Here is a 57,671-nt window from a genome sequence, read left to right as displayed (position 1 = left end):
TTCCGCCTGTGACACTTGTCCGGCAGCCATCAAGCTGGCGAAACGCCCGGAAAAAAGGCGTTCCCAAAAACGGCGGCGATCGCTCACGGAATGCAAGTGTTGCTTGATACGGCCACGCCAGCCACCTGCCAGTTGGGCCATCGCTCCCAGGCTTGCTGGCAGCAGGGCTTCCAGCTTTTCACGCAATATCCGCGCCAGCACCGGCGCTTGCCCCCCCGAAGAGATCGCCACCACCAGCGGAGAACGATCAACAATGGAAGGGAAAATAAAAGAGCACTTAGGTTGGTCATCCACCACGTTCACCAGCAGATGACGCTGGTTAGCGGCGTCGAATACGGCGGCATTTAGCTTGCCGTCATCGGTCGCCGCAATCACCAGAAACACGCCCGACAATAACTCCGGCGTAAAATGTTGGGCCAGCCATTCGATCTGCCCTGATTGATGCCGCTCGGCCAAATGTTCCGACAACGACTGTGCGACCACCTTTACCTCGGCACCGGCACGTTGCAGCAGATCGATTTTGCGGGTGGCGACGTCACCGCCGCCCACCACCAACACCGGACGATGGCGAAGATCGGCGAATAAAGGTAGATAGTTCACAAATGCCTTAACTAAGCTAAAAAAGTGATTAAGCGACTATACGGTGCAGATAGAACACTTATGAAATGCCGAATTGGCATGACAAGTTCCGTAATGGAATAACACCACAAAAAAACGGGCGCAGACTGCCGACAAAGTCCGATATTAGGGACAGCGTGCTGATGGGGCCGTAGCGCCTTTCACTCTTCGTGTAGCCCGCATTCACGCTTCAGACCGAAAAAGCGGGTTTCTTCTTCACTCATGCCGGGTTCCCATTTACGGGTGGTATGAGTGTCGCCCACTGATAAATATCCCTGATCCCACAGCGGATGGTAACTCAGCCCGTTTTGTTTCAGGTACTGATAAACCTGACGGTTGTCCCAGTCAATAATCGGCAGAAATTTGAACACCCCACGCTGCACCGCCAACACCGGCAGATGACCGCGGCTGCTGGATTGCTCGCGCCGCAGACCGGCAAACCAGGTGCTCGCCTTAAGTTCGCTTAAGGCCCGGTTCATGGGTTCCACCTTGTTTATCTGGTTGTAGCGTTCAATGCCCTCAACCCCCTGATCCCACAATTGACCGTAGCGCGCTTCCTGCCATGCAGGCGACAGCGTGGCGCGGTATACCTTAAGGTTTAGTTTCAGTTGTTCCGTTAAGCCATCAATAAACTGATAGGTTTCCGGGAAAAGATACCCCGTATCCGTCAGGATAACCGGAATATCCGTCCACTGTTGAGTGACAAGATGCAAAGACACGGCAGCCTGAATACCAAAACTGGAGGACAACACATACTCCCCCGGCAGATTTTCCAGCGCCCAGTTGACCCTTTCCTGTGCGGACAGGGCTTCCAGCCGATGGTTAACCGTCGCCAGCGCAGCCTCCTGTTCTGACTTCGGCAAAACATTTAGCGCCTCAAGATTAAGCTCAGACATCAGGATCTCCTGTCAGTCATAAAAATCACGTGCGGGGTCCAGCACCGGTTTAATGATGTTGGCGCGAATAGTGAAATCACCAAAACCTTCATTCTCGTTACGCTCTTTCGCCCAGCGCCCGATAAGCTGGTCGATTTCACTGAGGATTTCCGCCTCATTGATGTTCTCACGATACATGCGCGGGATGCGCGTACCCGCCCGGTTTCCTCCCAGATGCAGGTTATAGCGCCCGATGGCTTTCCCCACCAGACCGATCTCCGCCAGCAGCGCCCGGCCACAGCCATTAGGGCACCCGGTCACGCGCAGAATAATGTGCTCATCCCCCACGCCATGCCGCTGCATGATATCTTCAACCTTAGTCACAAACGTCGGCAGGAAACGCTCCGCTTCCGCCATCGCCAGCGGGCAGGTCGGGTAGGAAACACAGGCCATAGAGTTTTTACGCTGTTCGCTCACGCCATCGTCTATCAGTCCATGTTGCCGCGCCAGCGCCTCAATCTTCGCCTTACTGCGCGCTGTTACACCGGCAACAATCAGGTTCTGGTTTGCCGTCAGCCGGAAATCTCCCTTATGTATTTTAGCAATTTCCGCCAGGCCCGTTTTCAACGGGCGGCCAGGATAGTCCAGAATACGACCATTTTCGATAAACAGCGTCAAATGCCATTTATTGTCGATGCCTTTTACCCAGCCGATACGATCGCCGCGTCCGGTAAATTCATACGGACGTACCGCCTCAAACTTCACGCCAGCGCGCTTTTCCACTTCCTGTTTGAACGTCTCAACGCCCACCCGCTCCAGCGTGTACTTGGTTTTCGCGTTTTTACGGTTGGTACGGTTCCCCCAGTCACGCTGGGTGGTGACCACCGCTTCGGCGATCGCCAGCGTATGTTCAACCGGAATATAGCCCAGTTCACTGGCAGTGCGCGCATAGGTCGCTTTATCGCCGTGAGCAATCGACAGCCCGCCGCCCACCAGCACATTGAACCCGACCAGCCGACCGTTATCGGCAATAGCGACAAAGTTAAGATCGTTGGCGTGCAGATCCACATCGTTCTGCGGTGGAATCACCACGGTAGTTTTGAACTTGCGCGGCAGATAGGTCGATCCCAAAATGGGTTCTTCGTCTGTGGTGGCAACCTTCTCCTGATCCAACCAGATTTCGGCATAAGCGCGAGTTCGCGGCAGCAGATGCTCAGAAATCTTCTTCGCCCAGTCATACGCCTGCTGGTGCAGTTCGGACTCAATCGGATTTGAGGTACACATCACGTTGCGGTTAACGTCGTTGGCCGTGGCCAGTGAGTCTAATCCCACGCTATTGAGCAACTGGTGCGCGGGTTTCACATTCGGTTTAAGAATACCGTGAAACTGGAACGTCTGACGGTTAGTCAGGCGAATACTGCCGTAGAGTGTGCTTTCAGCGGCAAATTTATCAATACCCAACCACTGTGCGGGCGTGATAACGCCCCCCGGCAAGCGGCAACGCAGCATCATGGCATGGCGCGGTTCCAGTTTCTGCTCGGCACGCTCGGCACGGATGTCACGGTCGTCCTGCTGATACATACCGTGAAAACGGATCAGTAAAAAGTTATCGCCATTAAAACCGCCAGTCAGGCCGTCTTGTAAATCATCGGCAATGGTGCCGCGCAGGAAATTGCTCTCCCGCTTCAGGCGCTCGGCATCAGCAAGTTTCCCTTCCACCACTAATGGGCCGGGATGTTTTTCATTTAAGAACAGCTTTTCGCTCATTAGTACACATCTCGCTGATAACGGCGCTCAAGGCGCAAATCACTTAAAAATTCATCGGCCTGCTCGGTGTCCATGCCACCGTGTTCGGCCACCACGTCCAATAACGCCAGTTCGACATCCTTCGCCATGCGGTTGGCATCGCCGCAAACATAAAGGTGTGCGCCATCCTGAAGCCAGCGCCAGACTTCCGCGCCTTTTTCCCGCAATTTGTCCTGTACGTAAATCTTGTGCGCCTGATCGCGTGACCAGGCCAGATCGATATTCGTCAGCAGGCCATCTTTCACATAGCGCTGCCATTCAACCTGATAGAGAAAATCTTCCGTAAAGTGCGGGTTGCCAAAGAACAGCCAGTTCCTCCCTCCCGCGCCTTCCGCTTCCCGCTGTTGCATAAATGCGCGAAAAGGCGCAATACCGGTGCCTGGCCCAATCATTATGACCGGCGTATCCGGGTTGGCAGGCAGCCGGAAATTATCGTTATGTTCGATAAATACCCGGATGTCATCATCTTCATTCAGACGATCGGCCAGATAGCTGGATGCGCCGCCAGCACGGGGACGGCCATTGATGTCATAGCGCACCACCCCGACGGTGATATGCACTTCGCTTTCCACTTCAGCTTGTGAAGAGGCGATGGAATACAAACGCGGCGTCAGCGGACGCAGCAGGCCGGTTAACTGCTCCGCCGTCAGTTCAACGGGGGCCTGTCGCACCATATCCACCAGCGGTGTCTGTTGGGCAAACTGCTGTAAGGCCAGCTTATCCGCCACCAAAGCCAGCAGCGTTTCATCACGCGATAGGGCGGCGTATTTTTCAACAATGGGCGCCGTGTTCTGGGTCAGTTCAAAATGGCTTTGCAGTGCCTGTGACAACGGCAGCGATTTTCCTTCCACCGTGACCTGCTCGTCGCCTTTCAGCCACAACAGCTCAAGCAGTTCCCGCACCAACGCGGGATCGTTGTCAAACCAGACGCCAAGCGCATCTCCCGGTTGGTAACGCAGACCGGAATCACCCAGATCGATTTCAATGTGACGAACATCTTTCTCTGAGTTACGGCCAGTGATTTTCTGATTAACGGAAAACGCCGCATGTAATGGTGATTCCTTGCTATAAGGACTGCTGGTGATTTCATCCAGCGCGCCGCTGGCGCTGACTTGCGCGACCGCATCCCCCTGCGCTGATACGCGAGATTTGAGAATATCCACCAGTTGCCGTCGCCATTGTTCCGCCTGCGCCTGATAATCCACATCGGCATCAACACGATCCAGCAGCCGTTCGGCGCCCAGTTCAGCAAAACGGCTATCAAAGTCCTTACCTGCTTTGCTGAAAAACTCATATGAGGTATCGCCTAGCCCGAACACCGCAAACGCGGTCTCTTTCAGGGAAGGGGCTTTTTTGGAGTGCAGGAATTTATGCAACGCAACGGCTTCTTCCGGCGGCTCTCCTTCGCCCTGTGTCGAGGTCACCACCAGCAACAGTTTTTCCTGCGCAATTTGCTTGAATTTGTAGTCGCCTGCATTCACCAGATTAACCGCCAGTTTGGCGCTCAACAGGTCATCCCGCAGTTGCTCCGCCACCCGCCTGGCATTACCGGTTTGGGAGGCGGAAATCAGAGTGATGCTTTGCACGGGAACCGAAATAACCGGGGATGAACTCACATTTGCCGTCGTTGTCACCGCGCCAGACTGCTGTTGTCCTGTCGGTTGCTGTAAAACGCCCCAAAAATAACCGGACAGCCAGGCTAGCTGCGTGGGTGAAAAATCACCGGTTGCCGCCTGTAAACGTGTTAATTGCTCCGCACTCAACGGGAGCAACGAAGTCGGAGAAACCGGAGTTGTCATTATGATCTCAATATCCTTGTGCCTGTAGCCGGAACTAATGCAGATTCATGCAATAAAAAGATGAATGGAAGATAAGGGTAACCACCCGTATCTTAACAATTAAAGAAATGATGGAAATATCAAATAACCAAAATGACTAAATGGTTTTTCAGATAACACTTACTGATTAAAGTGTTATAGCCAAAGAAATGTCGATAACATTATGAATTTTAAATTAAATAATGAAGTATGAATTCACAAGTGGTGGTAAAACGCTTGCGGTGGAAGCTGATTGGCGATGAATAGCTAACCACCGCGCTTTCCGGTAGTATGCGACAGTTTTTTGAATACTATTTTTTAAAGAAATCGAGAGCATCGCCATGCCTATTACACTATTTAAAGATTTTCAGTTTGAAGCAGCTCACCGTCTGCCCCATGTTCCCTCAGGGCATAAATGCGGACGCCTGCATGGGCATTCATTTATGGTTCGACTGGAAATTACCGGCGATGTTGATCCCCATACCGGCTGGATAATGGATTTTGCCGAATTAAAGGCCGCGTTTAAACCAACGTGGGAAAGGCTGGATCACCACTACCTGAATGATATTCCCGGTCTGGAAAATCCAACCAGCGAAGTACTGGCTCACTGGATCTGGCAACAGATAAAACCGTCATTGCCCGAACTGAGCGCCGTCACCGTGAAAGAAACCTGTACTGCGGGTTGTATCTATAAAGGCGAGTAAAAGCAATGGCCTGGAACGTTACGCCGTATCGTATCCGCTAGGCAATATTCAGGTATTTATGCGTTTGCATGGAAAGCCGCCAGTTGCGGGCAATACAGGTGGCAATACACAGTTTGGTTGCCTCCTCTTTCTGACTGATAGGCTGTAGCGCCACAATGCGCGGCTTATCATCCTCCAGCCGGGCCAATAAGGCATCCAGCGCGTCGATATCACGCTCACGGGCAACCGGATGTTTTATTTCATCCGCCCGTTGCAATGCCTGATCGATAACCGCCATGCCACCACGCATATTCACTTTCGGGGAAACCGTCACCCAGGTTTTTGGCGAACAGCGTATTTCATGCGTGCCACTGGTTTCTATCTGACAGCTAAACCCCTGTTTTTCCAACAATAGCGTCAGCGCGGACAGATCGTGAATACAGGGTTCGCCCCCGGTAATCACGATATGGCGTGCGGTATAACCTTCACCCGCCATCAACGCCAGTATATCCTCAGCGCGGGCAGCCCCCCAACCATCGCTTTCCTGTGTTTTTATCAGTACCTGATCCAGCGGAATCTCCCGCTCGGCCAGTTTGTCCCAGGTATGTTTGGTATCGCACCAGCTACAACCGACCGGACACCCTTGCAGGCGCACAAACACCGCCGGAACACCGGTAAAATAGCCTTCGCCCTGTAACGTCTGGAACACTTCATTAATCGGGTACTGCATGTTTTTCACTATACCGGTTACTTAAAGAAGGTATTATCGCAGATCAACACGCCAAACCAATAGCTGGCGTTTTATTTGAGTAATATCGTTGTCGCGTTAATACTCAATATTACTACTTTATTCCCCATCGACGCTCAATCATTAACAAGGATCGGAATGCATGAATGTTTTGAAATCTTTCACGTTGCTCTTGCTGGCACTGCTTTTTGTCCCTGTGATGTCCACCGCGCAGACGGTTACGCAGATAAAAACCCAGCCGGGTTACTACCGGATGATGCTGGGTCAATTTGAGATAACCGCTCTGTCTGACGGCACCAATACTATGCCGATGGACAAACTACTGGCACGCACCTCCCCTGAAGAAATAAAACGGTTACTGGCGGAAAACTTTCTAGAACCATCGGTTGAGACCTCGATCAATGCCTTTTTGATTAACACGGGGGAAAACCTGATCCTGATCGATACCGGCAACGGTAAGCAAGCCAACCCTTCCGTTGGCCGGGTGCTGAATAACCTGAAAGCGGCGGGCTACTCGCCTGAACAGGTGGATACGCTCGTCCTGACGCATCTGCACGGCGACCATTTCGGCGGACTACTGAGCGAGGGCAAACTGGCCTACCCAAATGCCACGATTTACGTCAGCAAACTTGACAGTGATTACTGGCTCAACGAAGCGAATCTGAAACAGGCGACAGGCGACAATAAAGCCACCTTCCAGCGGGTACAGGATACGTTCAGCCCGATTAAAGCAGCCAATAAGCTGAAACTCTTTTCCGGCGAACAGCAGATTGTCCAGGGGATCACCTCGTTGCCAACTCCCGGCCACACTCCCGGACACACCGCGTTCTGGGCCGAAAGCGAAGGACAAAAACTGCTGATCTGGGGTGATATCATTCACGTAGCTGCCGTGCAGTTTCCGCTGCCTGCCACCACCATCAGTTTCGACTATGACATGGACGCCGCCGCAAAAACTCGCGCCTCCCTTATGGCTGACGCAGACAGCAAGGGTTACTGGGTTGCCAGTTCACACATTTCTTTCCCCGGTATCGGTCACGTCAAAGCGGCACAAGGTCATGATGGAAAACCAAACGGCTACCGTTGGATCCCGGTGAACTATAGCCTGTCAGGATTGAATCAATAAAAGATGAGAAGGGGAATGGTTCTGTAGATCAAAAAAATCCAGAAATGTGCGAACACTTCTGGATTTTAATCTTACATGGAGCCGACGCTTCTACTTCCCGCCAGGGGCCGCAGAGATCATGCTCTCAGCGTGAAGGTGGCGATTAAGCCTGGCCCTTCACTTCTTTCAGGCCGTTGAACGGCGCACGGTTACCCAGCGCTTCTTCAATACGGATCAGTTGGTTGTATTTAGCAACGCGGTCAGAACGGCTCATAGAACCGGTTTTGATCTGGCCTGCCGCCGTACCTACCGCCAAGTCAGCGATAGTGGCATCTTCGGTTTCACCAGAACGGTGAGAGATGACCGCCGTGTAGCCTGCATCTTTCGCCATCTTGATTGCAGCCAGTGTTTCGGTCAGAGAACCGATCTGGTTGAATTTGATCAGGATGGAGTTAGCGATGCCTTTATCGATACCTTCTTTCAGGATCTTGGTATTGGTCACGAACAGATCGTCGCCAACCAGTTGGATTTTGTCGCCCAGAACTTTGGTCTGGTAAGCAAAACCGTCCCAGTCAGACTCATTCAGACCATCTTCGATAGAGACGATCGGATATTCTTTGGTCAGACCTTCCAGGTAATGAGTGAATTCCTGAGAGGTGAACGTTTTGCCTTCGCCTTTCAGTTCATAGTTACCGGTTTCTTTGTTGTAGAACTCAGAAGCGGCACAGTCCATGGCCAGGGTAACGTCTTTACCCAAAACATAACCGGCCTTTTCCACTGCTTCTTTGATCGCAGCCAGTGCCGCGGCGTTGGATTCCAGATTCGGCGCATAGCCGCCTTCATCACCTACCGCAGTACTCATACCTTTGGCTTTCAGCACTTTTGCCAGTGTGTGGAAAACTTCAGAACCGATACGAATCGCTTCTTTAACCGTTTTCGCGCCAACCGGTTGAATCATGAACTCCTGAATATCAACGTTGTTATCAGCGTGTTCGCCGCCATTGATGATGTTCATCATCGGCAGAGGCATAGAGAATTTGCCTGGGGTGCCATTCAGTTCGGCAATATGCTCGTACAGCGGTTGGCCTTTGGATGCCGCGGCGGCTTTGGCGCTGGCCAGGGAAACAGCCAGGATGGCGTTAGCGCCGAATTTGGATTTGTTTTCAGTACCGTCCAGGTCGATCATGATTTTATCGATGCTCGCCTGATCTTTCGCGTCTTTACCCAGAATAGCCTGAGCAAGCGGACCGTTTACCGCAGCAACGGCTTTGGTTACGCCTTTGCCCAGGAAACGGGATTTGTCACCGTCACGCAGTTCCAGCGCTTCACGCGAACCGGTAGAAGCCCCTGATGGTGCAGCGGCCAAACCAACAAAACCGCCTTCCAGATGCACTTCCGCTTCCACAGTTGGATTTCCGCGCGAGTCGATGATTTCACGACCGATGACTTTAACAATTTTGGACATTAGATTTTCCTCAATACAAGTTAAACTAAAACCTCAGACGAACAACGCACGATGATCAATCGTGCGTTGCCGACAAATCCGTTACTTCATCTGACGCTTTTGATATGCGCCAGCGGCTTTGACAAAGCCGGCGAACAGTGGATGCCCATCACGCGGCGTCGATGTAAATTCCGGGTGGAACTGACAAGCCACGAACCACGGATGATCAGGCAATTCAACGATCTCCACCAGTTTGCGGTCGGCGGAAAGACCAGCAACACGCAATCCCGCCGCTTCAATCTGCTTCAACAACATGTTGTTTACTTCATAACGATGGCGGTGACGTTCAATAATCGTTTGTTCACCATACAACTGGCGCACCAGACTGCCCTCGGTCAGATGACATTGCTGTCCGCCAACCCGCATGGTGCCACCCAGATCGCTTGCCTCATCACGGACTTCAATATTGCCTTCTTCATCACGCCATTCCGTGATGAGCGCAATTACCGGGTACTTACAGTCCGGCACAAACTCAGTCGAGTTTGCCCCCTCCATACCGGCAACGTTACGGGCAAATTCCATCAATGCCACCTGCATCCCCAGGCAAATACCCAGATAAGGAACATTATTTTCACGGGCATAACGCGCCGCCATGACCTTACCTTCGACACCACGATAGCCAAACCCGCCGGGGATCAGGATAGCGTCCAAATCTTTCAGTATCTCGACGCCACGGGTTTCAACATCCTGCGAATCGATAAGCCGGATGTTCACCGTCAGACGGTTTTTCAATCCACCGTGCTTGAGCGCTTCAATGACCGATTTATAGGCATCAGGCAACGCTACATACTTGCCAATCATCCCGATGGTGACTTCACCGCCCGGATTGGCTTCTTCGTAGACCACCTGTTCCCATTCTGACAGATTCGCTTCCTGGCAGTTCAAGCTGAATCGTTTACAAATATAATCGTCCAGCCCCTGAGATTTCAAGAGCGCCGGGATTTTATAAATGGAATCAATATCTTTAAGGGATATTACTGCTTTTTCCGGCACATTACAGAATAAAGCAATCTTTGCACGCTCATTGGCAGGCACGGTACGGTCAGAACGGCAAATCAGCACATCAGGCTGGATACCGATGGAAAGCAGCTCTTTTACCGAGTGCTGAGTCGGTTTGGTTTTCACTTCACCGGCGGCGGCCAGATACGGCACCAGCGTCAGATGCATATAGAGCGTATGCTCGCGGCCCACTTCAACCGCCATCTGCCGAATCGCTTCAAGGAACGGTAAAGATTCGATATCACCGACCGTTCCGCCAATTTCAACCAGCACCACATCATGCCCTTCCCCCCCCTCAAGGATGCGCTCTTTGATCGCATTGGTAATATGGGGGATAACCTGAATAGTGGCGCCCAGATAGTCACCACGGCGCTCTTTACGCAGTACGTCAGAGTATATACGGCCAGCGGTGAAGTTATTACGGCGCGACATCTTGGTGCGAATGAAGCGCTCATAGTGGCCCAGATCGAGATCGGTTTCCGCACCGTCTTCGGTGACGAACACTTCACCGTGCTGTGTCGGGCTCATCGTGCCCGGATCCACGTTGATATACGGGTCCAGTTTCATGATGGTAACGTTGAGGCCACGGGCTTCAAGAATAGCCGCCAGAGAGGCTGCGGCAATGCCTTTACCCAGAGAGGAAACGACCCCGCCGGTCACAAAAATATAATTAGTTGTCATGCTGAACCTGAGAGTTTAGGTTTAAAGACGATGGAAAGACCAAGACGGGAAAGTAGTATACCGGAACCTGATGAACGCCACAAATGTTCGTTTTACTCATCGCGCCGACTTGAAAAATGAAGGCTATTTTCCTGCTGCTTAACCTGCTGCCACGCCGCTTCCATTTCTTCCAGCGTTGCCTGCTCCAGCGTTTTACCAGACGCTGTAACAATCTGTTCTACCTGACGAAAACGGCGGCTGAACTTACGGTTGGCCTCTTGCAGCGCACGCTCGGCCTTGTACCCCAGATGACGAGAAAGATTAACCGTGGCAAACAATAAATCACCAATTTCTTCACCCAGTTTTGCTTCATCAATCACCGCCTGCCGGGCTTCATACATCACCTCGTCAATTTCTTCATAAACTTTGCCGACAACCGGCCCCAAACTGTCCCAGTCAAACCCCACGGACGCGCAGCGCTGCTGAATTTTTTGTGCTTTCATTAACGCGGGCAATGCTTCGGGAATATCATCCAACGGTGAATGGCGATCTTTTTCAGCTCTTTCCTGGGCTTTGGTTTGCTCCCAGTTTGCCAGCACCGCATCACTGTCTGAAAGCTGGGCATCCGCAAAGATGTGTGGATGGCGGCGCACCAGCTTGTCGCTGATGGCATTACAGACGTCGGAAAAATCAAACAGCCCCTGCTCCTGTGCCAATTGCGCATAGAACACCACCTGAAACAGCATGTCGCCCAGTTCACCGCGCAAATCATCAAAGTCTTTGCGGCTGATGGCATCCAGCACTTCGTAAGTTTCTTCCAGCGTATAAGGCGTAAGGGTGTCAAACGTTTGTTTGCGATCCCACGGGCAGCCGTTTTCTGGATCGCGCAGGGTTTTCATGATGGCGAGCAGGCGCTCAATGGCAGGTGAAGTCATAGTATTCCTGAAAATTAAACGATTATTGTTCTACAGCGAATTATGCAGATAAGGAGAAAGTTTCGTGCGCGATAAATTCCAAACATCTTTTCCGCATCTTCGACGCGCCCGACACGGGGCGTCCAATCGACGCCGCCCCGTGACCCCGGTCTTTTTCGCGAGAATTGCGCCGCTTCGCGGTGCCTTCGGAAAAACAATCTCCTGACGGACCGCCGCTGACGCGTTCCCTACGCGGCAGCGGCTTTCGTGGCTTCCATGCCACTCATCCTGGATGATTGTTTTTCCTCAGCGCAATTTTTTACGCGAAAGGAAATACCACATTATCACTAGTTATCCCCCCTGCTGACGGCGGGCGTCGATCACATCCGGCAATTGGTTGAGCTTGGCCAGCACACGCCCCAGCACCTGTAGATTGTAGATCTCCATTTCCATATCAATGGTGGCCAGTTGCTGTTTCGTGTCGCTACGACTGGAGACGCCCAGTACATTGACCTTTTCGTTCGCCAGAATGGTGGTGATATCCCGCAGTAATCCGCTACGATCATTAGCCGTCACCCTCACCACCAGCGAATATCCGCTGGAGTAGCTTTCCCCCCACACCGCATCGACAATACGCTCCGGCGCGTTGCTGCGCAGATCGTCCAGTTGCTCACAGTCGGCCCGATGGATGGAAATTCCCCGCCCACGGGTGATAAACCCGGTGATCTCATCACCCGGAATCGGCTGACAGCAGCGGGCGATATGGTGCATCAGGTTGCCGACCCCTTCAACAACCACACGTCCTTTATCTTTGTTATGCGCGGCTGGCTGCTGGGATTTTTGCGTCAGTTGGCGCAGCGCCTCACGATCCTGCTCTTCCGCGCTGGGCTGGTTAAGCTGCGATTGCAGAAAATTAACCATCTGATTGAGACGAATATCCCCACCGCCAATCGCCGCCAGCAGTTCATCCAGCGAATTCACGTTATAACGAGGCAACAGCAGTTTCTCTGCGGCCTTGAGGTTGATCCCCAGATGCTCTAACTCATCATCCAGGATCTGGCGACCGGCCAGAATGTTTTTGTCGCGATCCTGTTTACGGAACCAGTTGTGAATTTTTGAACGCCCACGGCTGGTGGTAATGTAACCCAGGTTAGGGTTTAGCCAGTCACGGCTTGGATTCGGCTGTTTCTGGGTGATCACCTCGATCTGATCGCCCATCTGCAACTGATAGGTGAACGGTACAATGCGCCCGCCAATTTTCGCGCCGATGCAACGATGACCGATATCGCTGTGAATGTGGTAGGCGAAATCCAGCGGCGTTGAACCTGCCGGCAAATCGACGACATCGCCTTTCGGCGTAAACACATAAACCCGATCGTCAAATACCTGGCTGCGGACTTCATCCAGCACTTCGTCTGAATCCGCCATCTCTTCCTGCCAGGCGATCAGCTTACGCAACCAGGCAATCCGGCCTTCGTAACCAGAACGCCCGCCGACAACCGTACCTTCTTTATATTTCCAGTGCGCCGCCACGCCCAGTTCGGCATCTTCATGCATCTGCCGGGTACGGATCTGAATTTCAAGTGTTTTGCCTCTCGGCCCCAGCACCACCGTATGAATAGACTGATAGCCGTTCGGTTTCGGGTTGGCGACATAGTCATCAAACTCATCCGGCAAATGACGGTAATGGGTATGCACAATACCCAGCGCGCCATAGCAATCCTGCAAGCGTTCCACCACAATACGTACCGCACGCACGTCAAACAGCTCGTCAAATGACAGCGATTTTTTCTGCATCTTGCGCCAGATGCTGTAGATATGCTTGGGCCGACCATAAATTTCCGCCCGTACCCCCTCTTCTTTCATGGCGTCGCGCAATGTTTTAACAAAGTCGTCAATATACTGTTCGCGATCGATACGGCGCTCATGCAGCAGTGTCGCAATGCGTTTGTACTCATCAGGATGAAGGTAACGGAAGCAGAAGTCCTCCAGTTCCCATTTAAGTTGCCCGATGCCCAGCCGGTTGGCTAACGGCGCATAAATATTGGTACACTCTTTCGCCGCCAGCACCCGTTCTTCTTCCGGGGCATCTTTTACTTCACGCAGGTGAGCAATCCGCTCCGCCAACTTGATGACCACACAGCGGAAATCCTCCACCATGGCCAGCAACATGCGGCGGATATTGTCTACCTGCTCAGAGGCCCCGGAGTCATTTTGCGTGGCTTTTAGCTGGCGAATGGCATCCATATCGCGCACGCCATGCACCAGATCAACAATGCTTTTGCCGAACTTTTCTTGCAGGGTGGCTTCATCCACCACATTGGCATTGGCTAATGGAAACAGCAGCGCAGCACACATACTGTCATTATCCATACTCAATGTGGACAGGATTTCCACCATTTCGATGCCGCGCCACAGCAGCAGCATCGCATCAGGATGATCTTGGGTTTGCTGTTCACAGTAGCGCCAGGTTTCGGCTAATCGTTCACATGACTGCTGACTGGTTATTCCAAGCGAAGCAATCCACGCGTCAGGCACAAACTCACCAGCCGTATTCAAATGCGCACTTCTTACCGCAACCATAATTTCTCCCTTTACACCGCCCCACCGGAACCGCGCAAAAACAACGCCATCGACTCCAGGTGGCCGGTATGTGGAAACATATCCAGCATAGTAACATTCGCCAGCCGATAACCCGCAGCGAGCAATATTTTGCTGTCACGCGCCAGCGTGGCGGGGTTACAGGAAACATAAACCACACGCTGAGGGGCCAACCTGACAATTTGCGTCATCACCCCTGCGGCGCCAGCTCGTGCCGGATCAAGTAATATCTTATCAAAACCTTGAGCAGCCCACGGCTGTTGAGTGACATCATCTTCAAGATTTTGGTGAAAAAATGTGACATTGGAAAGCAAATTGCGCCGGGCATTCTCGCGCCCTTTTTCCACTAACGCCACCACACCTTCAACGCCAACGACACTTGCGGCCCGCTGGGCCAGCGGCAGCGTAAAATTACCCATTCCGCAGAACAGATCCAATATCCGATCCTGCGGCTGGACATCCAGCCAGGCCAGCGCCTGACTGACCATCTGCTGATTAACCGCATCGTTAACCTGAATAAAATCCCGTGGGCTGAATGCCAGTGTCAACCCCGCGATGTGGTATAGCGGGTCTTCTCCGTGCAGACACGTCAGGGAGTCTGAATCGGGAGCCAGATAAACCGACACGGCATGTTGCTGCGCAAAATCCCGTAACGCCTGACAATCTGGCTGATTCAGCGGCTCCAGATGGCGCAGCACCAGTAACGGGCCGTTATCAGCCTGCACCAGTTCCACATGCCCCAACCGTTTTACCGCCTGCAGGCGGCTCAGGCAATCACGTAACGGCACCAGCAATTTTTCCAGCTCTGGCCGTAATATCGGGCAGACCCGGATATTGACCAGATCATGCGAACCCGCCTGACGATACCCCATCAGCAGGCGTTGTTGTTTCGCCTGATAGTATAACGCAAGCCTGGCCCGCCGCCGGTAGGCGTAAGACGGCCCGGCAATCGGCGCCGCAGGCGGTGAGGCCATTCCCGTTTCCCGTTCCATCAAACGCGCCAGCATTGATGCTTTGCCAGCGTGCTGCAACGCAATATCGACATGCTGCTGCTGGCATCCGCCACAGTCGTTGAAATGCGGACACCGGGGTTCAACACGCTGCGTGCTGCGCGTTAGTAAACGTTTAAGTTTGGCATGAGCAAACTGTCGCTTTTCTTCCGTGAACTGTATTTCAGCCTGTTCACCCGGCAGCACGCCAGCGACAAAAATCGTCTTGCCCTGATGACGCGCAACTCCCTGCCCAAAAGGGTCAAGGCTGTCTACCGTCACAGTTATTATTTGCCGGGTCGTCACGCGCCGGTTTGGAGAGTAGAATTGCGCCATAATTTATGATCGTTTTATCAATACAATAATGTTTTGAATTCTCGCACATTGGAACTCTATGACCAAATACAGCCTACGCGCACGCATGTTAATACTGGTTTTGGCGCCGACGTTAATGATCGGGCTGTTTCTCAGTACTTTTTTTGTGATACACCGTTATAACCAATTACAGGCACAATTGGTTGATACGGGAACCAGTATCATTGAACCACTGGCTGTCGCCAGTGCTTATGCCATTGCAAAACAGCAGCAGGACACGATTCAGCCGCTAATCAATACGCTTCACCGCCGGCACTCCAACATCATCAGGGCCATTAGCGTTTTTGATGATAAAAATCAGCTAATTGTGACGACCAATGATCGCCATAACGAATTATTGCAACACCTGACAACAGACATGCCCGCTTACAATGGGTTGCATCTGCACCATACCGGGAACTCGCTGATCTTGCATATGCCCATTATGGTCGGCGGCGAGTTTACCCATGACATAAAGTCGCCGCTGCCCGATGTCATGGCGCCTATCGGCTACCTTGCCGTCGAACTGGATACCAACGCCATCAAACTCCAGCAATATCAGGAAGTCTTTATCGCTGGCATCCTGTTGCTGCTGTGTATAGGCGTCTCGGTTATGTTTGCCTATCGCCTGATGCGGGACGTCACCACGCCAATCCGCAACATGGTCGAAACGGTCGACCGCATCCGTCGCGGGCAATTGGACAGCCGTGTTGAAGGCCATATGCTGGGTGAGTTGAACATGCTGAAGAATGGCATTAATTCGATGGCTATGTCGTTAACCGCCTACCACGAAGAGATGCAGCAGAATATTGATCAGGCAACCTATGACCTACGGGAAACGCTGGAACAAATGGAGATCCAGAACGTTGAGTTGGATCTTGCCAAAAAGCGGGCGCAGGAAGCCGCTCGAATTAAGTCTGAGTTTCTGGCGAATATGTCGCATGAGTTAAGAACACCACTGAATGGCGTCATTGGTTTTACCCGCCAGACGCTGAAAACACCGCTGAATCCGACCCAGACCGATTATCTGCTGACCATCGAACGCTCCGCCAATAACCTGCTGAGTATCATTAATGATGTGCTGGATTTCTCCAAACTGGAGGCAGGCAAGCTGGTACTGGAAAACATTCCTTTCTCTTTACATAACACGATGGATGAAGTGGTGATACTGCTGGCCCATACCGCACATGAAAAAGGGCTGGAACTCACACTCGACATTCAGAATGACGTCCCGGAGCAATTTATCGGCGACCCGCTGCGTATTCAGCAAATCATCACCAATCTGTTGGGTAATGCCATTAAGTTTACCGAGCAAGGCAACATTGATATACGGGTGGAAAAACGCCGACAGGAACACAACCACGTCCAGTTGGAAATTCAAATTCGCGATACCGGCATCGGCATTGCTGAACGTCAGCAGTCACAGCTTTTTCAGGCATTCCGCCAGGCGGATACCCGTATTTCACGGCGTCATGGCGGAACGGGGTTGGGACTGGTTATCACTCAGCAGTTGGTCAAAGAGATGGGCGGCGATATCAACTTTCACAGCCAGCTAAATAAGGGTTCTACCTTCTGGCTTCATATCAACCTGCTGTTAAACCCCCATGCCACGCCTGCGAATAATATGTACAGAATGCTGGACGGCAAACACCTGGCGTATATCGAATCCAACCCGGCGGCGGCGCAGGCCACACTGAATATTCTAAGCCAGACGCCATTAACGGTAAGCTACAGCCCTACGCTTGAGCAACTCCCCGCAACGCCTTTTGATATTCTGCTGGTGGGTATTCCCGTGCATTACCGCAACACGCTGCTTGACTACTCCCCCAAGTTGCGCGACGTCTGTCGGCGAGCGCCCTGCGTGATTCTGGCGCTCCCCAGTTTTGCCCAAATGGACGCAGAGCAGTTAAAAATATTTGGCGTTCACGCCTGCCTGAGCAAACCGATCGCCGCCCCCCGGCTGTTGCCGCTGCTGCAAGACAGTTCACTGTTCCAGTTGTCGTTTCTGTCGGAAAACATTCCGGCTCCACTATCGTCGCCCCCTTCAACGCGCCTGCCGCTATGCGTGATGGCAGTGGATGATAACCCGGCCAATCTGAAACTGATCGGCACTCTGCTGGAAGAGCAGGTAGAGAAAACCATTCTGTGTGAAAACGGCACCGCAGCCATTTCTCAGGCCAGAGAGCATGATATTGATATCATTCTCATGGATATTCAGATGCCTGGGATGGACGGCATCCGTACCAGCGAATTAATCCGCCAGCTCCCCAATCATGCAGAAACGCCGATTGTTGCCGTTACCGCCCACACCCTAAGCGATGAACGTGAGCATCTGTTACAGGCTGGCATGGATGACTATCTGGCAAAACCGATTGACGAGCAGAGGCTGAAAAAAGTGCTGTCCCGGTATTCTTCCCCGGAAGAGGTCACGCCCCCGCCGAATGAACACAGCAATGGGCGACTGTCTCTGGACTGGGCGCTGGCACAGCGGCAGGCGTCCAATAAACCGGATCTGGCGCGAAAACTGTTGCAAATGCTGCTGGATTTTCTGCCAGAAGTACGCCAACAGGTTGAAAAAATAATGAATGGGCAGCCCAACGACCAAATAACCGACCTGATCCACAAGCTACATGGCAGTTGCAGTTACAGCGGTGTACCACGATTGAACCAAATCTGCTGTTACCTGGAACAACAGCTTCGCAAGGGGATTGATGCCCGCGAACTGGAGCCGGAATGGCTGGAACTGCTGGATGAAATCGATAATGTCAGCAAAGCGGCACGGATACATCTAAAAGACACGTCCTCACAATAAGCGTCCGGGCAGGCGCACGCGGGCAGCGCCTTCCTCGCTCATGGCATTATCAATATCCGGGCTTGACGGCCCTTTTTTGCGTTTCAGCTTTTTATAAAAAGTTATTCAGAAATTAACTCACTTCTTTTGTTTGGTAGGTTCGATATAGAACATCAAGCCTTTCCCACAAGACAAAAGACAGGCTCTCTTTTGGTGTGACAGAAAATAAAGAACAAGGAATTGAGCAAGAGCGTAATGGCAGAGAAATCATAATATATGAGTATAGGTAAAAATATCAGGAAGAAGTTCTGTATATAATAAATATTGCGCTTTGGCATTGCGACAGGCGTAAAGACCGCACAAAATAGATTCAGCCGAAACGGATATATCTATAGTCAAAGGAGAATGACGATGCCGGGTGCCGCCCGTCTGAATGATATCGCAAGTGGTCATGACTGCTTCCCTGAAACCCCGATCGTGGAAGGCAGCCCTGACGTTATCATCAACGGTCAGCTAGCCGCGCGTCAGGGTGATACGGTTCTGCTTCATGGTTGTCCCTGTCCTAATGCCTCGCACGGTGTGCATTCTCGAAAAATAGCCGAAGGTTCATCGACGGTTTCCATTAATGGTAAACCCGCTGCCCGTATTGGTGATGGCATCAATTGCGGTGGTGTTATTATCTCCGGCAGCGGCAACGTCATTATTGGTGACACGCCTTATAAATCTCCGGTTCAGGAATGTGCTAAACAGGCGGCGTCGAACCGTTCCCCTTTGCTGGCGTTGACACCGATGCTGGCAATGGAGCCTGTGTTTGCCAAATCCTGTTTACGTAGCGCGGGCTGTACGGATGCGGGGACGGAAGAAGAGCCGCAGACCAATATTGGTGAAATGAGCGTGTATGTCGCAGAACCTGTTCGTCATGCTGCTCCTTCATTAGAAAAAGCGGGTGAAGTGAAGCAGTATGCGCAGGCGGCAAAAAAGAAAAACACATCTTCTACGGTTTCCCCTCAATCGTTTACCGGAAAAAACGAGCCACCACCCAAGTCGTCAGCCAATACGGTTAACAAACCAGCCCTGCCACCGCTGGAGCCGTGGTATCGGACGTTATTCGACCTGTTCGTTGGTAAAGCGGATGCGGCGATGTTGCCGCCACCTCAACCGCTAGTCATGGCAGGTACGGCAGCACAAGCAGGAGCGACAGCCGCCGCAGGTGGTGCGGTAGCGCAAGCCAATCAGGATGCGGCAAAGGTGCTAACGCATCAGATGAAACGATTATCTGGCCCGTCTGTCTGGCAAGGTCAGTTACAGATGGCGCAAAGTTTTTTGCTGATGGGGGCGTTGATTCAGCAGCATCTGAAAGGTGAAAAAGCTGACCTGCTGACGCCTGAGAAATTATTAGCGGTGGCGAAAAAACAGGGAACAGTGCCGAGTCGTGTTCGTTATCAGTGGGTAGAGGATGAGGATACCGGCAGGCTGAAGGCAGTCGGTTATCACACCAGTACGGAAAGCGGGCGTGATCGGGTGCGTGTCAGGCTGTTGAAGCATGATTTTCCCAACAACCGCTACGAGTTCTGGGAAGAGGGCGCAACAGGACCAACCATTTTATGGACACCGGATAATCCAGGTGTGGAATTGCCTACTGATACGGCACACGGTGAACAGCCTGTTATCCCGTCAGCGATACCGGGATTTGAAATTCCAGAGATGGATGATGTCAGCATTCTTGTAACACCGATGCCGGACGAGAAGGATTTTCGTGATTACATTCTGGTGTTCCCGGAGAATGTGTTTCCGCCGATTTATGTTTATTTATCAGAAAATAAGATATCTTATGCTCATGGATACAAACATTATCCGCCTAAGGGACTATCTTGGGGGGAAGTGGTTAAAACCACAAAAAGTGGGCCTGCTAAATTTAAACCCAATGTAGATATTACCTCTATAGACTATAAGGTTTGGGAAAATGGTATATCGACTTCAAATGAAAAAAACTGGAAGATTATGCAATTTGACGAAGTAAAAGGGGCGTATAAAGGAAAAGAAACTACATGGGTTGTGACAAAGGAGTCACAAGGAACGATTCATTCTCACCCTATTGGTGAACAAGAAGCAAGAAGGTTAATGAAATGAAAAGAGAGATAGTTATTTTGGGTGATGTATACATGGTTAATAATCTGGATAGTGTTTTTGATGAATTATCCGGTATTGATTTCAATAAAACAGTTTCAGAAGAAATTAATAAATTAGATGAGGATTTATTGATGTTATCATGCTCGAATGGAAACATTCTAGACATAGGCTGGTATCCTGCATTTGAGGAAAGCGGGAGTTTTAAAATCGGAGTCATAAAAAATGGAAATTGGGATAGTCCGCTATATGAGGAGAGTGTGCATTGGGACAAAAAATTTTTAAGAGGTAAAATAAAGGAGTTAATTGGTAAATTAGATGCGTGAAATATTTTTTATCATGAACAAAGATTTTACGAATGACTATGAATGTTGAAGCACTATTGAATTGTATAGGTAAAACCTACCAAGAGATCTTTGATGCAGGTTTGATTCCTTATAAAACAAAGCCGACAGGCTTTGCTGGCGATCCTGATATCAGTTTACATATGGTTAAGGAAGGCGTTTATCTTTCGTTTAGCCGAAGTGATAGAGCCTTTAATGAAATAACATTAACGTTTGTAGATGATGATAAAAAAATTGGATATTTCCCAATGAATTGAATTTTCCGTTGAAAACGCATATGTCTCGTGAGTATATTCATGAGTTTTTTGGACTCCCAGTGAAAAGTAGTCCTCCTGAGAAAATATTGAAACATCAGTTTGGTTGGATTGAACTTTATTCTGTAGAAGGAAAATACCTCCCTACTAGTATGCAAGTTAATTATGCGCTTGATGAGGTGGTTAAGACCATAACCTTCCTACTTACATCTACAGTTAGGTGGTGATTTTTATTAGTTTCGCGTTATTTGGATGGAAATAAAAATATGGATGGCATGGTCGATGAGTTTGAATGTGATTATCCATGCCCGTGCTGTGATAAGCATGAATTTGAAGTGTTAGGTGAATATGATATTTGCTCTAATTGTGGATGGGAGGATGATCCTTTTCAGTCTAAGAATCCTGATAGAAGTGGAGCAAACAAGATGAGTTTAAATGAGGCTAGAGCAGCTTTTAAAAATGGTCAGAAAGTTAAATAATGTAATAGTATGGATAAATGGCGAGTTATTCTTTATTTGATGTTATTTCTTTAAAAAATGATCTTCCAGAGGAAGGGTTAAAAAAGGAGTGTTAGGGACTATTGTTCACATTTATAACGAATTATCCCCTGCATATGAGATAGAGTTTTGTGATGACAATGGTGTGACACTGGCTTGTATCACATTAACACCAGATTTTTTCAATGTGGTTGATTTTAAAAAATAGTCTTCCGATTTACTCATTAAAAATAAAAAAGCTCATAACGACGATCTTTAATAAACAAAAAGTCAATATCCAGCTATGATAAATCTTTTGACATCTTGATCGTTGCTGCAATATTACGCGCCGTCATACGCACATTTTCCGCCGCGTTATTCAACGCCTCGTCCAATGAACAGATGTTGTAAAGTACGCTGAACACCGCATCCAGACCATGCTCATGCACAACCCCGACATCAGCGGTCAGGCTGCCGGCAATACCGATCACCGGTTTATGATAGCGTTTTGCCACTCTGGCGACGCCAATCGGCACTTTGCCATGAATCGTCTGGCTATCAATGCGGCCTTCACCGGTAATGACTAGCGAAGCATCCCGCACCAATTCATCCAACCCCAGCGCTTCGGTGACAATCTCAATCCCCTGGCGCAACTCGGCGCCGCAGAAAGCCTGTAGTGCAGCGCCCATTCCGCCAGCCGCGCCTGCGCCGGGCACCTGCTCGACCTCTATATCCAAATCATGACGAATGACAGCGGCGTAATGCTTCAGCGCATTATCCAACTGTTCGATCATTCCGGCGGTGGCCCCTTTCTGCGGGCCAAAAATAGCGGACGCCCCCTGTTTTCCCGTCAGCGGATTGGTTACATCACAAGCCACTTCAAAGCGGCAGCTTTTAATACGCGGGTCCAGTTCGCTGATATCAATGCTCACCAGCTTGTCCAACTCTCCACCGCCGAAGCCAATCTGCCCGCCTGACTTATCAAGCAGTTTTGCCCCCAGAGCCTGAACCATTCCCGCGCCGCCGTCATTGGTCGCACTGCCGCCAATACCGATGATGCAATGTTTTACACCATGATCCAGCGCACAGCGAATCAACTCACCCGTCCCATAGCTGGTTGTCAACAGCGGGTTACGCTGCTGTGGCGGAACCAGCGCCAATCCACTGGCGGCGGCCATCTCAATGAAAGCCGTTTTTTCATCACCAGACAGACCAAAAAATGCCTCAACATTATCGCCTAACGGACCGGTAACCTTAACATTGACAATCTCTCCGTCAGTTGCCGCCACCATGGCCTCAACGGTGCCCTCCCCGCCATCTGCAACCGGCAATTTGACATAGCAGGCATCGGGAAAGATTTCACGAAACCCTGCTTCAATTTGCGTGGCAACGTCTTGTGCAGATAGGCTTTCTTTATAAGAATCCGGTGCGATAACTATTTTCATAAACGATCCGATTTCATAAACGATCCGATTTCAGCAATAATCCGCACGGCTGAATCGGCGTTTATCAGAATGATTACCCCGACAACCCGATCGGCATACCACCACGTATGCCGATCCGACAACCCTCACACAAACCCTACCGTGTGACTTCAATCTTAGCCAATTTCTCGTAATAGCAGGCCAATGCACTGTGATCGGCAGATCCCAGATCGTCCGCTTTCAGCGCCTGCATCATCTCCATCACTGCGGCGGTCAGCGGCAACTGTGCGCCCACGCCGTGTGACGTATCCAGCGCATTCGCCAAATCTTTAATATGCAAATCAATGCGAAAACCCGGTTTGAAGTTACGATCCAGCACCATCGGCGCTTTGGCATCCAGTACGGTGCTTCCCGCCAGACCACCACGAATCGCCTGATAAACCAAATCCGGGTTAACACCAGCTTTCGTCGCCAATACCAAAGCTTCCGACATCGCCGCAATGTTCAGCGCCACAATCACCTGGTTCGCCAGTTTGGTGACGTTACCGGCGCCGATATCACCGGTATATGAGATTCGCCGACTTGCTCCTCATTCTCCTGACGGGCTTTATGCCCGACACATCATTCAGGTTTAGCAAGTCCCGGTCTTACCTGTCTTCGTCATCACTATGGCTGCCCTCGCAACCTTTCCGCATTCACCCTTTTGTTTATAGGTTAATGGTTTCCAGCGCCCTGCCTTAATATGGCCTGACGCTGACGTAATCCACAACAGATATTCACAGCCATATCACCTATGCCAACTCCGCATTCATCAAAGTCAGTGAACAGGCCCAGCATATTGTTTCTGGCCGTAAAGGGAAGTATATACACCTGAACCGGGTTGATGAAATAGGCCTGCTGCTACAGGCAATCAACCAGTTCGGACTCAACCTGCACTCTCTGGTCGATGATGTCGGCACACAGGTACAGGGAATGACGGATGTCAGCCACAAGCTGGCCGAAAATAACCTTGCCTTGAATACCCGTACCGAGGAAACCTCCGCCAATCTGCAACAGACGGTCGCAGCCATTGAGCAAATTACCGCTGCGGTTCAGCAAAGTTCTGAAACCGCCGCCCAGGCGGCGACACAGATGGCAGAAACCGCCAGCCATACTGCCGTAAAAGCGGGAGAAATGATGCAATAAACCATTGGGATGATGGATTCGATTTCCAATGCCAGCAATAAAATCGTCGATATTATCAGTGTTATCGACAGTATCGCCTTTCAAACGAATATCCTCGCCTTGAATGCCGCCGTTGAAGCAGCCCGCGCCGGGGTTCAAGGCAAGGGATTTGCCGTTGTGGCAGCCGAGGGCGCAACCTGGCGCAACATTCCGCCTCTGCCGCGAAAGAGATTAAAGCACTGATTGATGCCAACGTCGCAAGCGTCAAATCAGGTAGTCATATGGTGGAAAATGCCGGAAAACATATCAGCGATATTGTGCATGAAGTCCAGCAAGTTTCTACAATGATCAAAGAGATCAGCAACGCTACCCACGAACAGACTTCCGCGTTGGGATTAATTAACACCTCAATCGCTCAGATTGAAGAAATGACGCAACGAAATACGGATATGGTTGCACAGTCAACAGAGGCCGCCGAAGGGCTAAATCATCAGGCGATGCGCTTAAACAGCGCGATTAATGTCTATGGTAATTAACAGGATAAAAAATATTTATTACATCTTATATAACCGATTTAACAAAATAGTTGTTTTTTAATATCAAATTCTTTCAAAGAGAAAGAATAATTGGACGATAATAAATGAGTACACGTGTGCACTTTTATCAGGAGGAAAAATGTCAGGTATAAGCGCAATTTCGTCGTTGAGTAATTCATTAACGAACAGCGAAAACTACACGCAAAAAATCAATAAATTAACCCAACAGCTTGAAAAACTGACAGAAAAATTAGCAGATGTATCAACCTCTTCCGGCAGTGCAGAAGAGATTGAAACAGAGAGTCAAATGCTACAAGCGCAAATTGAAGCCATTCAGGCGCAAATTGCTCAACTGCAATCTGCACAACAAGCTCAACAAAACATACAAGCACAACAAACCGTTGATGAAACAGACACCACAAGCACCAGTAATGGCATTAAAGCCGACGGTGTTAATCGCCCAACGGAAGAAAACCAGATTAACGTTTATATATAACTGTGAGCGATAAACCAGGCATGACGTAAAAATCATGCCTTATTATTGCGCTTCAATGGTTTAACCAGCCCTTGCAGACCTTCTATCTTGATCGCCAGCGTCATTTGCATCAATTCGCCCAGGCGCCCTTTGGGGAATTCGCCTTTACGGGCAAACCACAGCAGATACTCCTCCGGCAGATCGATCAGGGCACGCCCCTGATATTTACCAAACGGCATCGGCATATTGGCAATCTCAATCAGATCCTCTTTTTCCACCGGTTTACTCCCCCAGCAAACGAATCATTTCGGCTTCATCGATAACCGGAATACCCAATTCCTGCGCTTTGGCCAGCTTAGATCCTGCCGCTTCGCCGGCAATCACCATATCGGTTTTTTTCGATACGCTGCCGCTGACCTTTGCACCCAGCGCCGTCAGCCGATCTTTAGCTTCATCACGGGATAGAATACTCAACGACCCGGTCAGCACCAGCGTCTTACCGGCAAACGGACTGTCGATCTCTTCAGCTTTAACCACCAGCGGTTCAGGCCAGTGAATATTGATGCCGTCAGGATCGGTCAGCTCGCGGATCACCGTTTGGTTGTGCTCTTCCTCAAGAAAATGGCGCACATGGGCGGCGACCACTTTTCCCACGTCAGGCACGTCCAGCAGCGATTCTTCATCGGCGGCAAACAACGCCTCAAGTGAACCAAAATACGCCGCAAGGTTGGCGGCAGTTGATTCCCCGACATCGCGGATACCCAGGGCATAGAGGAACCGCGCCAGCGTGGTGCTTTTCGCTTTTTCCAGCGCACTGGCCAGATTCTGCGCCGACTTCGGCCCCATGCGATCAAGGCCGGTTAACATACCGGCACTCAGCCGGAAAAGGTCGGCTGGCGTTTTGACATACTCTTTTTCCACCAGTTGGTCGATGATTTTGTCACCCATGCCCTCCACATCCAGCGCCCGGCGGGAAACAAAGTGCTTCAGGGCTTCTTTACGCTGCGCCCCGCAAATCAGTCCCGCAGTGCAACGGGTCACGGCCTCGCCCTCGACGCGCTCCACATCAGATCCGCATACCGGACAGACGGCTGGGAACACGATCGGCCGGCTGTTTTTCGGTCGCTCTGATTTCATAATGCCGACAATCTGCGGAATGACATCACCAGCACGGCGTACAATCACCCGGTCGCCAATCTGTAAGCCAAGACGTTCGATTTCATCGGCGTTATGCAACGTCGCGTTACTGACCACCACCCCGGCCACCGCCACCGGCTCCAGACGCGCAACCGGCGTAATCGCCCCGGTACGCCCGACCTGAAATTCCACATCACGTACCCAGGTCAATTGCTCCTGCGCTGGGAATTTAAACGCCACCGCCCAGCGCGGCGCCCGGGCGACAAACCCAAGACGCGCCTGCAAGGCCAGATCGTCCACCTTAATGACCACGCCATCGATATCAAAACCCAGCGAGCTACGTTCCTGTTCGACATGACGATAAAAATCGAGAACTTCATCACTCCCGGTACAGAGCTTGATACGGTCGCTGACCGGTAATCCCCACTGCCTGAATTGCATCAGGCGTTGCCAATGGCTGCCTGGCAATTCTCCGCCTTCCAGCAAGCCGACGCCATAGCACAAAAAGGTCAAAGGGCGTTTGGCCGTAATGCGGGGATCAAGCTGACGCAGCGAACCTGCCGCCGCATTGCGCGGGTTAGCAAAAACTTTACCGCCGGTACGCCGCGCTTCTTCGTTCAGTTTTTCAAAACCGCGGTGCTTAATAAACACTTCACCGCGTACTTCCAGGCGGCGCGGAATGTTCTCCCCCTCAAGACGCAGCGGGATCGCGCCGATGGTGCGGATGTTGCTGGTGATGTTTTCACCGGTGGCGCCATCGCCGCGCGTTGCTGCGCGTACCAGTACCCCCTCTTCGTACAGCAGGCTGACGGCCAAACCATCCAGCTTCAACTCACAGCAGAAAGTCAGGTCTTGCGTATTTTTCAGCCGATCGCCAATGCGTTTATTGAACGCCAGATAGCTGTCTTCATCAAATACGTTATCCAACGACAGCATCGGCACTTCATGACGCACCTGCTCGAACGCCGCCAGCGGCGCAGCCCCGACGCGCTGCGTCGGCGAATCCGCCGTTACCAGTTGGGGATAGGCCTCTTCCAGACTTTTCAGTTCACTCATCAGCCGATCGTATTCGGCATCCGGAATTTCCGGCGCATCTTCCACGTGATACTGGTATTCATGATGGCGCAATAAGGTGCGCAGTTCTGCTATCCGTGAGGTTGCCTCACGCATTTCGGCCGGCTCTTGATTCAATGGATTCATACCTGTTCTGTTTCAGGCGCGTAAGTGTCAGTTATTCAGACTTACCCGCTTTAATGGCATTAATAATGTTGGTAGTGGAGCAGCCGTCTTCAAAATTCAGCACCTTAACTTCACCGCCGTTGGCCCATACCTCTTCGCTGCCAGCGATTTCATGCGGCTGATAATCGCCGCCTTTTACCAGAATATCCGGTAACACCTCGGCAATCAGGCGCTGCGGGGTATCTTCCTCAAACGGCACCACCCAGTCGACGGCTTCCAGCGCACCCAGCACAATCATACGTTGCGCTAATGGATTAACTGGCCGGCTCGGCCCTTTCAACCGGCTGGTTGAAGCATCCGTGTTGACTGCCACAATCAGGCGATCACCAAGTTTACGGGCATTCGAGAGATAGGAAACATGTCCCGCATGGAGGATATCGAAACAACCGTTAGTCATAACGATCTTTTCACCACGCTGACGCGCCAGCGCAACCGCTTCTTTCAACTGCGCTTCGCTCATTACCCCAAACCCGGTTTCCGACCGGCCACGGATGGCGTTTTCCAGCTCGATTGGCGTCACCGTTGAGGTGCCCAGTTTGCCCACCACCACACCCGCGGCGGCATTGGCGAGGAAACAGGCTTCTTCCAGCGGATTACCGGCGGCCAGCGCGGCGGCCAGCACGCCGATAACCGTATCGCCAGCGCCGGTTACGTCATACACTTCCTGCGCCAGCGTCGGTAAATGCAAGGGCGCTTTACCCGGTTGCAGCAGCGTCATGCCCTGCTCGGAACGGGTGATCAACAGTGCGGATAAGCCATAATCGGCCACCAGTTGCATACCGCGGGATACCAGCTCATCTTCATTTTTGCAGCGCCCTGCCACCGCCTCAAACTCGGACAGATTAGGCGTCAATAGCGTCGCGCCACGGTAGCGGGAAAAATCCGTCCCTTTGGGATCGACCAGCACTGGCACGCCCGCTGCTTTCACCACCTGAATCATGGTTTGTACGTGCGTAAGCGCCCCTTTCGCGTAATCAGACAGCACCAGTGCGCCAATAGTCGGCAACGCCTGCCGGATACGCTCAATCATCGGCTGCGGATCGACACCGTCAAAACCTTCTTCAAAATCCAGCCGGATCAACTGCTGGTTACGGGATAATACACGCAGCTTGGTAATCGTCGGATGGGTTGGCACGGAGACGAAATCACACTTCACATTGACTTCGTTAAGTTTGGTATTCAAGGCGCGAGCGGCGTCATCAATCCCCGTCAAACCGACCAGACGTGAACCGGCCCCCAGAGAGGCGATATTCATCGCTACGTTCGCCGCACCGCCGGGGCGTTCCTCAATAGTGTCCACCTTCACCACCGGCACCGGAGCCTCTGGTGAAATCCGGCTGGTTGGCCCATACCAGTAGCGATCCAACATGACGTCCCCAACCACTAACACACCCGCACGGCGGAAATCAGGCAGCGTAACTTTCATTCCAGACCTCTCTCATTCCATACCCCACTCATCCCATACTCCAAACTCATTCGCATAATGCGCGTCATAATATCATAGGCCTGATTGTTGCTATTAAACGGTTTGAAGGTCGCTCTCAACCCAGCCATTTGTTCCAGCTTTGCAAAACCTGTTGGCGCTCGGCCATAAACTTATCCTGACTCACCCGACCGGATATCTCCTGCAAAGCCAGATGGTGCAGTTCATTGCGCAGCGTAACGTAAGCCAGCCGCAGGGCATTCGCCTCGCTCTCTTCCATCACGCCGTACTGCGCCATCATCTCAAGTATACGCACATTATCCGACCAGCGAGTCAAACGCGGCTGCTGTGAAGCATAGCGCAACACCAGATACTGAACGATAAACTCAATATCGGTGATCCCCCCCGCGTCCGTTTTCAGGTCGAACAGGGTTTTATCTTTGTTCGCCAGATGCTGGCGCATTTTCTCGCGCATTTCACGGACTTCGGTGCGCAACCTGTGTGTATCGCGCTCGCGGCAAAGGATACTGCGGCGAATGGTTTCAAACTGCTGTTGTACGCCGCTCTCGCCGTAAACCATACGCGCCCGCACCAGTGCCTGATGCTCCCAGGTCCAGGCTTCGTTATGCTGATAATCATCAAAGGCCTCCACGGTGCTGACCAGCATACCTGCCGCCCCAGATGGCCGTAACCGCGCATCCACCTCATACAAAATGCCCGATGAGGTGCGCGTACTGAACAAATGCATCACCCGCTGGGCCAGCTTCAGGTAAAACTGGCGGCCATCAATACTGCGCTCCCCGTCAGTCATCACATCGGGCGGGCAATCCAGCAGAAAAACCAGATCCAGATCGGAGCCGTAGCCCAATTCCCAGCCCCCCAGCTTGCCGTAGGCGATAACCGCAAAGCCACGCCCCTCGCGCTGTTGCAAATGCGCAGGCTGACCGTAACGGGCAACCATCAGCCCCCAGGCCTGCTGCACCACCGCCGCAATGATCGCTTCGGCCAGATAAGTTAAGTGATCGCTCACTTTCATCACCGGCAATACACCGGCAATGTCCCCGGCGGCAATACGCAACAGTTGCGCCTGTTTGAACTGGCGTACCGCTTCCAGTTGTTGTTCTTCATCTTCTTCCGGCACCCGCATCAGGTACTGACGCAATTCATCGGCATAGGCTTCCGGCGCGATCGGCTGATACAGCGTGGCGGAATCAAGCAGTTCATCCAGCAGTAACGGATAACGCGCCAGTTGGCTGGCCACCATTGGTGACGCCGCACACAGCCGAAGCAACTGCGCCAGCGCCGCTCTGGACTCCAGCAGCAATTCAAGGTAGGTGGTGCGGGTGACAATGCCCAGCAGCAGTGGCGTCAGGCGCGATAAAAGGGTATCCGCATCCTGTCGGGCGCAGACTTCCGCCAGCAGGTTAGGCATCAGTTGATCGAGTACATCACGCCCCCGTGGGCCGATAGTACGCTTTGATACATCATGATGAAAATCAATGATCTCGCGCAGCAGTTTCTCCCGCACGCTTTCCGTCAAGTGCGGCGTCAGCAAAGCCAGATCGGCCTCATCCAGCCTATCCTGCCACAAACTACAGTAGCTGCTGTGTTCGGCAATATCGTTATTATCCGGCGCATCATCGCCAATCAAATCATCAAACACGCGGCGTACCGACAGCGTGTGCTGTAATAGCGCCTGCTGTAGCCCTGTCCAGTCGTTAAGTCCCATGCCCCAGGCCAGCCGCAATTGGTTCAGTTCATCATCTGGCAGTGTTTGCGTTTGCTCATCGGCAATCGCCTGTAATAGATTTTCCAGACGGCGCAGAAAACGGTATGCCTCGCTGAGTTCGATAACCTGAGGTTGCGGCAATAATCCCAGCACCCCGATATGATGCAGCGTAGGCAGCAGCGCCCTTTGCTGTAACCCTGGCTCACGTCCGCCACGAATAAGCTGGAAGACCTGAGTGATAAACTCAATTTCACGAATACCGCCCGCGCCCAGCTTGATATTGTTATGCAAATCGCGTCGGCGAACTTCACAGGCAATCATGACTTTCATGTTGCGCAGAGACTGAATCACGCTGAAATCAATATAACGGCGGAAAACAAAGGGCCGCAGGGTACTGCGCAGTTCCTGACTGTAGGCATCATCCGTCCTGCCTAACAGCCGGGCTTTTACCATCGCATAACGTTCCCAGTCCCTTCCCTGCTCCTGATAATAATCCTCCATAGCGGCGAAACTCAGCACCAGCGGGCCGCTGTCGCCAAACGGGCGCAAGCGCATGTCGACACGATACACAAAGCCGTCCACCGTGGGCTGATCCAGCACTTTTATCAGCCGCTGGCCCAAACGGGTAAAAAACTGCGCATTATCCAGTTCACGCCGCCCGCCCTGGGTCTGGCCGTTTTCCGGATAGACGAAGATCAGGTCGATATCGGAAGAAAAGTTCAGCTCGCCGCCGCCCAGCTTGCCCATTCCCAGGATGAGCAGCGGTTGAGGAATACCCTGCGCATTGACGGGCGTGCCCCACTCGCGGCAGCAGGCCTGATACAACCAGTCCCGCGCCGAGATAATAAGCGTTTCCGCCAGTTCACTGAGCTGCCGCAACGTTTGTTCCGTGGTGCTGGTCCGCAACGCCTGCGACCAGGCGATCCTCACCAGCATACGACGGCGAAACTGACGCAGCACTTTCATCAGCGCCGTTTCGTCATCGACCTCAGTCAGTGCCTGGCTTAACCCGTCAGGGTAATGTTGCCACTCTTCCGGCTGCGGCGGTTGCCGGTGAAGTTCCTGCCACCAGTCGGGATAACGCGTCAGTGCGTCACTGACAAAATCGCTCAACGCCAATACGGCAAGATCGCTATCCGCCACCGGCGAGTGGCCGCAGTCGGTTTCCTGCATTCGTAATAAAACCCGTTGAGACTGTTCTGCCAATAAAAGGGGTAAAGACGGCAAAGGACATATCGACATGGTGGCTCCTTTGATATGCCACCCGCCATCAAAGGCGGGTGAACGCAGTTAACGGTTAATTCCCGGCACTGTGTAACCAGAATGGTGGTTGAGCCAACGCGTTTTTACGACAGGTTTCCAAATACGGCGACGGCGTATGATCGGCTGAAAATTGCTCAATGGCCTGAATCAACATGCGCCAGTGACTAAGGTACGCTTCCACCTGTTCAACCGGATAGGCGCCGGACAACAGTCGGAAGGCACAAATATTGCGCTGTAAACGAGGCAGTTGCTGTGAATATTGCACTTCACTCAACGGGCTGCTGAACGTGCTTTTCAGATCGGCGGAACTGCGGCCCAGCATGATATCGGCAAAACGTTTGTAAGAGCCCTGCAACTTGATGCGATCTTTATTATCCATGTAGTTACGCCAGCCAGCTTCTATCAACCAGGAAGTAAGCACCAGCTTACTTTGCAGATACTCCACGCTGTAGCAGAGTGTTGCCGCCTCTCCCGGCCCTTCAACTTTAGCTTCCAGATTGGTAAGCGCCCCACGAAAAAGGGTGGTTATCTTCCGCGGAACCACGCCACCGACCAAAACCAGCATTTCACGGATCAGCGCGCCAGCCTGTGGCAGCGCTTTACGGGCCTCGGTGTTGCCGCGCACCCACAGCTCTTCATGATATTGCCAATGGTTGAGCGCGTACTCCAGCGCCGCGCCAATCGCCTGGTCGATACTGGTTTTAGGCTCCAGCGTCAGAATGCCGACGGGACGGCACTCGCGGGGGGGATTACCTTTCGCCAGATGATACCCGCGTGCGGCTTTGCTGAGACTGCCCTGACGCAGACCGCCAAATTCAGCAATCTCCTTCGCCAGTTCCAGCAGATCCGATGTCTGCCCCAGCTTAAGCTCCATCTCCAGTTCGCACAGCGGTTCATTGAGATCGCCAGCGCGAATTTCACCACTATCCAGGGCAACCTCAATCACGCTTTGATGATAAGTAACCACCCACTTTTCACGGGTAAAATCAGTGCTGAACAGCGGTTTGAGCGACGCCTGGAGCGCCGCCAGATCGCAGTTTTCAGGCCAGATATCCGCCGGGAAAAGACCAAGATCCAGCTCCGCTTTTTCCAGCGCCACATTATATTCCGGATGCTGATGCAGCCCGCCAACCACTTTACCGGCGGTTTTCACCGTCATTTCATAGCGCTCGTTCTCACCGCGGATCCGCAGGCCGATACCCTGTCGACGCAGGAAGTTATCTGCCGTCTCATAGTAGATATTCGTCAGCCGCTGGGGGCGCAGATGTTCAGAATGGCTGTACTCGCTCCGCCAGTCAGATAGCTGTTTTCGTAGTGAATCAACGCTTTCCGGATGAACAATAAATTTCAGTTCAATTTCTTCTCTCATAACATTTACTACACCGAGGTCAATGTGAATCGCGCCAGTAGATAACATTTTACTTCACCTTGCCACCTTTGCAGCACTCTCTGTTTTTTCACCGCCGATGCTCACGCCGTTGTCAAAGCGGGAGGGCCAGCAGTAAGGCAAAGAGTAAGATAGTTCTCATTTCGGTTTAATCGTTGCCTCGTCAGACTTAAGCCTCTACTATCACCCTATAACCCACGCAACACGATGATCTTATGCAGAAATTAAGCCTGATTTGCATTACCTTGATGACCTTCATTTTGAGTTTGACTGCTCACGCCGAAGAGAAACGCTATATTTCCGATGAGTTACTGACCTACATCCACAGTGGGCCAGGTAATCAATACCGTATCGTTGGCACGCTGAACGCCGGTGACGAGGTCACGCTACTCAGCATTAATCAGGGTGCGGGCTATGCGCAAATCCGCGACGACAAAAACCGCACCAGTTGGATCCCGCTTGATCAGCTCCGCGAGACGCCAAGCCTGCGTACCCGTGTTCCCGAATTAGAAAATCAGGTGAACGATCTAACGGAAAAACTGAAAAACATCGATCAAACATGGAATCAGCGCACGGCGGAAATGCAGCAGAAAGTGGCCGCCAGCGACGATATCATCAATGGATTACGCAACGAAAATGAGGAATTGAAGAACCAACTCATCGTTGCACAAAAGAAAGTCAGCGCCGCCAATGTCCAGCTTGACGACAAACAGCGCACCATCATTCTGCAATGGTTTATGTACGGCGGCGGGGTGGCAGGCGTCGGACTATTGCTGGGCCTGTTGCTGCCGCATCTTATTCCGCGCCGGAAGAAAAATGACCGCTGGATGGGTTAACGCCATCTATTACCGGTGACGGCAATGATGCGCAAAAATGGTAGTATGTTGTGAATATCAGCATACATTCTGGAGTCCGACTTTGAATATTTATCTTGTCGGCGGTGCCGTTCGTGACAGCCTGCTTAATCTACCCGTTACCGAAAGAGACTGGGTGGTGGTTGGCGCGACGCCGGAACAAATGCTGGCTCAGGGCTATCAGCAGGTAGGAAGGGATTTTCCCGTATTTCTGCACCCGGTCAGCCATGAGGAATATGCGCTGGCCCGCACCGAACGCAAATCAGGTAACGGTTATACCGGTTTTGTCTGCCATGCCGACCGCGACGTGACGCTGGAACAGGATTTACTGCGCCGCGATCTGACCATCAATGCCATCGCCCGCACAGAACAGGGCGATTGGGTCGATCCCTATCATGGCCGTCAAGATCTGGAAAATCGTCTTCTGCGCCATGTTTCCGATGCTTTCAGTGAAGATCCGCTACGCGTGTTACGCGTGGCGCGTTTCGCCGCCCGTTTCGCCTATCTTGGTTTTCAGATTGCCGATGAAACCCTGGCGCTGATGCAAAAAATGACGCGTGATGGCGAGCTGGCCTATCTGACGCCGGAACGTGTCTGGAAAGAAACCGAGAAAGCGCTCGCCGCCAGCGCCCCTCAGGTTTATTTCCAGGTACTCAGAGACTGCGGGGCGCTCGCGGTGTTATTTCCTGAAATCGATAAACTTTACGGCGTCCCCGCACCGGCAAAATGGCATCCCGAAATTGATACCGGTATTCATACGCTGATGACGCTGGCCGTTGCCGCCCGTCTCAGCCCGGATATTGACGTGCGTTTCGCCACCTTGTGTCACGATCTTGGCAAGGGCCTGACGCCGCCCGAGCTTTGGCCGCGACATCACGGTCATGGACCGGCAGGGGTAAAACTGGTGGAAGCGCTGTGCCAGCGTTTACGTGTTCCCAACCACATCAGGGATCTGGCGAAACTGGTGGCGGAATATCACGATCTGATACATACAGTGCAGATATTACAGCCCAAAACGTTGCTGAAACTGTTTGATGCGCTTGATGTATGGCGTAAACCGCAGCGGCTGGAACAGTTGGCCATCACCAGCGAGGCGGATGCCCGTGGACGCACCGGCTTTGAGGAAGCCGCTTACCCGCAAGGCGATTATCTGCGCGAAGCCTTTCGCGTCGCCAGCAGCGTCACCAGTGCAGAGGTCGTCGCCGAGGGGTATCAGGGTGTTGATATCCGCAACGAACTTAATCGCCGCCGTGGCAAGGCACTGGAGCGGTGGAAAACACAACAGGCGGGATAAGGGGTATTAACGAAAAAGGTCACGCATTTACGTGACCTTTCAAACCATTGACAAAGTTTCTTATTAGGGAGAGCGTACTGAGGGGTCGTAGCGGCGTAAGCCGCCGGAGTGCCCCTCGGTACGGTAGGCCCGTGTATCTCAGGCTTACAAGCGACTTTGTCAGTAACCTCAAAGGTCACGCATTTACGTGACCTTTCTTTATTATGTCATCTGGAAATTTACAGGAACACCATATAAACCACCGCTGCTACGATAAAACGGTAAATGGCGAAAGGAACGAAAGAAATACGTTTGATTATCTGCAAGAAGGTTTTAATCGCGATCAGCGCCACCGCGAAAGCCGTCACAAAACCAACAGCAAACATCGGCAGGTCGGCCAGTGACAGAAAATGCCAGCTTTTATAGAGATCCAGCACCGTGGCCCCCATCATCATGGGAACCGCCAGAATAAAAGAGAACTCCGACGCCGCATAACGGCTGACCCCCATCAACATTCCGCCGGAAATCGTCGCCCCTGAACGGGAAAACCCCGGCCATAGCGCCAGACATTGAAAACAACCGATCATAAAAGCCTGACGATGGCTGATATCATCTAACCCGACGGCCCGCGGTTGCTTTGGCTTTAACCGTTCTGCCGCCAGCAGCAGGAAGCCGCCGACCACTAGCGCGTACATCACATTTTTAGGTTCAAACAGCGATTTGATGACATCGTGAAAAATCAGCCCCAGCACCACGGCCGGGATCATCGCCAACAGGATATGGCTCAGTTTTAAGCGCCCGGCACTATTACCCTCATGCACAACCTGACCAAAATGAATTCCGACAAGACCAAACAGACGACGCCAGAACATAACAACGACCGCCAGAATAGAACCTAGCTGGATAATCACCTCAAATGTCTTTGCCTTGTCATCGGTAAACCCTAACCAGTGGCCGACAATGATCATATGGCCCGTAGAGGAAACGGGTAAAAACTCAGTAAGCCCTTCAACCACCCCAAGAATAAATGCAACTAACAATGAATGCAGTTCAGTCATCTAAAATTCCTTGCCCCTTGTTATTAAAAATAAAACTTTAGACCATAAAAAAACGCCTGGAGCGTTTTTTAACGTCGCAACGCGACGGCCCGCAGGGTGGCGGGCATGGATAGCCCGCCATATAAAAACGCCTGGAGCGTTTTTTAACGTCGCAACGCGACTAAATCAGATTTATCGCGTACCTCGCTCAATCACCACGCCAACCTGACGCGCCTGCGCCACAGCCCCCGGCTTACTGACTCTTATCCGTAACCAGGGGATCGCAAAACGCTGCATAAGCATCTGCGCCACCTCTTCCGCGACACGCTCAACCAGTGCAAAGCGCTGGCCTGTCACCAGGGTAATCACCGCATTACTGACATCGGCATAGCTTAAACAGTCGTTAACATCATCACTGGCCGCCGCCTGACGATTATCCCAGCCCATTTCGATATCGAGCACCAGCTTCTGCCCAATGGTTTGTTCCCAGTCGTAAACACCAATGGTGGTAATTACGGTAAGTTCTTCAATAAATACGATATCCATCACGCCGTTCTCTGTTTTTGTCGTTGTCGGATACCACTTCCGACGGAATATGCGTATTATCCACAGATGCGAAGAGTAAAACGACCCTTATTAAACCACCTTCTATTAAACGTCTTTCTATTAAACGGAACCGCGTTATGAGTGCTACCGCGCTTGGTATGATAGTAATCGCGTATCTGTGTGGCTCCATTTCCAGTGCGATTCTGGTCTGCCGGATCGCCGGGCTGCCAGACCCTCGTGAGCAGGGTTCAGGAAACCCTGGCGCCACCAACGTACTGCGTATCGGCGGTAAATCTGCCGCCGCAACGGTACTGATCTTCGATGTCCTGAAAGGAATGCTGCCCGTCTGGGCGGCGTATGCGCTGGGTGTTCCCCCGTTGTTTCTGGGCCTGACCGCCATTGCCGCCTGCCTCGGTCATATCTATCCGGTTTTTTTTCATTTTCGCGGCGGTAAAGGTGTTGCCACAGCGTTCGGCGCCATTGCGCCAATCGGCTGGGATCTGACCGGCCTGATGACCGGCACCTGGTTACTGACCGTGCTACTGAGCGGCTATTCGTCGCTGGGGGCGATTATCAGCGCGCTTATCGCGCCGTTTTATGTCTGGTGGTTTAAACCACAGTTCACTTTCCCGGTCGCCATGCTGTCTTGCCTGATACTGATGCGCCACCACGATAATATTCAGCGTCTGTGGCGTGGGCAGGAAAGCAAAATCTGGAATAAACTGCGTAGGAAAAAACGCGCTGACGATAAAGATATCGGAGAAAAATAACCATTCCCGCCGTTGCGGGAATGGTCGGTCAATAACAATAATGATTCAGATTCAGTGCTGGCCTATCGCCACCAGATCCTGACGCGGTAGTCTGAATACCGCCATGCTTTCCGCCAACTGCCGCGCCTGTTCTTCCAGTGAACGCGTCGCCGCCGTGGACTCCTCAACCAGTGACGCATTTTGCTGGGCGGCTTCATCCATCTGCGACACCGCGACATTCACCTGCTCAATACCGTGGCTTTGCTCGCGTGAGGCGCTGGAAATCTCCCGCATCAACATGGTCATATGCGTCACGGCGTCGGCAACTTCGTTCATGATTTCACCGGCCATTTTCGCCATCTGAGTACCTTCCGTCACCCGCCCCTGAGAATCCAGCATCAGCGCTTTAATCTCTTTGGCCGACTGCGCGCTGCGCTGGGCCAGATTTCTTACCTCACCGGCCACCACCGCAAATCCCCGCCCCTGCTCACCAGCCCTGGCAGCTTCCACCGCCGCGTTCAACGCCAGAATATTGGTCTGAAAAGCGATACCATCAATCACCGTCAGAATATCGGCAACCCGTTCCGAACTGTGGGAGATCAGATCCATCTTCTCAACCATCTGGCCTACCGCATCGCTACCCCGACCAGAGATATCCGCAACATTCTGCGCCAGACTATAAGCCTGCTCTGCATTTTCGGCATTCAGCTTCACGGTCGCGTTCAACTGCTCCATGCTGGCAGCGGTCTGCTCAATCGACGCTGCCGACTCTTCGGTGCGCGCCGCCAAATGTGTATTCCCCATTGACAGTTCGCCGGTGCCAATATCAATCTGCCCGCCAGCATCACGCACCCGCGCCACCGCCAGGGATAGCGAGTGCTGCATGGCCTTCATCGACTGCATCAGGCGGCCAATCTCATTTTTACCGCCGTCTTCAATCTGATGCGTTAGATCGCCGTCAGCAATAAATTCCAGTTGATTCACCGCCATCTCAATCGGCGCCAGAACCAGACGTTTCAGGGCGACCCAGGCAACCAATACCAGCAACAGAGTGAGCGCACAGGCAAGACCGATGGTAATCAATCGGCTGGCGGCGAAGGACTCCGCCTCTTTGACCATATCCTGCCCGACTTTGAGGGCAAAATCACGAAACGCATTATTGGCCTTATCCATGTTGGCGCTTAGAGGCGGGACAACGTTTTGCAGCAGGCTGTAGTATTTATCCACATTGTTTTGTTTCAGTGCATCGAGCATCGGCTGGATACCCTGATCGATATAAATGCCGAAGCGTTTTTCGATCTCCGCAAGCAGTTGTTTTCCATGATCCGTCACCGCGCCGTATTCGATGAGCCGCGTCATCTCCTGACGGGAAATCAACGCATAGTTCTGCGCCCGTGCTATCGACTCCTCGGCCAGAATAGGCTCACCGGCCACCAACTGCTGTGCCGCCAGCGCAGCCCCTGTTCGTGCACGTAGCGACGCGGTATAACTGCCTGCCAGTGCACTAAGTTCCTTACCCTGTATTTTGTCAATGGTGATAAGTGACGTGGTTCCCTGATTGATGGAGCTGACGCCGATAGCGCTGACCAACGTCAAGAGCAACACCATAACGGCTAATAAGGTAATCAAATTCACCTTGATGGTGACATTTTTTAACATAATATCCTCCTGGATTTATAAAAATTAGTCCCATAAAAACAACAAGTGACTAACGCAATTTGCGCCTGCCATCTATCGGATACCGCTCTCCTATTCTTTAATCTGGAATTAGGTTTAGTAACTTAATAACGAATTAATAAACTTGTTACATTCCCACATAGTTGATTACACACTGTTCGGGAAGGCCTGCGGGAGAACAGCCAGCGCTAAAAATCGGGGACATTATGCGCGTTTTGGCTATAATGGCCGCCACGCCATTTCAGGTTTGAAGAGAAGGAAACCGACATGAGTCTGAACAATGTCCCGGCAGGTAAAGATCTGCCGGAAGATATCTACGTAGTTATTGAAATCCCTGCGAATGCCGATCCGATCAAATACGAGATAGATAAGGATACCGGCGCTTTGTTTGTGGATCGTTTTATGTCTACCGCCATGTTCTACCCCTGTAACTATGGCTACATCAACCACACGCTGTCACTGGATGGCGATCCGGTTGACGTGCTGGTGCCTACCCCTTATCCGTTACAACCAGGTGCGGTTATCCGTTGCCGTCCGGTTGGCGTTCTGAAAATGACCGACGAGGCCGGTGAAGATGCCAAACTGGTTGCCGTACCGCACAGCAAGCTGACCAAAGAATACGACCACGTCAAAGACGTCAACGACCTGCCGGAATTACTGCGTGCGCAAATCAGCCATTTCTTTGAACACTACAAAGATCTGGAAAAAGGCAAGTGGGTTAAAGTAGAAGGATGGGATAACGCTGAAGCCGCTAAAGCGGAAATTATCGCCTCTTTTGAACGCGCTAAAAAATAAAGTACGCAGACGCCACGATCAAAAACACCGCATTTCGCGGTGTTTTTTTATGACGGGATATCCCTGCCGCCCCCTTCGGGCTGAGGAATCACCAGAAATTGAATATGTAACGCCGGAGAATATTTCGTGCGCGATAAAGCCGCCATTTCTGTGCTACGTCGTAGCACGCGCCCGACACAGGGCGCTTCAATCGCCAGCGCCCTGTGAACCCAGGCTTTTGGCGTAAATTATGCCGCTAACGCGGTGCCTTCGGCGTTCATGCCCGCTTTTCGAGCCGCCAGCGACGCGTTCCCTTCGCGGCACTGGCTTTCGCGACGTCCTGTCGCTCACTCGGCGGCCATGCCCACCTCAGCATAATTTTTCACGCCGGGAAGAGAAGAAACCGTGAAATATGCAAATTCACAGAGTTTTGTCATCAGTCTGAAACACCGCATTACGCGGTGTTTTTTTATGGCGGGCTATCCCTGCCCGCCACCCTTCGGGCCGCCGCAAGCGGCGTTAAAAATTGCTCCCGGCAATTTTTTATATCACTCACCATCTCGTTTTAGCCAGTCCCCGCTGGTTATGCGCGCTAATCCCGTAATTGAATGTTTGTATAAATAGATCCAGGCGTTCCCCAATGGGGTGGCGATCAGTTCACGCTGATATTCGTGACCGTCCCGCTTTAACGCATCCAACTCTGCCAGTATTGACGAACTGATGCGATACACCTCGCAATAAATATCCCCGTTACCAGGCACCACCGCCGGATAATGGCCGAGATCGTACAACTCAAACCCCGCGAGTTGACAATCCCCCAACCATTGGGCGTTGGTCATCCAGTGACTATTTCCCTGTTTGCGTCGTAAACTGCCGTAGACAATAATTCGCATTGCTAAAACTCAAACTGATAAAGCAGATCTAATGCCTGATCGATACCAGACACCGCTTCCAAGTAAAGCCGTGGCATTAAACGGTAACGCAGCGTTAACGTCGCCAAAGAATCAAATATGCCGACACCATACTTAACTTGCAGGCCGGGAAGTACGTAACCGCTGACAACCACTTGAGAATCGTCGCCAACACCCTGTGTATCCAGAGCTAAATTACTTACGCCAAAGGCCTCGCCGATTTTACCCACAACTTGACCACTTTGCGCAACCCCTAAACCGATAAGCATTGACGTCATGGCCGCACTATCGGCGCCGCTGCTGTCGAGGCCCTCGCCTCTAAGCAGATAGGACAAGGCTTCCTGCTGCGACATGGCCGGATCGGAGAAGATCTCAAGTTTAGGTGCACTCGCCATTCCGGTGACACGCACGCCAGCGGTCACATCGTCAGCGGTATTATCGGGATTACGGACGGCTTCGATGTTGAGCAGCGGCTGATCCGGCGGGCCGGAGAACAGTAACTGCCCTTTTTGCACGATAAGATCCTGCCCGTAAGCCTTGAAACGACCGGAAGGGATATCTATCTGCCCATTCAGCCCCAGCCCCCGCTCGTCCTGCACCATTTTCAGATCACCCTGCAAACGCGCCGTGAGTCCGTAGGCATCCAGCCGGACATCATTGCCGACACGGATGGTCAGATTACTGTTGATCGGTATCGACGCAGAGGCTTTCTCCAGCGGTTGACGCTGTTCATCCAGCATCACCTCGTCAGACGACACGGCCACCGCGCTTTCAGGCAGTTCATTGACCACAATACGCGCCCAGGGAATACTGACCGAGCCATTTAACGCGAATAACTGTGGCGTTGCCTCAAACACAATGTCCGGCGATACGTCCAGACGCGCCATCGGCGGCACGGTGACTCTGATGCGCTGCCCTTTGGCGGCGATACGGGCCCGCCATGCATCAGCTTGCGCCCAGTCCGCATTCCCGCCCAGGGTTAACTGCCCGTTATCCGTTCTCAGGAAACCCTGCAACGTTGAGGACATGCCGTTAAAACTCACCGCCAGCCGCCCGTTAGTCAGGTCAATCGGCATCCAACTACCATCGATATCAAGCCGTTCCAGCACCATCTGACCAAATATCTGCGGACGCTGCGCATCTCCTGCCAGACGCAAATTGGCATTCAATATGCCAGCGACCTTCTCCCCTTTTTGCAACACCGGGTCGAGCAGCGCCAGAGAGATATTATTGATGGTCATAGAGCCACCGAGATTACGTTTTCCCTGAGGATCGCTAATCTGTACATCACCACTGAAGCGGCCATTATCCCGAATGGCGATGAGCCAACCAAGCTGCGCCCGACCACGATCGATGCCGGCATTCAGGGTTAAGGTATCAAATGCGATGGGCAGCGTTTTGCCCTGTAACTGTTGCCGGACATTAACGCCGTTACCCGCCAGCGTCACTTTCGCCTGCGGTAAACCTTGTCCCGCCTGCCAGCTAACGTCAGCCCCGCCGCTGAATGTTCCTGCCAGCACCGTATCATCCGTGAGGAAAGGTTTGAGCATGGCTAAATCAAAGCGGTTTAACCGGATACTCGCCTGGCCGCTCGGCCCGGCTTCAATGGTTTTGGGAACGCAAAGCTCGGCATTTGGGTTACGCCAGCAGTGCGTACCAATGCTGATTTTCTGCTGGATATTCTGGTAATCCAGCGCTACGGCCTGCGTCAAACGCCACTCGCCGACCGGCGTATCAAACCGGGTATTATTCAACGTGCCGCGCCAGCGTTGCGCCTGACGATCGAAGCTGCCGGACAGCGCCAATTGCCCCGATACCGGATCGCCTTTCATATTCAGGCGTAACTGATGCTGTTTTTCATCACCGTTGGCATCCAGCGTCAACAGGCTAATATCCAGGCCATCCTGATGAAGTTGCTCCAGGCGCACCGCCAGCTTGCCCTGAATCTGTTGCTCAGAGCGCACGTCCGCATCAACTTTTATACGGCTGATGGTTATGGCCTGCCAGCGCAGGCCGGATGCCGTGATATCCGCCAGAACCTGCGGTTCACGCAGGTTGCCGCGTAATTTCAGCGTACCACCCGCCCGCCCCGCCAGACCAGGTAACATACCGGTAAGCGACGGCGCGTTAATATCAGCATCCAATTGCCACTTATCGCTTAACTCACCTTTAATATTCAATTGGTTAGGGCCAATCGCCAGATTAAGCGCCGGTATTTGCCACTGACCGGCGGCATTTCCCCGCAGTTCGCCTCTGGCGGTCAGCTTATTTTGTTTCACATTGCCATCCAGACGCAGTTCAGGCACCTGTAGCTGCCAACTACCGCCATACAGGCTGCCGCGGGTTGTCACCTTGCCATCCACTTTCGCCGGCCAGTCCGGCCACTGTTTCGCCGTATTGATGCCACTCAAAATCAGTTCGCTACGCCAACTGATGGCTTTACTCCAGTCCACCACGCCACTCAAATCGGCATTCCCCTGTAGGGCAGACAAACGCAGGCGGGTCAGGTTAAATTGCTGCACATTACCTTTTCCATCCAGCAACAGCGTTGCAGGCGGCAGGTCAGCACCATGAATATCGCTGCGCAGCGATAAAGCGTAATCCGTCGCCTTACCGTTCAGCCGCAATAGCAGATCGTCCGCCTGATATTGTGTTTCGCCGGTTAAGGGCCAGCGCACCCGATCGGTTTGCAGCGTAAGCGCCAGTGGCAAACCCGCCTGCGCCAGCTTAGTCTGCAAATTTAACTGCGCCCGCTGCGGGCCAGACAAATTGAGCGCGACATTCAGTTGCTCGCGCAGCCCCCCGTCAACGGTCAGTTTCAACTTTTCGCCTTTCAGCGGATCGACATTCAGAACAGCATTGGCCGTCAGAGAAACCGGCCAGCTATCGCTGAATGTGGCCTCTCCCCGAATATTCAGCCCCCCTTGTGGCGACTGAACAACCAACTTCTCCAGCGTCAGGCGCTGATGTTGTGTTGATCCCTGTATCAGCAGGTCAGAAATCAGGATGTCCTGATCGCCGGTCAGCCGCAGTTGTTCACCGTGAATTTCTGCAATATTCAAATCCAGCGGCAATGTGAATGACGGCAAGTCGGGCAATAACGGTTTGGAGAACAGCGCGACCAATCGCTCACCGAGTGGTTGTTCAGGTAAAGCGTTCTCCTGTTGCGCGCCCCCGGCATCCGTTTCAGGCGCAGTTTTCGTGGCGGGAATGGCTTTAGCGGCAGAAAACGTTTTATCAATCTGAATCGTTTGCGACGTCCCCTTTTCAATCGACTCACCAACGTTGGCAGCCGTTTCTTTTACTACCTCCGCCAGCTCTGCCGCCGTCACTTTTCCATCTTCAAGCACATCGACAGGTGTTTTCGGTAATGCCACCAGCAACGCGCTGATTCTGGTTGGCAACAGCGTCAGCATCCGGCCTTCCCACTGCATTCCGGTGCGGAATTCGCCCAGTGAAATTGCCATGTCATCCACAGTGACCTGAACGTTATTCAAGATCAATTGACGCAATGATATTGGAAACGGCGCAGACAACTCGGTCAGCGGCTCACTGGGCGTCGGCGTATCCTCTGAAGCCAGCAACGATTGGGTATCCACCACCACATCAACATTCTGTGCCGACAAATCGTTAACACAAAGCTGACCCTGCAACAAACAACGCGGTGCCAATGACAAATGAAACTCACCCGCTTTCACCGTTACCCCTGGCATTTGATAATTGACGTTCTTCAGAGTCAGGTCACGCCAGCCACCACTGATGCTGGCAATGTCCAGCCCCGGCACAATGCGCGTCGCGCCATTTATTAATAGGTGCAAACCTGGCGTCGTTCCCACCAGCAACACCAGCGTAATGAGTAATAACAACAGCAAAGCGGCAAACCCGAAGCCAATTTTTTTCATCAGGCCCTTTTTATTTATCTGACTCATAATTCAGGCCCTAACGCGATATAGAACTGCACGTCATTTTTGTCTGGATCGCCAATCGGCGTGGCAATGTCGAGCTTCACCGGACCAATCGGTGAGGCCCAGCGGACACCAATGCCCGCCCCGGTTTTAAAGTCATTCTGTTTGATGTCGTTGACGGCCTCGCCCGAATCCACGAAAACGGCGCCCCACCATTTTCCGGTCACGTTGTACTGATATTCCAGCGATCCGGTCACCAGTTTAGACGCCCCGGTCAATTTATCCTCACTGTCACGCGGAGATATTGATTTGTACTTGTAGCCACGGATACTGCGATCGCCCCCGGCGAAGAAGCGCAGAGAGGGCGGCACGCGTGAGAAATTATTGGTTTCAATCCACCCCAGATTGCCACGGGCGACAAAGCGGTGTTTCTCCGCCAGTGTTCTGATCCAGACGTTTTGCGCCTGCAAAACCACAAAATCAATATCTGAACCCCATACGGTGTCGGAAACATCAATAGAGTAGCGCTGGCTGTCACCCCATACCGGCATCAGCCCACCGCGCTGACGGGTACGGTTAATACTCACGCCGGGATAGATCAACATGGTGGTATCTGTCACGCTGCCCTGCGTAAAGTGGTCGAGGCTCCAGCGCAGGTTGATAGCCCGCTGCCAACCGCTGGATAAATCCCAGTAACGCGCCACGTTCAGCGTGGTTGAGTCAGACCGTGTATCATTGAGATCTTCACGCTTGAATCCTCCTTGTAGCAAGTAATACTGCTCTAACGGGTTCTTCAGTAAAGGGATTTTGTAACTCAGATCGAGCGATTGCTCCGGTACGGACACACTGAGGCTGCTTTCCAGACTGTGTCCACGGGAATTAATCCAGGGTTTATTCCAAGTGGTTTTAAAACGCGGCCCGACGTCGGTCGCATACCCAACCCCGGTTTCTATTCTATTGCGGGTACGGGGAGTCACAACCGCATCCAGCGGCAGGGTTTTGGTTGCTTTCGACTGACTAAAATCAGGCGAAACCACCACCGAGTTAAACCATCCCGTGGCCGATAAACGCCGGTTAAATTCGCCCAGATCTTCGCTGCTGTAGGCGTCGCCGGCATGAAATGGCACCAGATTGCGCAGATACTCCTCACGGATTTGCGAACCCTCGAATTTAACCTCACCAAAACGGTAACGCTCGCCGCTGTCAAAATCGATATCCCAAAAAGCCTTTCGCTCTTCCCGTATGATACCTAACTGGCTCTGCATAAAATGGGCATCGAAGTACCCTTTACGCAGAGCCAAACTATTCAGAGAATTTTTGAAGCTATCATAATCACCGTGATTCAGTACCGTACCCACATCGGGCGTATCATGCCGCACCAGTTGCTGATAGTCCTTATCCTCGCGGGCGCCGCCACGCAGAACAACATTCACATCAGCAATTTTCACCGGTTCGCCGGGCGTCACGCTGGCAATCAGGACAGGACGGCCACCATTGACCGCAGGGCGGAATTCAAAAGCAATCTGTGGATCATAATAGCCCAGCGCACGTAATCCCTGACGAATCGCATCATCTACGCGTGAGCGGAAGCGACCATCCGCATTGACTTCATCGACAGTAATCGTGGATAAACGCGCCCGCACATTCTTTTGTAACGCGCCGTCTAATCCAACGACCTGCAAACGCACATTGGCGGCAAAACCCGCTGAGGAAAATAGCAGCACACACAATAAGCCCAAAGCACGGTAACGTGGCACACTAAGGCCAGAAAGGCCGTTTTTTTGTCCTGTAAAAATAGTCACTTAGTTCCCTGATAACCTCGTTCTGTCACATCAAGTCTATGGTTTTGATACATCACTGTTATAGCCGCAGGGGGATAACCACGAATCGGTTCCAACGGCGACACATAGTACTAGCGGAATATATTGATATTTGCCTTTAGATATAGATTTTAACCGGTAAATTCTAAAATGCAGTGTTGCAGATAAACATAACCTTAACATTAAACAAACCTGGGTTATAAAGACAGGCTGAAACTTCTCGGTTATGCTCTACATTGGATCGTTTTCCAACGACCTGACTTTTACCGTTATTTCGGGAGTAGGCAAATTGGTACACAATATCGATAAAACGCAGCGGATCACGCAGTCTGATGCTTTAACCGGACGCATAACGCCGATGCCGGTCGCCAGGTTGCACGCCGTTAGTGAACACTCCATGACGCATGTCCCCGACAACATGGAGCTGGCGATCTTTGCAATGGGATGCTTCTGGGGAGCCGAACGCCTTTTCTGGCGGCAACCGGGCATTTACAGCACAGCGGCTGGCTATACCGGCGGCTATACTCCCAACCCCACTTACCGTGAGGTGTGCAGCGGAAAAACCGACCATGCCGAAGCGGTACGCGTCGTTTTTGATCCTGAGGTGATCAGTTATACCCAACTGTTGCAGCTCTTCTGGGAAAATCACGATCCTGCCCAGGGGATGCGTCAAGGCGGCGATATCGGCACCCAATATCGTTCCGCGATTTATACACTCACGCCGGAGCAGGAAAAGGCGGCGCAAGAGAGTCGCCTGCGTTTTCAACAGGCAATGAAAAACAGCGGTGACAACCGGACAATCAGTACAGAAATCATCCCTGCTGGCCCTTTCTATTACGCAGAGGATGAACACCAGCAATACCTGCATAAAAATCCGGGTGGCTATTGTGGTTTAGGCGGTATTGGCGTTTGCCTGCCCCCGCAGCATTGAGATCTGGCGGTAATTTCACCGCTCCTGTTATAATAGCCCGCTATTAAAAATAATTTGGGCCGATTCCCGGCCCTGTTAACGGCTTTTTGTGCGTTATCTGAGATGAATTGCCTTTCTGAGGATTGCCTTTTCCCGTGCCGGGCCAAAGCGAAAATACTATGTTAAACAGTCTATTACTTATTATTGTTCTTATTGCCATCAGTGCATTTTTCTCACTTTCCGAAATATCTCTGGCGGCATCTCGTAAAATAAAACTTAAACTTATGGCCGACGAGGGCAACCTCAACGCCGATATGGTATTAAAATTCCAGGAGACGCCGGGGATTTTCTTTACCGTCATACAGATTGGCGTCAATGCGGTCGCCATTCTGGCCGGTGTTATCGGTGATGCCGCGTTTTCTCCTACCCTCTCTCTGCTTTTTGAACAGTTCATGTCGCCGGAATCGGCGGACAAAACCAGCTTCATCTGCTCGTTCGTGCTGGTAACCAGCCTGTTTATTTTATTTGGCGATCTCACGCCGAAACGCATTGGTATGATTGCCCCTGAGGCCGTTGCCATCCGCATTATCAACCCTATGCGCTTCTGTTTGTTCGTTTTCCGCCCGCTGGTATGGCTGTTTAACGGCCTGGCGAACGTCATTTTTCGGGCGCTTAAATTGCCGATGGTGCGTAAGGATGATATCACCTCCGATGATATTTACGCGGTGGTGGAAGCCGGTGCGCTGGCAGGCGTCTTACGTAAGCAGGAGCATGAGCTGATCGAAAACGTGTTTGAACTGGAGTCGCGCACGGTGCCCTCATCCATGACATCGCGTGAAAGCGTGGTTTTTTTTGATCTGCATGAAAAAGAAGCGCAAATCAAAGATAAAATCGCCCAGCAACCGCACTCTAAATTCTTGGTTTGTGACGGTCACATTGATCAGATCATCGGCTATGTCGATTCAAAAGATCTATTGATCCGGGTGCTGGGAAACCAGAGCCTTGAGTTGCACAGCGGGGTGCAGATCCGCCCTGCGCTGATCGTACCGGATACGCTGACACTGTCTGAAGCACTGGAAAGTTTTAAAACCGCAGGGGAAGACTTTGCGGTTATTTTGAACGAATACGCACTGGTGGTCGGCATTATTACCCTTAATGATGTCATGACCACATTGATGGGGGATTTAGTCGGTCAGGGGCAGGAAGAACAAATCGTCGCCCGTGATGAGAATTCCTGGTTGATAGAAGGCGGTACGCCGATAGAAGATGTTATGCGGGCGCTGTGTATTGATGATTTCCCGCATTCTGGAAATTATGAAACCATAGGCGGGTTTATGATGTACACCTTGCGCAAAATTCCCAAGCGCACCGATTTTGTTCGTTTCTCAGGCTTCAAATTTGAAGTGGTGGATATTGATAGCTATAAAATCGACCAGTTGCTGGTTACCCGTCTGGAAGAAAAACCTACCGCCGCCGGGGTTGTCCAAACAGACCAGAAGAAATAATCCCTTAACCGTTATTTTTTCTGACGAAAGTGCTAAAAACAATAACGGCCCTCAATGGGCCGTTAATCATCACCAGCACGGAATGGTGGTTACTGACAAAGTCGCTTGTAAGCCTGAGATACACGGGCCTACCGTACCGAGGGGCGCTCCGGCGGCTTACGCCGCTACGGCCCCTCAGCACGCTCTCCCTAATAAGGAACTTTGTCAATGGTCTGAACGGCCCTCAATGGGCCGTTAATCATCGCCAGCATGGAATGCTTGTTTCCCCTGGTCAGCCCATCTCGGCCTGTAGCCTGATGACCTGGCGGTTAACTTCAGACATCACCAGCAGATGCTGTTTGTCTCGTGTCTTTGGCAATAAAATTTTGCCATAATCGAATTCAAAAGCACCAACGCCTTTAATATACAACCTTCCACGAAACAATGTTTTCACATACTTAGCGACCTTCATCGGATTGTAACGTTCGAAGATCCTCATCGTTTACTCTCCTCCCGTTTTATTGTTCTGCGCGCTTTCCATGACCAATATAGCCGAAGACTCAAAGCGCTAATGAGATAACGGATACTGATAGAGATTAGTACCGTGAAACGACATTTAGTTCCCTATCAATCAGTATTCTTCACTGCTTTTACGCATTTTTACAGAGCAGTATTTATCTAATCCATCAACCATCAGTATAAATATTCAAAAAGTAGGGGCTTACTCTCCCTGACACAAACTGCATAACGGACAAGCAGGCGGATCCGTCAATTAAATCTACGCAAATTTACGATTACATCGTAATCAGGCGGTTAATCTAGCGAACAAATATGACAAAACAACGACGGCCATCCATGCCCGCCGCTTCGCATAACCAGAAAAGGGGTATTTTATGAAAGGTGGCGTATTTAATGCGCAGCAAGCGAAGCTCCTGCTGCATCTGTTACCAGACGAAAAGAGAGAAACTCAGAATAGCGATACGCGAAAGCCGGGGTTGAGGAACGACTCCCGCGGCGTGTAGGACAGCGGTTTTCCCTGCCAATCGTGAACCTGTGCGCCAGCTGCCACCGCCACCGCATGTCCGGCTGCCGTATCCCACACATTGGTTGGCCCAAAGCGGGGATAAAGCTGGGCGGTTCCCTCCGCCACCAGACAAAATTTCAGCGACGATCCGATAGCCACCGTTTGGTGTTCCCCCAATTGACTGAGATAATCTTTCAGTTCCTGATCCGCATGGGAGCGGCTCACCACCACCAGCGGCGGACGTGCGTCATGGACGTTAATTTGCTGGCGTTCTCCTTTGTCTTCTTTCCACGCTTTTCCCTCAGCAGCGGCATACATCACATCAGTCACCGGGACATAGACAACGCCCAGCACCGCCTGGCCGTTTTCAATCAGCGCGATGTTCACTGTAAATTCACCATTACGGCTGAGAAACTCTTTGGTGCCATCCAGCGGATCAACCAACCAATAGCGTTGCCAGTGCTGGCGTTCAGACCACTGAGGAGGATCCTCTTCAGACAGTAACGGAATATCTGGAAATGCCGCCGCCAGTCCTTGCTTGATCACCCGATGTGCAGCCAAATCTGCTGCCGTAACCGGCGAATCATCTTTCTTATGCGCGACGTCAACAGGCTGGTGTCCCTCATAGACCTGCATAATGGCGGCACCAGCATCACGGGCCAGTTGGCAAATGTGTTCTAGCATTTTCTACCTCATTGTTACCGGTTATGCAGTGGAACGGATAACCATCACGTTACACATGCTCTCTTCCTATCATTATACAATGGCGGAGTAATCACGATTATTAAAGAAAAATCCTAATAGCCGATAACCGCCGTCGGCAATGACGGCACCGAATTGGCAGTTTATCACTTTGATCTGCAAAACAATCCGTTAGTGATGGCACGAACGGTGGCTGGATTTAAAGAGAAGATACGCCCTGGGTAGGCGGTAAGTCGTGCGAACAACGCAGGTAAAAACCATGCCCGCTACGGGGCGTGGTTTTTATTAATTCACGCTCTGGTTTAATCGCGAAACGGGCCTGGGCCATGTCGACTCTGCCAGCGATCATCCCAGTCATGCCGCCTCGGCCCCCGTTCGTCCCTGTGATGATCCCGATACGCACGGCGATCGTTGAAGTGCCGCGGGCCACGCTGATATTCGCGCCACCAGCCGACATCCCGCCAGCGCCAGCCATCCCAATAGTAGCCATGCCGGTTACGCTCACCACGGTAATAACCCCGGTGTTCACGCCACCAGCGTTCACTTCGCCAGTCGTAACCATCCCAGTAATAACCGCGGCGATCGCGATCGCCGATATTAAGCGTGACGCCAGGCATCAGATCAATGCTGATACTGTCAGCGTCTGCCGCTGGCGTCATGGCAAACATCCCAATTAGCAGAGAACTAACTAACAGAGGCTTAAACATAAGGTGACTCCTCCTTTGCCGCTATAGCGGATAGGCGAAGATATACGGGGAATTATTCTCTGCCACTATCAGACAATATCCCATTTGCCTTGTTTTACGGTTCTTAACGGTTTGCTGACACTGTGAGCTTGACCCCTTAGTCACTAAAAAACCATCATACCCGCCACTCGCCATCGTATTGATCAGCGGATGTAACGCTTAATTTCCACTTTTACAGATACGAATTATTAGAAATATTTAACATATCGCCAATACTTCCCTATGGGAAAAGTCATTACAAATGGGGAAAACAATGCTTAACAGCTATACGATAGGCGATTATTTACTGGATCGTCTTGCTCAAACAGGGATCAAGCATCTTTTTGGCGTACCGGGTGATTACAATCTGCAATTTCTCGATCACGTTATCAACCATGATCATATCACCTGGGTTGGCTGTGCCAACGAACTGAATGCTGCGTATGCCGCCGATGGATATGCGCGATGCAAACCCGCCGCCGCACTGCTTACCACCTTTGGCGTCGGCGAGCTTAGTGCGATTAATGGCATTGCCGGAAGTTACGCAGAATATGTACCGGTTATCCACATTACCTTCGCTCCCAACCTCATATCGCAGCATAAAAGACAACTGCTTCACCACACATTAGGAGATGGCGATTTTGGCCACTTTCTCCGTATGGCAATGGAAGTCACCGTCGCATCCGCCACGCTTACCATCGAAAACGCAACCTCGGAAATCGACCGGGTGGTTGGAGACGCACTCCGCCTCCACCGACCGGTTTATTTATTTCTACCGCTGGACGTGGCTGCCGCGCCAACCGGGAATCGTCCCTATCCATTGCCGATACCTGAACCTGTGTGCTCTGACGCGTCGCTGCAAGCATTCGTTGATGCAGCGACAGAAATACTCAGTGCGGCGAATTCGGTATCACTGCTGGCAGATTTCCTTGCTGAACGCTTTGGCGCCGCAAAGTCTTTACAACGCTGGCTGGATCAGACGTCTTTCCCACACTCAACCTTACTAATGGGTAAAAGCACTCTGAACGAACAACATCCTTGCTTCACCGGCACTTATGCAGGCAATGGGAGTGATGAAAAAATAAGATCGCTGATTGAAGATGCTGAGGTAATCATAAGTGTCGGTGTCCTCTTTACCGATACGACTACCGCCGGATTTAGCCACCACATTCCAACTGAAAAATGTATTGATATTCAGCCTGCCGTAGCCCGAGTGGGAGATAAAACTTTTTCAAATATTCCTATGCTGACCGCGATCGAAACATTAGAGAAAATAACATCTACGCTTTCATCTCACTGGAAACACACCACGATTACTCCACCGGCACTCCCCTCATCATATGCAAAGGATGAACTTGATCAACATGGGTTTTGGCAGCAAATTCAGGGCTTCCTTCGCCCCGGCGATCTTATCGTGGCAGAGCAGGGAACCGCCTGTTTTGGCGCGGCTGCATTGACGCTGCTACAAGGTTGCCGCTTCATCACCCAATCCCTGTGGGGAACAATCGGCTACACGCTGCCTGCGGCATATGGCGCTCAATTAGCCGAACCGCTGCGACGGGTAATCCTGCTTATCGGTGACGGATCGCTACAGCTCACAGCACAGGAGATCGGCTCAATGCTGCGGGATAATCTCAATATCGTGATCTTTGTGCTAAATAATCAGGGGTACACCGTTGAGCGAGCGATACATAACCCACAACAACGCTATCACGATATTGCCCCCTGGAACTGGACGCAACTGCCTATAGCACTCGGCGGCGACAGCAATAAGATACGCACCCGGAAAACATCATCTCCGGCCCAGTTGGCTCAGGCGCTGGACCAAATCGGTAGCGAGCCTTGTTTTTCATTGATTGACGTTGTGTTGCCTAAAATGGACATACCGGAGCTGCTACAGGCCGTTTCCCAATCGCTTGAGCAGAATAACTCAGCACATTAAATATTCCAGACGCTCTCAATGAAGTGCCATATTCATCATGTAATGGGACTAAGGAGAAACGCGGGATGAGGTTTCGCAGGGCTGCCTCATCCCATAGCTGCTTTACCAGCGGATATAACGCAGTAAGCGTCTTCTGGTTATCTTATTGAGCTTACAAAATTTCCAACAGCTCAACGTCAAAAATCAAAGTGCTGAATGGCGGAATAGACGCCCCAGCGCCACGTTCGCCGTAAGCCAGATTATGAGGAATATATAGCTGCCATTTGGAGCCGACCGGCATCAGGGTTAGTGCCTCAATCCAACCGGGGATCACACCGCTTACCGGGAACTCGGCGGGTTGACCGCGCTCGACCGAACTGTCAAACACGCTGCCATCAATCAGACGACCGGTGTAATGCACACGCACCCGATCCTGACGGCCAGGAATTTCCCCTTCGCCTTGATTCAATACGCGGAACTGCAAACCTGACTCTGTGCTGCTTACGCCTTCTTTCTGCGCATTTTCAGCCAGGAACTGTTGCCCTTCTACCGCCAATGCCTGCTGACGTTCACGTCGTACCGCATCCGCACGTTCATGGACCTCACGCAGCGCCCGGTGAACCACATCCACGGGTACGGCTGGCACATTACCTTCCAGCGCATCGCGCAGACCAGCGACCAGCGCTTCAGGGAGCAACCCTTCAAGACCAGATTCCTGTAGTTGTTGACCGACCTGTAAGCCAATGCCGTAACTTGCCTGCGCTTCGACGCTATCAAAAGAAGGGGTTGTCATGGATGTTCCTTTTAAACTGTAAAAAACCGAAGGCGCAGCATAACAGCGCCAGAGATTAGGGTAAAATCCTGTGTGCAGATGAATAACGTTTATCCGCCGGTAAGCGGAATAAGTCCGGCAGGCTGGCCTATACTATTAAATCAGATAGTTCTGTACTGCTGTTGCCTTAAGCATCAAAGCGTTAGCTGGTCATTAGCCGCTTGTTACCGATATACTAAATTGTTTTTACCTTATAGCGTCGCAAGAGAGGTCAACATGGGCAGAATTGCACCCAGGAAGCGGAAAGTTACCTGGGGTTATCAGGCGTTATTGCGCCTCTGCCAGCGTTTTATGCATCGGAACGCGAAGCGATCCGGCGATGATGAGGAGAATAGCCGGTTGCCATCATCATCAGGCCTGCGGATTAAAATCAGATTGAGAAAAATCTGGCATCTGCCTGATAACTACCGTTGGATGGAGCCGCTACCGCTTTTCCATCGCCGTTGGATTTTGATTGTTATCGGTATCTTGCTGGTGACATTGCTATGGCCTTACAGTCCGCCGCCCGTACCCTCCCCTCAACCAATGCCGGTCGCCATTGAGCAATCCACGCCGATGCAGGCGGAAATCATCGAAAACCGGCCATTGGCAGAACGGCCGCCCACCGACCCGCCAGTACAACCGGTTGCCCGGAATGCGGAAATTTCCTGGCGCAACTATGAAATTGCCTCAGGACAGACGTTGGCGCAGCTATTTCGTGATAACAACCTGCCGGTCGGTGACGTTTTCGCAATGGCGCAGGTGGAAGGGAATGACAAACCGCTCAGTAACCTGCGAGCCGGTCAGGAAGTCAAATTGCAGTTGAATACACAAGGCACCGTGACGGCGCTGGAAATAGAAACCACCGATAATCAGGTTGTCAGGTTCACCCGTAACGCCGAGGGGGCGTTTACTCGCACCCGTTAATTTACCCGTCCCCGGAAATGCAAAACGCTGGCGCAAGGCCAGCGTTTTACTCGTTAACTAAAGTGTTAATTCAACGACAAGCGTTAATTACGCTTCAGCAACGACAACAACATTCAGCGTAGCAAATACATCGCTGTGTACCTGGAAGCTCACTTCGTGCTCGCCCAGCGTACGCAGAACGCCGTTCGGTAAACGAACTTCGCTCTTGGCAATGTCAACACCGGCTGCGGTTACCGCATCAGCGATATCGCGGGTGCCGATAGAGCCGAACAGTTTACCTTCGTCGCCTGCTTTAGACGCGATGGTGATGCTGCCCAGTTCTTTGATCTTGGCGGCGCGAGCTTCAGCAGCAGCCAGAACGTCAGCCAATTTGGCTTCCAGTTCAGCACGGCGCGCTTGGAAGAACTCAACGTTTTTCTTGGTTGCCGGCACAGCTTTGCCCTGCGGAACCAAAAAGTTACGGGCATAACCCGCTTTAACGTTTACCTGATCACCCAGGCTGCCCAGGTTTGCTACTTTATCAAGCAGAATAACTTGCATTACCTTATCCTCTCAAAGTCTCGTTAATGGACAGTGGCCGATTACTGATGACGATCAGTGTACGGCAACAAAGACAAGTAACGCGCACGCTTGATAGCGCGGGCCAGCTGACGCTGGTATTTTGCACGAGTACCGGTGATACGGCTCGGAACAATCTTGCCGCTTTCAGTGATATAGTTTTTCAGCGTAGCGATGTCTTTATAGTCGATCTCTACAACGCCTTCCGCGGTGAAACGGCAGAACTTGCGACGACGGAAATAACGTGCCATTTGGCTAGTCTCCAGAATCTATCAATTCAATCTGCTCGGCATGTAACACAATTTTACTCAGGCCATTGCGCCCTTGATGGCAGCTAATAAACCCGTGCACAGTGAGTTGCGTGCCGACCGTTATACTGTGGGTAAATGCTTGTGACGTTGGTCCACTGACAATCACGGGCATACGACACCATGCTTGTCGGTTAAATCCGGCTTCCTGCTGCGTTGATCGGTGCTCAAGCACAAACTGGCAGTGAGGAATACCCGAAGGACTGACTTTACGAATGGGGGTCTTGCACACCGTGCCGGACAACACCAAACGATTAGCCGCCACCACGACAATTACTCTTCAGAATCCCCAGCATCCACATCATCGCCGGCTTCTGCAAAATCTTCACGACGCTCACGGCGTTCGTCTTTCGCTTTAACCATCGGAGATGCTTCGGTTACCGCGTGTTTAACGCGCATAATCATGCTACGGATAACGGCGTCGTTGAAGCGGAAGTTTGTTTCCAGCTCATCGATAACTTCCTGCGGCGCTTCAACGTTCAGCAGAACGTAGTGAGCCTTGTGCAGTTTGTTGATCGGGTAAGCCAGTTGACGGCGGCCCCAGTCTTCCAGACGGTGGATCGTACCCTCGGCGCCAGTGATAGCGCCCGTGTAGCGTTCGATCATGCCCGGAACCTGTTCGCTTTGGTCAGGATGAACCATAAAAACGATTTCGTAATGACGCATCGAATTGCTCCTTACGGATTATTCAGCCTCCTGTCAGGGTCAACCGCGGCCCATGGAAGCAAGGAACGTGTGTATGTGTGCGGCTGAAAAAATGACGCGTAAGTATAGTGCCCTGCGGCGGCAATAGCAAGGTGGCGTTTAGCCCATCCCTTTGTCGCAAACAAAGGGGTTCGGCGATAAATAAATGAACCCGCCAACATTAATAAATATAAGTTATTCGATTAATTAAAAGACATAATTTATTGTCGTTAAAATAACAGCTAACACTCAGCGGGGAATTAATAAAAAATATTAATTATCAAGTTAATCATTAGTTAATAATATATTTTTATTGATTCACGCCTCTTTACAAGTCATATTTTCGCGGATAACATACTGGTTTCATAAATAAGAGAATTTTAGAAACCTTAATTAAAACGGATTTTAGGCTGTGTCCCTTAATCATCTGAGCTATAGTAACTACTTATTTCCACAACACTTTGAGATATGGCCCGATACGATATTCCCGATGAAGCATGGAGCATCATCCAGCCCTTACTGCCTGCTGAACCTACATCCCCACGAGCCGGACGCCCATGGGCTGAGCATCGTAAAGTCATCAACGGTATGTTCTGGGTGTTGTGTTCTGGTGCGCCATGGCGCGATTTACC

Annotated in this window: 47 protein-coding genes and 3 pseudogenes (1 of these 50 running past the window's edge); 19 read left to right on the top strand and 31 right to left on the bottom strand. The window is 51.7% G+C overall.

The window, feature by feature from the left end:
• The 4 genes from cysG to cysJ all read right to left on the bottom strand — a co-directional run.
• Positions 1–600: the beginning of a siroheme synthase CysG gene (gene cysG, locus BIY29_RS09555; protein WP_121574900.1), read on the bottom strand. It extends 843 nt beyond the left edge of the window; only the first 600 of its 1,443 coding nucleotides appear in the window; the start codon lies at positions 598–600; its stop codon lies beyond the left edge, outside the window.
• Positions 601–779: 179 nt separating this feature from the next.
• Entirely contained in the window at positions 780–1,514 is a 735-nt protein-coding gene (locus tag BIY29_RS09550; protein ID WP_121574899.1) for a phosphoadenylyl-sulfate reductase, read from the bottom strand.
• A 12-nt stretch (positions 1,515–1,526) separates the two neighbouring features.
• Positions 1,527–3,260 carry an assimilatory sulfite reductase (NADPH) hemoprotein subunit gene (gene cysI / locus BIY29_RS09545; protein ID WP_121574898.1) on the bottom strand — a complete coding sequence of 578 codons (1,734 nt, stop codon included), beginning with the start codon at positions 3,258–3,260 and terminating at the stop codon, positions 1,527–1,529.
• Positions 3,260–5,098, bottom strand: coding sequence for an NADPH-dependent assimilatory sulfite reductase flavoprotein subunit (gene cysJ, locus BIY29_RS09540; RefSeq protein WP_121574897.1), 1,839 nt, complete (start codon positions 5,096–5,098; stop codon positions 3,260–3,262). Before cysJ ends, cysI begins: the two co-directional genes overlap by 1 nt.
• A 359-nt stretch (positions 5,099–5,457) precedes the next feature.
• Here cysJ and queD point away from each other — a divergent pair, with 359 nt between their 5' ends.
• Positions 5,458–5,820 (top strand): 6-carboxytetrahydropterin synthase QueD, encoded by a 363-nt coding sequence (gene queD / locus BIY29_RS09535; RefSeq protein WP_121574896.1) that lies wholly within the window; start codon positions 5,458–5,460, stop codon positions 5,818–5,820.
• Positions 5,821–5,857: 37 nt separating this feature from the next.
• On the opposite strand, the gene queE is transcribed toward queD, so the two are convergent.
• Positions 5,858–6,529 (bottom strand): 7-carboxy-7-deazaguanine synthase QueE, encoded by a 672-nt coding sequence (gene queE / locus BIY29_RS09530; protein ID WP_121574895.1) that lies wholly within the window; start codon positions 6,527–6,529, stop codon positions 5,858–5,860.
• Between the two features lie 160 nt (positions 6,530–6,689).
• Here queE and BIY29_RS09525 point away from each other — a divergent pair, with 160 nt between their 5' ends.
• Positions 6,690–7,670: an MBL fold metallo-hydrolase gene (locus BIY29_RS09525; protein ID WP_121574894.1), complete on the top strand. Its 981-nt coding sequence runs from the start codon at positions 6,690–6,692 to the stop codon at positions 7,668–7,670.
• A 142-nt stretch (positions 7,671–7,812) separates the two neighbouring features.
• On the opposite strand, the gene eno is transcribed toward BIY29_RS09525, so the two are convergent.
• From eno to rlmD, 5 genes are all read right to left on the bottom strand, one after another.
• Entirely contained in the window at positions 7,813–9,114 is a 1,302-nt protein-coding gene (gene eno, locus BIY29_RS09520; protein ID WP_121574893.1) for a phosphopyruvate hydratase, read from the bottom strand.
• A gap of 81 nt (positions 9,115–9,195) precedes the next feature.
• A complete protein-coding gene (pyrG, locus tag BIY29_RS09515) occupies positions 9,196–10,833 on the bottom strand; it encodes a glutamine hydrolyzing CTP synthase (RefSeq protein WP_121574892.1) in 1,638 nt (545 codons plus the stop codon).
• Between the two features lie 92 nt (positions 10,834–10,925).
• Positions 10,926–11,747: a nucleoside triphosphate pyrophosphohydrolase gene (gene mazG, locus BIY29_RS09510; protein WP_121574891.1), complete on the bottom strand. Its 822-nt coding sequence runs from the start codon at positions 11,745–11,747 to the stop codon at positions 10,926–10,928.
• A 330-nt stretch (positions 11,748–12,077) separates the two neighbouring features.
• Positions 12,078–14,309 carry a GTP diphosphokinase gene (gene relA / locus BIY29_RS09505; RefSeq protein WP_121574890.1) on the bottom strand — a complete coding sequence of 744 codons (2,232 nt, stop codon included), beginning with the start codon at positions 14,307–14,309 and terminating at the stop codon, positions 12,078–12,080.
• A gap of 11 nt (positions 14,310–14,320) precedes the next feature.
• Positions 14,321–15,652: a 23S rRNA (uracil(1939)-C(5))-methyltransferase RlmD gene (gene rlmD / locus BIY29_RS09500; RefSeq protein ID WP_121574889.1), complete on the bottom strand. Its 1,332-nt coding sequence runs from the start codon at positions 15,650–15,652 to the stop codon at positions 14,321–14,323.
• A gap of 58 nt (positions 15,653–15,710) precedes the next feature.
• Here rlmD and barA point away from each other — a divergent pair, with 58 nt between their 5' ends.
• The 6 genes and pseudogenes from barA to BIY29_RS09470 all read left to right on the top strand — a co-directional run bounded on the left by barA (position 15,711) and on the right by BIY29_RS09470 (position 21,891).
• Positions 15,711–18,482: a two-component sensor histidine kinase BarA gene (barA, locus tag BIY29_RS09495; RefSeq protein WP_121574888.1), complete on the top strand. Its 2,772-nt coding sequence runs from the start codon at positions 15,711–15,713 to the stop codon at positions 18,480–18,482.
• Positions 18,483–18,872: 390 nt separating this feature from the next.
• Positions 18,873–20,591 (top strand): S-type pyocin domain-containing protein, encoded by a 1,719-nt coding sequence (locus BIY29_RS09490; RefSeq protein WP_240630070.1) that lies wholly within the window; start codon positions 18,873–18,875, stop codon positions 20,589–20,591.
• Complete coding sequence (locus tag BIY29_RS09485) at positions 20,588–20,914, top strand: hypothetical protein (protein ID WP_121574887.1); 327 nt, start codon at positions 20,588–20,590, stop codon at positions 20,912–20,914. Before BIY29_RS09490 ends, BIY29_RS09485 begins: the two co-directional genes overlap by 4 nt.
• A gap of 32 nt (positions 20,915–20,946) precedes the next feature.
• Positions 20,947–21,413, top strand: a pseudogene (locus tag BIY29_RS20980) (DUF6392 family protein).
• 39 nt (positions 21,414–21,452) lie between these two features.
• A complete protein-coding gene (locus BIY29_RS09475) occupies positions 21,453–21,665 on the top strand; it encodes a CPCC family cysteine-rich protein (protein WP_420808414.1) in 213 nt (70 codons plus the stop codon).
• 88 nt (positions 21,666–21,753) lie between these two features.
• Positions 21,754–21,891 carry a DUF4926 domain-containing protein gene (locus tag BIY29_RS09470; protein ID WP_240630067.1) on the top strand — a complete coding sequence of 46 codons (138 nt, stop codon included), beginning with the start codon at positions 21,754–21,756 and terminating at the stop codon, positions 21,889–21,891.
• 73 nt (positions 21,892–21,964) lie between these two features.
• On the opposite strand, the gene BIY29_RS09465 is transcribed toward BIY29_RS09470, so the two are convergent.
• Positions 21,965–23,107, bottom strand: a complete 1,143-nt coding sequence (locus BIY29_RS09465) for a glycerate kinase (RefSeq protein WP_121574886.1) — start codon at positions 23,105–23,107, stop codon at positions 21,965–21,967.
• A gap of 136 nt (positions 23,108–23,243) precedes the next feature.
• A pseudogene (locus tag BIY29_RS09460) lies at positions 23,244–23,660 on the bottom strand (NAD-binding protein); the annotation flags it as partial.
• Positions 23,661–23,902: 242 nt separating this feature from the next.
• Between BIY29_RS09460 and BIY29_RS20845 the strand changes: the two are divergent.
• Positions 23,903–24,786, top strand: a pseudogene (locus BIY29_RS20845) (methyl-accepting chemotaxis protein); the annotation flags it as partial.
• A 139-nt stretch (positions 24,787–24,925) separates the two neighbouring features.
• The gene (locus BIY29_RS09450) at positions 24,926–25,282 is read left to right on the top strand and encodes a FlxA-like family protein (RefSeq protein WP_121574885.1); all 357 of its coding nucleotides are present in this window, start codon (positions 24,926–24,928) and stop codon (positions 25,280–25,282) included.
• Positions 25,283–25,314: 32 nt separating this feature from the next.
• On the opposite strand, the gene BIY29_RS09445 is transcribed toward BIY29_RS09450, so the two are convergent.
• The 5 genes from BIY29_RS09445 to BIY29_RS09425 form a co-directional block, all read right to left on the bottom strand.
• Positions 25,315–25,539 carry a DUF3820 family protein gene (locus BIY29_RS09445; protein ID WP_121574884.1) on the bottom strand — a complete coding sequence of 75 codons (225 nt, stop codon included), beginning with the start codon at positions 25,537–25,539 and terminating at the stop codon, positions 25,315–25,317.
• Between the two features lie 4 nt (positions 25,540–25,543).
• Entirely contained in the window at positions 25,544–27,598 is a 2,055-nt protein-coding gene (gene ligA, locus BIY29_RS09440; protein ID WP_121574883.1) for an NAD-dependent DNA ligase LigA, read from the bottom strand.
• 31 nt (positions 27,599–27,629) lie between these two features.
• Positions 27,630–29,063, bottom strand: coding sequence for a bifunctional D-glycero-beta-D-manno-heptose-7-phosphate kinase/D-glycero-beta-D-manno-heptose 1-phosphate adenylyltransferase HldE (gene hldE, locus BIY29_RS09435; RefSeq protein ID WP_121574882.1), 1,434 nt, complete (start codon positions 29,061–29,063; stop codon positions 27,630–27,632).
• A gap of 115 nt (positions 29,064–29,178) precedes the next feature.
• A complete protein-coding gene (gene glnE, locus BIY29_RS09430; RefSeq protein ID WP_121574881.1) occupies positions 29,179–32,031 on the bottom strand; it encodes a bifunctional [glutamate--ammonia ligase]-adenylyl-L-tyrosine phosphorylase/[glutamate--ammonia-ligase] adenylyltransferase in 2,853 nt (950 codons plus the stop codon).
• A 55-nt stretch (positions 32,032–32,086) separates the two neighbouring features.
• Positions 32,087–33,421: a CYTH domain-containing protein gene (locus tag BIY29_RS09425; protein WP_121574919.1), complete on the bottom strand. Its 1,335-nt coding sequence runs from the start codon at positions 33,419–33,421 to the stop codon at positions 32,087–32,089.
• A 233-nt stretch (positions 33,422–33,654) separates the two neighbouring features.
• On the opposite strand from BIY29_RS09425, the gene BIY29_RS09420 reads away from it, so the two are divergent.
• Together BIY29_RS09420 and BIY29_RS09415 are read left to right on the top strand one after the other, a co-directional pair.
• Entirely contained in the window at positions 33,655–34,275 is a 621-nt protein-coding gene (locus BIY29_RS09420; RefSeq protein ID WP_121574880.1) for a TIGR04211 family SH3 domain-containing protein, read from the top strand.
• 82 nt (positions 34,276–34,357) lie between these two features.
• Positions 34,358–35,587, top strand: a complete 1,230-nt coding sequence (locus tag BIY29_RS09415; protein WP_121574879.1) for a multifunctional CCA addition/repair protein — start codon at positions 34,358–34,360, stop codon at positions 35,585–35,587.
• A 218-nt stretch (positions 35,588–35,805) separates the two neighbouring features.
• On the opposite strand, the gene bacA is transcribed toward BIY29_RS09415, so the two are convergent.
• Together bacA and folB are read right to left on the bottom strand one after the other, a co-directional pair.
• Positions 35,806–36,624 (bottom strand): undecaprenyl-diphosphate phosphatase, encoded by an 819-nt coding sequence (bacA, locus tag BIY29_RS09410; RefSeq protein WP_121574878.1) that lies wholly within the window; start codon positions 36,622–36,624, stop codon positions 35,806–35,808.
• A 171-nt stretch (positions 36,625–36,795) separates the two neighbouring features.
• Entirely contained in the window at positions 36,796–37,149 is a 354-nt protein-coding gene (gene folB / locus BIY29_RS09405) for a bifunctional dihydroneopterin aldolase/7,8-dihydroneopterin epimerase (protein ID WP_121574877.1), read from the bottom strand.
• Positions 37,150–37,286: 137 nt separating this feature from the next.
• On the opposite strand from folB, the gene plsY reads away from it, so the two are divergent.
• Positions 37,287–37,919, top strand: a complete 633-nt coding sequence (plsY, locus tag BIY29_RS09400) for a glycerol-3-phosphate 1-O-acyltransferase PlsY (RefSeq protein ID WP_121574876.1) — start codon at positions 37,287–37,289, stop codon at positions 37,917–37,919.
• A 51-nt stretch (positions 37,920–37,970) separates the two neighbouring features.
• On the opposite strand, the gene BIY29_RS09395 is transcribed toward plsY, so the two are convergent.
• Positions 37,971–39,557, bottom strand: coding sequence for a methyl-accepting chemotaxis protein (locus BIY29_RS09395; RefSeq protein WP_121574875.1), 1,587 nt, complete (start codon positions 39,555–39,557; stop codon positions 37,971–37,973).
• Positions 39,558–39,842: 285 nt separating this feature from the next.
• Between BIY29_RS09395 and ppa the strand changes: the two genes are divergently transcribed.
• Entirely contained in the window at positions 39,843–40,370 is a 528-nt protein-coding gene (gene ppa / locus BIY29_RS09390; RefSeq protein WP_121574874.1) for an inorganic diphosphatase, read from the top strand.
• Between the two features lie 527 nt (positions 40,371–40,897).
• Here ppa and BIY29_RS09385 read toward each other — a convergent pair.
• From BIY29_RS09385 to tamA, 3 genes are read right to left on the bottom strand one after another with little or no spacing between them, the layout of a single operon-like run.
• Positions 40,898–41,242, bottom strand: a complete 345-nt coding sequence (locus tag BIY29_RS09385) for a gamma-glutamylcyclotransferase family protein (RefSeq protein ID WP_121574873.1) — start codon at positions 41,240–41,242, stop codon at positions 40,898–40,900.
• Positions 41,243–41,244: 2 nt separating this feature from the next.
• Positions 41,245–45,189: an autotransporter assembly complex protein TamB gene (gene tamB, locus BIY29_RS09380; protein WP_121574872.1), complete on the bottom strand. Its 3,945-nt coding sequence runs from the start codon at positions 45,187–45,189 to the stop codon at positions 41,245–41,247.
• Positions 45,186–46,922: an autotransporter assembly complex protein TamA gene (gene tamA / locus BIY29_RS09375; protein ID WP_121574918.1), complete on the bottom strand. Its 1,737-nt coding sequence runs from the start codon at positions 46,920–46,922 to the stop codon at positions 45,186–45,188. The genes tamB and tamA overlap by 4 nt, the downstream gene beginning before the upstream one ends.
• A gap of 352 nt (positions 46,923–47,274) precedes the next feature.
• Between tamA and msrA the strand changes: the two genes are divergently transcribed.
• Both msrA and paeA read left to right on the top strand, forming a co-directional pair.
• Positions 47,275–47,916 (top strand): peptide-methionine (S)-S-oxide reductase MsrA, encoded by a 642-nt coding sequence (gene msrA, locus BIY29_RS09370; protein WP_121574917.1) that lies wholly within the window; start codon positions 47,275–47,277, stop codon positions 47,914–47,916.
• 158 nt (positions 47,917–48,074) lie between these two features.
• Positions 48,075–49,400, top strand: a complete 1,326-nt coding sequence (gene paeA / locus BIY29_RS09365) for a polyamine export protein PaeA (protein WP_121574916.1) — start codon at positions 48,075–48,077, stop codon at positions 49,398–49,400.
• A 271-nt stretch (positions 49,401–49,671) separates the two neighbouring features.
• Here the strand turns inward: paeA and BIY29_RS09360 are convergent, their stop codons facing one another.
• From BIY29_RS09360 to BIY29_RS09350, 3 genes are all read right to left on the bottom strand, one after another.
• Positions 49,672–49,878 carry a DUF1107 domain-containing protein gene (locus BIY29_RS09360; protein ID WP_121574871.1) on the bottom strand — a complete coding sequence of 69 codons (207 nt, stop codon included), beginning with the start codon at positions 49,876–49,878 and terminating at the stop codon, positions 49,672–49,674.
• Between the two features lie 468 nt (positions 49,879–50,346).
• On the bottom strand, positions 50,347–51,087 hold the full coding sequence (gene cysQ / locus BIY29_RS09355) for a 3'(2'),5'-bisphosphate nucleotidase CysQ (RefSeq protein WP_121574870.1): 741 nt from the start codon (positions 51,085–51,087) through the stop codon (positions 50,347–50,349).
• Positions 51,088–51,407: 320 nt separating this feature from the next.
• Positions 51,408–51,812: a DUF2502 domain-containing protein gene (locus tag BIY29_RS09350; protein ID WP_121574869.1), complete on the bottom strand. Its 405-nt coding sequence runs from the start codon at positions 51,810–51,812 to the stop codon at positions 51,408–51,410.
• Between the two features lie 292 nt (positions 51,813–52,104).
• Here BIY29_RS09350 and BIY29_RS09345 point away from each other — a divergent pair, with 292 nt between their 5' ends.
• The gene (locus BIY29_RS09345; RefSeq protein WP_121574868.1) at positions 52,105–53,772 is read left to right on the top strand and encodes an alpha-keto acid decarboxylase family protein; all 1,668 of its coding nucleotides are present in this window, start codon (positions 52,105–52,107) and stop codon (positions 53,770–53,772) included.
• A gap of 151 nt (positions 53,773–53,923) precedes the next feature.
• Here BIY29_RS09345 and fklB read toward each other — a convergent pair whose 3' ends face one another.
• The gene (fklB, locus tag BIY29_RS09340; protein WP_121574867.1) at positions 53,924–54,544 is read right to left on the bottom strand and encodes a BamJ family beta-barrel-assembly machinery protein; all 621 of its coding nucleotides are present in this window, start codon (positions 54,542–54,544) and stop codon (positions 53,924–53,926) included.
• Positions 54,545–54,799: 255 nt separating this feature from the next.
• On the opposite strand from fklB, the gene BIY29_RS09335 reads away from it, so the two are divergent.
• Complete coding sequence (locus BIY29_RS09335) at positions 54,800–55,489, top strand: OapA family protein (protein WP_121574866.1); 690 nt, start codon at positions 54,800–54,802, stop codon at positions 55,487–55,489.
• An 87-nt stretch (positions 55,490–55,576) separates the two neighbouring features.
• Here the strand turns inward: BIY29_RS09335 and rplI are convergent, their stop codons facing one another.
• From rplI to rpsF, 4 genes are read right to left on the bottom strand one after another with little or no spacing between them, the layout of a single operon-like run.
• Positions 55,577–56,029, bottom strand: coding sequence for a 50S ribosomal protein L9 (gene rplI / locus BIY29_RS09330; protein WP_121574865.1), 453 nt, complete (start codon positions 56,027–56,029; stop codon positions 55,577–55,579).
• Positions 56,030–56,070: 41 nt separating this feature from the next.
• The gene (gene rpsR / locus BIY29_RS09325; protein ID WP_005974788.1) at positions 56,071–56,298 is read right to left on the bottom strand and encodes a 30S ribosomal protein S18; all 228 of its coding nucleotides are present in this window, start codon (positions 56,296–56,298) and stop codon (positions 56,071–56,073) included.
• Between the two features lie 4 nt (positions 56,299–56,302).
• Complete coding sequence (priB, locus tag BIY29_RS09320) at positions 56,303–56,623, bottom strand: primosomal replication protein N (RefSeq protein WP_121574864.1); 321 nt, start codon at positions 56,621–56,623, stop codon at positions 56,303–56,305.
• Between the two features lie 5 nt (positions 56,624–56,628).
• The gene (gene rpsF / locus BIY29_RS09315) at positions 56,629–57,021 is read right to left on the bottom strand and encodes a 30S ribosomal protein S6 (protein ID WP_121574863.1); all 393 of its coding nucleotides are present in this window, start codon (positions 57,019–57,021) and stop codon (positions 56,629–56,631) included.
• A gap of 486 nt (positions 57,022–57,507) precedes the next feature.
• Between rpsF and BIY29_RS09305 the strand changes: the two genes are divergently transcribed.
• Positions 57,508–57,671, top strand: a 164-nt coding sequence (locus BIY29_RS09305) for a transposase (protein ID WP_147437153.1), incomplete at its 3' end; no start/stop codon positions are given.

Origin of the sequence: Brenneria alni (assembly GCF_003666245.1) — a bacterium.
Classification (GTDB): Bacteria; Pseudomonadota; Gammaproteobacteria; order Enterobacterales; family Enterobacteriaceae; genus Brenneria; species Brenneria alni.
Note: the sequence above shows the minus strand (reverse complement) of the source record. Positions and strands in the feature narration are given on the sequence as shown.

What these genes read in the sequence shown, in the direction of transcription:
- BIY29_RS09550 (WP_121574899.1), bottom strand. Translation starts at nt 1,514, where the DNA reads ATGTCTGAGCTTAATCTTGAGGCGCTAAATGTTTTGCCGAAGTCAGAA.
- cysI (WP_121574898.1), bottom strand. Translation starts at nt 3,260, where the DNA reads ATGAGCGAAAAGCTGTTCTTAAATGAAAAACATCCCGGCCCATTAGTG.
- cysJ (WP_121574897.1), bottom strand. Translation starts at nt 5,098, where the DNA reads ATGACAACTCCGGTTTCTCCGACTTCGTTGCTCCCGTTGAGTGCGGAG.
- queD (WP_121574896.1), top strand. Translation starts at nt 5,458, where the DNA reads ATGCCTATTACACTATTTAAAGATTTTCAGTTTGAAGCAGCTCACCGT.
- queE (WP_121574895.1), bottom strand. Translation starts at nt 6,529, where the DNA reads ATGCAGTACCCGATTAATGAAGTGTTCCAGACGTTACAGGGCGAAGGC.
- BIY29_RS09525 (WP_121574894.1), top strand. Translation starts at nt 6,690, where the DNA reads ATGAATGTTTTGAAATCTTTCACGTTGCTCTTGCTGGCACTGCTTTTT.
- eno (WP_121574893.1), bottom strand. Translation starts at nt 9,114, where the DNA reads ATGTCCAAAATTGTTAAAGTCATCGGTCGTGAAATCATCGACTCGCGC.
- pyrG (WP_121574892.1), bottom strand. Translation starts at nt 10,833, where the DNA reads ATGACAACTAATTATATTTTTGTGACCGGCGGGGTCGTTTCCTCTCTG.
- mazG (WP_121574891.1), bottom strand. Translation starts at nt 11,747, where the DNA reads ATGACTTCACCTGCCATTGAGCGCCTGCTCGCCATCATGAAAACCCTG.
- relA (WP_121574890.1), bottom strand. Translation starts at nt 14,309, where the DNA reads ATGGTTGCGGTAAGAAGTGCGCATTTGAATACGGCTGGTGAGTTTGTG.
- rlmD (WP_121574889.1), bottom strand. Translation starts at nt 15,652, where the DNA reads ATGGCGCAATTCTACTCTCCAAACCGGCGCGTGACGACCCGGCAAATA.
- barA (WP_121574888.1), top strand. Translation starts at nt 15,711, where the DNA reads ATGACCAAATACAGCCTACGCGCACGCATGTTAATACTGGTTTTGGCG.
- BIY29_RS09490 (WP_240630070.1), top strand. Translation starts at nt 18,873, where the DNA reads ATGCCGGGTGCCGCCCGTCTGAATGATATCGCAAGTGGTCATGACTGC.
- BIY29_RS09485 (WP_121574887.1), top strand. Translation starts at nt 20,588, where the DNA reads ATGAAAAGAGAGATAGTTATTTTGGGTGATGTATACATGGTTAATAAT.
- BIY29_RS09475 (WP_420808414.1), top strand. Translation starts at nt 21,453, where the DNA reads ATGGATGGCATGGTCGATGAGTTTGAATGTGATTATCCATGCCCGTGC.
- BIY29_RS09465 (WP_121574886.1), bottom strand. Translation starts at nt 23,107, where the DNA reads ATGAAAATAGTTATCGCACCGGATTCTTATAAAGAAAGCCTATCTGCA.
- BIY29_RS09450 (WP_121574885.1), top strand. Translation starts at nt 24,926, where the DNA reads ATGTCAGGTATAAGCGCAATTTCGTCGTTGAGTAATTCATTAACGAAC.
- ligA (WP_121574883.1), bottom strand. Translation starts at nt 27,598, where the DNA reads ATGAATCCATTGAATCAAGAGCCGGCCGAAATGCGTGAGGCAACCTCA.
- hldE (WP_121574882.1), bottom strand. Translation starts at nt 29,063, where the DNA reads ATGAAAGTTACGCTGCCTGATTTCCGCCGTGCGGGTGTGTTAGTGGTT.
- glnE (WP_121574881.1), bottom strand. Translation starts at nt 32,031, where the DNA reads ATGTCGATATGTCCTTTGCCGTCTTTACCCCTTTTATTGGCAGAACAG.
- BIY29_RS09425 (WP_121574919.1), bottom strand. Translation starts at nt 33,421, where the DNA reads ATGAGAGAAGAAATTGAACTGAAATTTATTGTTCATCCGGAAAGCGTT.
- BIY29_RS09420 (WP_121574880.1), top strand. Translation starts at nt 33,655, where the DNA reads ATGCAGAAATTAAGCCTGATTTGCATTACCTTGATGACCTTCATTTTG.
- bacA (WP_121574878.1), bottom strand. Translation starts at nt 36,624, where the DNA reads ATGACTGAACTGCATTCATTGTTAGTTGCATTTATTCTTGGGGTGGTT.
- folB (WP_121574877.1), bottom strand. Translation starts at nt 37,149, where the DNA reads ATGGATATCGTATTTATTGAAGAACTTACCGTAATTACCACCATTGGT.
- plsY (WP_121574876.1), top strand. Translation starts at nt 37,287, where the DNA reads ATGAGTGCTACCGCGCTTGGTATGATAGTAATCGCGTATCTGTGTGGC.
- BIY29_RS09395 (WP_121574875.1), bottom strand. Translation starts at nt 39,557, where the DNA reads ATGTTAAAAAATGTCACCATCAAGGTGAATTTGATTACCTTATTAGCC.
- ppa (WP_121574874.1), top strand. Translation starts at nt 39,843, where the DNA reads ATGAGTCTGAACAATGTCCCGGCAGGTAAAGATCTGCCGGAAGATATC.
- BIY29_RS09385 (WP_121574873.1), bottom strand. Translation starts at nt 41,242, where the DNA reads ATGCGAATTATTGTCTACGGCAGTTTACGACGCAAACAGGGAAATAGT.
- tamB (WP_121574872.1), bottom strand. Translation starts at nt 45,189, where the DNA reads ATGAGTCAGATAAATAAAAAGGGCCTGATGAAAAAAATTGGCTTCGGG.
- paeA (WP_121574916.1), top strand. Translation starts at nt 48,075, where the DNA reads ATGTTAAACAGTCTATTACTTATTATTGTTCTTATTGCCATCAGTGCA.
- BIY29_RS09360 (WP_121574871.1), bottom strand. Translation starts at nt 49,878, where the DNA reads ATGAGGATCTTCGAACGTTACAATCCGATGAAGGTCGCTAAGTATGTG.
- cysQ (WP_121574870.1), bottom strand. Translation starts at nt 51,087, where the DNA reads ATGCTAGAACACATTTGCCAACTGGCCCGTGATGCTGGTGCCGCCATT.
- BIY29_RS09350 (WP_121574869.1), bottom strand. Translation starts at nt 51,812, where the DNA reads ATGTTTAAGCCTCTGTTAGTTAGTTCTCTGCTAATTGGGATGTTTGCC.
- BIY29_RS09345 (WP_121574868.1), top strand. Translation starts at nt 52,105, where the DNA reads ATGCTTAACAGCTATACGATAGGCGATTATTTACTGGATCGTCTTGCT.
- fklB (WP_121574867.1), bottom strand. Translation starts at nt 54,544, where the DNA reads ATGACAACCCCTTCTTTTGATAGCGTCGAAGCGCAGGCAAGTTACGGC.
- BIY29_RS09335 (WP_121574866.1), top strand. Translation starts at nt 54,800, where the DNA reads ATGGGCAGAATTGCACCCAGGAAGCGGAAAGTTACCTGGGGTTATCAG.
- rplI (WP_121574865.1), bottom strand. Translation starts at nt 56,029, where the DNA reads ATGCAAGTTATTCTGCTTGATAAAGTAGCAAACCTGGGCAGCCTGGGT.
- rpsR (WP_005974788.1), bottom strand. Translation starts at nt 56,298, where the DNA reads ATGGCACGTTATTTCCGTCGTCGCAAGTTCTGCCGTTTCACCGCGGAA.
- rpsF (WP_121574863.1), bottom strand. Translation starts at nt 57,021, where the DNA reads ATGCGTCATTACGAAATCGTTTTTATGGTTCATCCTGACCAAAGCGAA.